This is a genomic window from Novosphingobium flavum, assembly GCF_014230315.1.
Taxonomy (GTDB): Bacteria; Pseudomonadota; Alphaproteobacteria; order Sphingomonadales; family Sphingomonadaceae; genus Novosphingobium; species Novosphingobium flavum.
The window spans coordinates 1-46,433 of record NZ_JACLAW010000019.1 but is presented as its reverse complement, the minus strand read 5'-3'; the positions used below and the strand labels follow the sequence as shown (position 1 = coordinate 46,433).

General features: G+C 68.8%; 46 protein-coding genes, 1 tRNA gene and 1 pseudogene. 15 read left to right on the top strand and 33 right to left on the bottom strand.

Annotation, left to right across the window (positions count from 1 at the left end; genetic code table 11):
- Together H7F51_RS18145 and H7F51_RS18140 are read right to left on the bottom strand one after the other, a co-directional pair.
- Positions 1–227 (bottom strand): annotated as a pseudogene (locus H7F51_RS18145) (hypothetical protein); the annotation flags it as partial.
- A 145-nt stretch (positions 228–372) separates the two neighbouring features.
- Positions 373–3,540, bottom strand: coding sequence for an autotransporter domain-containing protein (locus H7F51_RS18140; RefSeq protein WP_185665737.1), 3,168 nt, complete (start codon positions 3,538–3,540; stop codon positions 373–375).
- A 333-nt stretch (positions 3,541–3,873) separates the two neighbouring features.
- Between H7F51_RS18140 and H7F51_RS18135 the strand changes: the two genes are divergently transcribed.
- Both H7F51_RS18135 and H7F51_RS18130 read left to right on the top strand, forming a co-directional pair.
- A complete protein-coding gene (locus H7F51_RS18135; protein ID WP_343061332.1) occupies positions 3,874–4,539 on the top strand; it encodes an RNA polymerase sigma factor in 666 nt (221 codons plus the stop codon).
- A complete protein-coding gene (locus H7F51_RS18130) occupies positions 4,536–5,372 on the top strand; it encodes a hypothetical protein (RefSeq protein ID WP_185665736.1) in 837 nt (278 codons plus the stop codon). The genes H7F51_RS18135 and H7F51_RS18130 overlap by 4 nt, the downstream gene beginning before the upstream one ends.
- Positions 5,373–5,390: 18 nt before the next feature.
- Here H7F51_RS18130 and H7F51_RS18125 read toward each other — a convergent pair whose 3' ends face one another.
- The 7 genes from H7F51_RS18125 to H7F51_RS18095 form a co-directional block, all read right to left on the bottom strand.
- Positions 5,391–6,614, bottom strand: a complete 1,224-nt coding sequence (locus H7F51_RS18125; protein WP_185665735.1) for an adenosylmethionine--8-amino-7-oxononanoate transaminase — start codon at positions 6,612–6,614, stop codon at positions 5,391–5,393.
- Entirely contained in the window at positions 6,611–7,240 is a 630-nt protein-coding gene (gene bioD / locus H7F51_RS18120; protein ID WP_185665734.1) for a dethiobiotin synthase, read from the bottom strand. The genes H7F51_RS18125 and bioD overlap by 4 nt, the downstream gene beginning before the upstream one ends.
- On the bottom strand, positions 7,237–8,034 hold the full coding sequence (locus H7F51_RS18115; RefSeq protein WP_185665733.1) for a methyltransferase: 798 nt from the start codon (positions 8,032–8,034) through the stop codon (positions 7,237–7,239). The genes bioD and H7F51_RS18115 overlap by 4 nt, the downstream gene beginning before the upstream one ends.
- Positions 8,031–8,645 (bottom strand): alpha/beta fold hydrolase, encoded by a 615-nt coding sequence (locus tag H7F51_RS18110; RefSeq protein ID WP_185665732.1) that lies wholly within the window; start codon positions 8,643–8,645, stop codon positions 8,031–8,033. The genes H7F51_RS18115 and H7F51_RS18110 overlap by 4 nt, the downstream gene beginning before the upstream one ends.
- Positions 8,642–9,796 carry an aminotransferase class I/II-fold pyridoxal phosphate-dependent enzyme gene (locus H7F51_RS18105; protein ID WP_185665731.1) on the bottom strand — a complete coding sequence of 385 codons (1,155 nt, stop codon included), beginning with the start codon at positions 9,794–9,796 and terminating at the stop codon, positions 8,642–8,644. Before H7F51_RS18105 ends, H7F51_RS18110 begins: the two co-directional genes overlap by 4 nt.
- A gap of 1 nt (position 9,797) precedes the next feature.
- Positions 9,798–10,859, bottom strand: a complete 1,062-nt coding sequence (gene bioB, locus H7F51_RS18100; RefSeq protein WP_185665730.1) for a biotin synthase BioB — start codon at positions 10,857–10,859, stop codon at positions 9,798–9,800.
- Between the two features lie 113 nt (positions 10,860–10,972).
- The gene (locus H7F51_RS18095) at positions 10,973–11,617 is read right to left on the bottom strand and encodes a TetR/AcrR family transcriptional regulator (RefSeq protein ID WP_185665729.1); all 645 of its coding nucleotides are present in this window, start codon (positions 11,615–11,617) and stop codon (positions 10,973–10,975) included.
- Between the two features lie 85 nt (positions 11,618–11,702).
- On the opposite strand from H7F51_RS18095, the gene H7F51_RS18090 reads away from it, so the two are divergent.
- From H7F51_RS18090 to H7F51_RS18080, 3 genes are read left to right on the top strand one after another with little or no spacing between them, the layout of a single operon-like run.
- Positions 11,703–13,244 carry an efflux transporter outer membrane subunit gene (locus tag H7F51_RS18090; RefSeq protein ID WP_185665728.1) on the top strand — a complete coding sequence of 514 codons (1,542 nt, stop codon included), beginning with the start codon at positions 11,703–11,705 and terminating at the stop codon, positions 13,242–13,244.
- The gene (locus tag H7F51_RS18085; protein ID WP_185665727.1) at positions 13,237–14,397 is read left to right on the top strand and encodes an HlyD family efflux transporter periplasmic adaptor subunit; all 1,161 of its coding nucleotides are present in this window, start codon (positions 13,237–13,239) and stop codon (positions 14,395–14,397) included. The genes H7F51_RS18090 and H7F51_RS18085 overlap by 8 nt, the downstream gene beginning before the upstream one ends.
- Positions 14,398–14,413: 16 nt before the next feature.
- A complete protein-coding gene (locus H7F51_RS18080; RefSeq protein WP_185665726.1) occupies positions 14,414–15,961 on the top strand; it encodes a DHA2 family efflux MFS transporter permease subunit in 1,548 nt (515 codons plus the stop codon).
- Positions 15,962–15,997: 36 nt separating this feature from the next.
- Here the strand turns inward: H7F51_RS18080 and H7F51_RS18075 are convergent, their stop codons facing one another.
- The 3 genes from H7F51_RS18075 to mgtE form a co-directional block, all read right to left on the bottom strand.
- The gene (locus tag H7F51_RS18075; RefSeq protein WP_185665725.1) at positions 15,998–17,035 is read right to left on the bottom strand and encodes a rod shape-determining protein; all 1,038 of its coding nucleotides are present in this window, start codon (positions 17,033–17,035) and stop codon (positions 15,998–16,000) included.
- Between the two features lie 148 nt (positions 17,036–17,183).
- Positions 17,184–17,576, bottom strand: a complete 393-nt coding sequence (locus tag H7F51_RS18070; RefSeq protein ID WP_185665724.1) for a DUF1489 family protein — start codon at positions 17,574–17,576, stop codon at positions 17,184–17,186.
- A 1-nt stretch (position 17,577) separates the two neighbouring features.
- Entirely contained in the window at positions 17,578–19,035 is a 1,458-nt protein-coding gene (gene mgtE / locus H7F51_RS18065) for a magnesium transporter (RefSeq protein WP_185665723.1), read from the bottom strand.
- Between the two features lie 112 nt (positions 19,036–19,147).
- Between mgtE and H7F51_RS18060 the strand changes: the two genes are divergently transcribed.
- Together H7F51_RS18060 and ybaK are read left to right on the top strand one after the other, a co-directional pair.
- Complete coding sequence (locus H7F51_RS18060; RefSeq protein ID WP_185665722.1) at positions 19,148–19,618, top strand: peptidylprolyl isomerase; 471 nt, start codon at positions 19,148–19,150, stop codon at positions 19,616–19,618.
- Positions 19,619–19,685: 67 nt separating this feature from the next.
- On the top strand, positions 19,686–20,159 hold the full coding sequence (gene ybaK / locus H7F51_RS18055; protein WP_185665721.1) for a Cys-tRNA(Pro) deacylase: 474 nt from the start codon (positions 19,686–19,688) through the stop codon (positions 20,157–20,159).
- Between the two features lie 529 nt (positions 20,160–20,688).
- Here the strand turns inward: ybaK and H7F51_RS18050 are convergent.
- The 8 genes from H7F51_RS18050 to miaB all read right to left on the bottom strand — a co-directional run bounded on the left by H7F51_RS18050 (position 20,689) and on the right by miaB (position 27,447).
- Positions 20,689–21,003 (bottom strand): PilZ domain-containing protein, encoded by a 315-nt coding sequence (locus H7F51_RS18050; protein WP_246448692.1) that lies wholly within the window; start codon positions 21,001–21,003, stop codon positions 20,689–20,691.
- A 60-nt stretch (positions 21,004–21,063) separates the two neighbouring features.
- A complete protein-coding gene (locus H7F51_RS18045; protein ID WP_185665720.1) occupies positions 21,064–21,942 on the bottom strand; it encodes a LysR substrate-binding domain-containing protein in 879 nt (292 codons plus the stop codon).
- A gap of 47 nt (positions 21,943–21,989) precedes the next feature.
- Positions 21,990–22,901: a hemolysin family protein gene (locus H7F51_RS18040; RefSeq protein WP_185665719.1), complete on the bottom strand. Its 912-nt coding sequence runs from the start codon at positions 22,899–22,901 to the stop codon at positions 21,990–21,992.
- A 28-nt stretch (positions 22,902–22,929) separates the two neighbouring features.
- On the bottom strand, positions 22,930–23,427 hold the full coding sequence (gene ybeY, locus H7F51_RS18035) for an rRNA maturation RNase YbeY (RefSeq protein WP_185665718.1): 498 nt from the start codon (positions 23,425–23,427) through the stop codon (positions 22,930–22,932).
- Positions 23,428–23,557: 130 nt separating this feature from the next.
- Positions 23,558–24,595 carry a PhoH family protein gene (locus H7F51_RS18030; protein WP_185665717.1) on the bottom strand — a complete coding sequence of 346 codons (1,038 nt, stop codon included), beginning with the start codon at positions 24,593–24,595 and terminating at the stop codon, positions 23,558–23,560.
- A gap of 108 nt (positions 24,596–24,703) precedes the next feature.
- On the bottom strand, positions 24,704–25,477 hold the full coding sequence (locus tag H7F51_RS18025) for a hypothetical protein (protein ID WP_246448691.1): 774 nt from the start codon (positions 25,475–25,477) through the stop codon (positions 24,704–24,706).
- Positions 25,478–25,625: 148 nt separating this feature from the next.
- Entirely contained in the window at positions 25,626–25,934 is a 309-nt protein-coding gene (locus H7F51_RS18020; protein WP_185665716.1) for a hypothetical protein, read from the bottom strand.
- Positions 25,935–26,097: 163 nt separating this feature from the next.
- Positions 26,098–27,447, bottom strand: a complete 1,350-nt coding sequence (gene miaB / locus H7F51_RS18015; protein ID WP_185665715.1) for a tRNA (N6-isopentenyl adenosine(37)-C2)-methylthiotransferase MiaB — start codon at positions 27,445–27,447, stop codon at positions 26,098–26,100.
- Between the two features lie 268 nt (positions 27,448–27,715).
- Here miaB and H7F51_RS18010 point away from each other — a divergent pair, with 268 nt between their 5' ends.
- Positions 27,716–28,195 carry a hypothetical protein gene (locus H7F51_RS18010; RefSeq protein WP_221774225.1) on the top strand — a complete coding sequence of 160 codons (480 nt, stop codon included), beginning with the start codon at positions 27,716–27,718 and terminating at the stop codon, positions 28,193–28,195.
- A 126-nt stretch (positions 28,196–28,321) separates the two neighbouring features.
- Here the strand turns inward: H7F51_RS18010 and H7F51_RS18005 are convergent, their stop codons facing one another.
- From H7F51_RS18005 to H7F51_RS17980, 6 genes are all read right to left on the bottom strand, one after another.
- The gene (locus H7F51_RS18005; protein WP_185665713.1) at positions 28,322–29,179 is read right to left on the bottom strand and encodes a lysophospholipid acyltransferase family protein; all 858 of its coding nucleotides are present in this window, start codon (positions 29,177–29,179) and stop codon (positions 28,322–28,324) included.
- Entirely contained in the window at positions 29,176–29,625 is a 450-nt protein-coding gene (locus H7F51_RS18000) for a transcriptional repressor (protein WP_185665712.1), read from the bottom strand. The genes H7F51_RS18005 and H7F51_RS18000 overlap by 4 nt, the downstream gene beginning before the upstream one ends.
- A 141-nt stretch (positions 29,626–29,766) precedes the next feature.
- Entirely contained in the window at positions 29,767–30,216 is a 450-nt protein-coding gene (locus H7F51_RS17995; RefSeq protein ID WP_185665711.1) for a Ros/MucR family transcriptional regulator, read from the bottom strand.
- Positions 30,217–30,408: 192 nt separating this feature from the next.
- Entirely contained in the window at positions 30,409–30,909 is a 501-nt protein-coding gene (locus H7F51_RS17990) for a GNAT family N-acetyltransferase (protein ID WP_246448690.1), read from the bottom strand.
- 3 nt (positions 30,910–30,912) lie between these two features.
- Positions 30,913–31,644 (bottom strand): tRNA (adenosine(37)-N6)-threonylcarbamoyltransferase complex dimerization subunit type 1 TsaB, encoded by a 732-nt coding sequence (gene tsaB / locus H7F51_RS17985; RefSeq protein ID WP_185665710.1) that lies wholly within the window; start codon positions 31,642–31,644, stop codon positions 30,913–30,915.
- A gap of 11 nt (positions 31,645–31,655) precedes the next feature.
- Positions 31,656–32,234, bottom strand: a complete 579-nt coding sequence (locus H7F51_RS17980; RefSeq protein WP_185665709.1) for a NifU family protein — start codon at positions 32,232–32,234, stop codon at positions 31,656–31,658.
- Positions 32,235–32,439: 205 nt separating this feature from the next.
- On the opposite strand from H7F51_RS17980, the gene H7F51_RS17975 reads away from it, so the two are divergent.
- From H7F51_RS17975 to H7F51_RS17965, 3 genes are all read left to right on the top strand, one after another.
- Positions 32,440–32,970 carry an FKBP-type peptidyl-prolyl cis-trans isomerase gene (locus H7F51_RS17975; RefSeq protein WP_185665708.1) on the top strand — a complete coding sequence of 177 codons (531 nt, stop codon included), beginning with the start codon at positions 32,440–32,442 and terminating at the stop codon, positions 32,968–32,970.
- A gap of 52 nt (positions 32,971–33,022) precedes the next feature.
- Positions 33,023–35,998 carry a M16 family metallopeptidase gene (locus H7F51_RS17970; protein ID WP_185665707.1) on the top strand — a complete coding sequence of 992 codons (2,976 nt, stop codon included), beginning with the start codon at positions 33,023–33,025 and terminating at the stop codon, positions 35,996–35,998.
- A 151-nt stretch (positions 35,999–36,149) separates the two neighbouring features.
- Positions 36,150–37,523: a class II 3-deoxy-7-phosphoheptulonate synthase gene (locus H7F51_RS17965; protein WP_185665706.1), complete on the top strand. Its 1,374-nt coding sequence runs from the start codon at positions 36,150–36,152 to the stop codon at positions 37,521–37,523.
- Positions 37,524–37,796: 273 nt separating this feature from the next.
- On the opposite strand, the gene H7F51_RS17960 is transcribed toward H7F51_RS17965, so the two are convergent.
- Positions 37,797–37,943: a lmo0937 family membrane protein gene (locus tag H7F51_RS17960; protein WP_185665705.1), complete on the bottom strand. Its 147-nt coding sequence runs from the start codon at positions 37,941–37,943 to the stop codon at positions 37,797–37,799.
- A 174-nt stretch (positions 37,944–38,117) separates the two neighbouring features.
- Here H7F51_RS17960 and H7F51_RS17955 point away from each other — a divergent pair, with 174 nt between their 5' ends.
- Positions 38,118–38,843: a superoxide dismutase gene (locus H7F51_RS17955; RefSeq protein WP_185665704.1), complete on the top strand. Its 726-nt coding sequence runs from the start codon at positions 38,118–38,120 to the stop codon at positions 38,841–38,843.
- On the opposite strand, the gene H7F51_RS17950 is transcribed toward H7F51_RS17955, so the two are convergent.
- A complete protein-coding gene (locus tag H7F51_RS17950; RefSeq protein WP_185665703.1) occupies positions 38,840–39,253 on the bottom strand; it encodes an Rrf2 family transcriptional regulator in 414 nt (137 codons plus the stop codon). The genes H7F51_RS17955 and H7F51_RS17950 overlap by 4 nt on opposite strands.
- Positions 39,254–39,354: 101 nt before the next feature.
- Here H7F51_RS17950 and H7F51_RS17945 point away from each other — a divergent pair, with 101 nt between their 5' ends.
- A complete protein-coding gene (locus H7F51_RS17945) occupies positions 39,355–39,819 on the top strand; it encodes a globin domain-containing protein (protein WP_185665702.1) in 465 nt (154 codons plus the stop codon).
- A gap of 55 nt (positions 39,820–39,874) precedes the next feature.
- On the opposite strand, the gene H7F51_RS17940 is transcribed toward H7F51_RS17945, so the two are convergent.
- The 3 genes from H7F51_RS17940 to yghU form a co-directional block, all read right to left on the bottom strand.
- Positions 39,875–40,678, bottom strand: a complete 804-nt coding sequence (locus H7F51_RS17940; protein WP_185665701.1) for an SDR family NAD(P)-dependent oxidoreductase — start codon at positions 40,676–40,678, stop codon at positions 39,875–39,877.
- A 79-nt stretch (positions 40,679–40,757) separates the two neighbouring features.
- Positions 40,758–40,832: transfer RNA gene (locus H7F51_RS17935), tRNA-Gln, on the bottom strand.
- Positions 40,833–40,877: 45 nt separating this feature from the next.
- Positions 40,878–41,720, bottom strand: a complete 843-nt coding sequence (gene yghU / locus H7F51_RS17930; RefSeq protein WP_185665700.1) for a glutathione-dependent disulfide-bond oxidoreductase — start codon at positions 41,718–41,720, stop codon at positions 40,878–40,880.
- A gap of 85 nt (positions 41,721–41,805) precedes the next feature.
- On the opposite strand from yghU, the gene H7F51_RS17925 reads away from it, so the two are divergent.
- Positions 41,806–42,849 (top strand): DNA topoisomerase IB, encoded by a 1,044-nt coding sequence (locus H7F51_RS17925; RefSeq protein ID WP_185665699.1) that lies wholly within the window; start codon positions 41,806–41,808, stop codon positions 42,847–42,849.
- 21 nt (positions 42,850–42,870) lie between these two features.
- On the opposite strand, the gene H7F51_RS17920 is transcribed toward H7F51_RS17925, so the two are convergent.
- Positions 42,871–43,974: a branched-chain amino acid aminotransferase gene (locus tag H7F51_RS17920; protein WP_185665698.1), complete on the bottom strand. Its 1,104-nt coding sequence runs from the start codon at positions 43,972–43,974 to the stop codon at positions 42,871–42,873.
- 291 nt (positions 43,975–44,265) lie between these two features.
- Here H7F51_RS17920 and H7F51_RS17915 point away from each other — a divergent pair, with 291 nt between their 5' ends.
- Complete coding sequence (locus tag H7F51_RS17915) at positions 44,266–45,465, top strand: PepSY-associated TM helix domain-containing protein (protein ID WP_185665697.1); 1,200 nt, start codon at positions 44,266–44,268, stop codon at positions 45,463–45,465.
- Positions 45,466–45,997: 532 nt separating this feature from the next.
- Here the strand turns inward: H7F51_RS17915 and H7F51_RS17910 are convergent.
- Positions 45,998–46,433 (bottom strand): hypothetical protein (locus tag H7F51_RS17910; RefSeq protein ID WP_185665696.1); only part of this gene is annotated, 436 nt, incomplete at its 5' end.

The window sequence follows — 46,433 nt, the reverse complement described above, 5'->3', positions numbered from 1 at the left end:
CCGCCGCCGCCCGCGCCGCCGCCGGGGCCACCGCGCCGGCCGTGCCGTCCGCGTCCGCCGGCAAGATCGTCGGCCGGGTCACGGCCGAAGCCGCGTCCCGGGCCGCCCCGTCCGCCGCCGCGCCCGAAGATCGCGCGTTCGCGGCCACGGCCACCGCCGAAGCGGTCGTCCGGTCCGCCCTCGCGGCCAAAGTCCGCGCCATCGCGGAAGTGTCGTTTCATTCTCATCGTGGAGTCCTTGATGTTTCTCATGGGCTCTAGATAGACCTATATCGGAATACGTCAAGATATATCGTAAAAATATCTGGAGTCAGACGCGAAGAAGGCGCCGCATCGCTGCGGCGCCTTCCTTTTTGGCCCGGGAGAGTAGGGCTCAGAGCGCGATCGAGAGGCTCGCCCGCGCGGTGTAGTCGGTCTTGCCCTGGGTCTGCTCGGCCCCGGCGGAGAGCTGCCAGGTATAGTCGAACCCGCCGAGCAGGACCCGCGCCTCGCCAACCCAGCCGCCCTTGATCGCGTCCGGCGTGATCGAGAACTGGTCGCCCGTGGTCAGGAAGCTGGCCGTGGTCGTGCCGAGGTTGCCGGACAGGACCGAGCGGCGCCCGGCCTCGACCTCGATCGTCAGCGGACGGTCGTCGCGGGTGGCGCGGCCCGCGCTCCACGCGGCGGTCAGCGTGGTCGTGGCCGTCGTGACCGAGCTGGTGCGTCCGGCAACGCCGAGGATCATCGCGGCCGTGCCCGCTTCGTTGTAGCCGTGCTCGCTCAGGCGATAGGCATCGAAGGTCGCCATCGGCTTGAGGCTGAAGTTGCCCGGCATCTGGAGCTTGTAGGATGCCCCCGCCGTGCCCGAAACCGCCCAGCCGGCCCACTTGCCGTCCGCGGTGTAGGTGAAGGCGGTCGAGCTGATCGCGCCGGTGAAGGTGCGCACCGAGGAGAGCGAGATGCGGTCCGCGGCAACCTTCGCGAAGGCGTAGAACGGCCCCTTGCTGAGACGCCAGAAGCCCGCCAGCTCGTAATTGTTGGCCTTGATGTCGTCGGTCGATCCATCGTGGATCGTGCCCGAGACCCAGCTGCCGGAGAAGCCGATGTAGCCGATCCCGGTCTTGCGCTCGAGCCCGCCCGACAGGCCGAAGCCATGGCTCGACCAGCCCATGGTTCCGGTGGCCGCCTTGGCCGCGCCGAACATCACCGGCTCGAGCCAGGCGCCGACGTCGCTGAAGTCGTACAGCGAGCTGTCGTCGGTCAGGTGGCGGGTGGTGAGCCGCGAGGAACGGGTCACGAAATCGAACACGGCGCCGGCATGGTCCGGGAGCAGGCCGTCCATCTGCGCCTGCAGCCCGGCGACGTCGGTCACTTCGAGCAGGCTGGTGCCCAGCGCGGTATCGGCAACGGCGGCATTGTAGATCGCATCGTAGGCCGCGCCCTGCGCCCGGGTCAGGCCGAGATCGGCCGCCGTCTTGCGGGTGATGGTGAGGTAGAGATCGTTGCCGGTGTTGCTGACCGAGCCGGAGAACAGCACCGGCAGTTCGGTCGAAGCCGAATCGAAGGTCGGGCTGCCGGACAGGGTCGCGGCGCTGAGCACGTGGTAAGTGCCCGCCGCGCTTTCCAGCGAGGAGATCGAGGCCGAGATCTTGGAGCCGCTGGCAAAGGTCGCGGAAGTGGCCGAGACGAGCGAGCTGGTGCCGGTCGAGCCGTCGATATAGGCCTTGAACGTGCCGCCCGAGGCCACGTTGAGCGTGCCGACGGTGAGGTTGACCACCTTGGAGGCGCCGAAGGTGGCGCCGCTGCCGACCGTGACGCCGAGCTGCGAGGTGCCCGAGGTGGCCGAGAGCAGAGCCGTCGCCGTGCCCGAGAGGGCAAGGCTGACCGGCTGGTCTTCGAGGTAGAGCCCCCCGGTGTATTGCGCGGTGCCGCTGACGGTGATCGTGCCGGTGCCGGTGCCGAGGTGGAGGTCGCCGTTCCATTCGGCATCGTTGCCGATCTGGATCGTGTCGTCGCCCGCGCCGGTATAGGCGCTGCCGGTGACCAGGCCGGTGTTGATGGCGATGGTGTCGTTGCCGCTGCCGGTCAGGATGTCGCCGGTGATCTTCGCATAGTCGATCGCGGAACTGGCACTGTAGCCCGCCGCGGCCTGCTCCGCGGCCTGCTCGGCCTGCTCGTAGGCGGTGAGCGACTGGGTGACGGTCACCCCGCTCGTGTTGTGCGAGAGGTCGATCGCGGCGGTGGTGTCCTCGCTGGTGCCGTTGACGGTGATCGCACCGTGGTTGACGATGGAGGTCAGCGTGCCCGAAAGGTCGCGGATCGCGTAGGACTCGCCCACTCCGGGCGAGCTGATCGTGGCCGAGATCGTCCCGCTGTTGGTCAGGGAGGTCACCGTCGAGCCGGCGTTGATGAGCAGGGCCGTGGCCGCCGAGTCAGCGGTCGTGGCGCTGATCGAGCCGGTCACGCCAATGCCGTTGGTCAGCGTGACATTGCCGCCCTGGCCGCCGATCACCACGCCGTAGGCGTCGCTCCGCGAGTAGACCGAGTTGGCCGAGATCGCCCCGTCGACCACCAGCGAGTAGGAATTGCCGTCGTTCGAGGTGGTGGCCCCGATGGTCGTGTTGGTCGCCCCGCCGATCAGCAGGGCCGCGCCATTGCCGACCCCGGCGATCGAGCCGCTGGTCGTGTCCGTGCCGGTCGAGGTGCACGAGGCCACGCCGCCGACCGTGGTTGGCGAGCAATAGGCATAGACCTTGATGCCGCCCGTGACATTGCCGCCTATCTCGACCGCGGCGGCCCCGACCCCGAGCGCGCTGCGCGAGAGGGTTTGCGTGGCGCTGGCATCGGTGGTGTAGGACGAGGCCTGCGACACCGCGCCGCTGATCTGGAACGACCCGTTGACATCGCCGCCGATGGTGACGGCCTGGGCGCCCTGGCCCACCACGGTTACCCCGCCGCCGATGTCGATGGCGCCGGTCACGGCCTGGGTCGCGATGCCGACGCTGTTGTCGCCCTTCACGTAGATCGTGCCGGTGTTGGTGAGATTGCCGGTATAGGTCCCGGCGAGGTTGATGCCGTAGGAATTGAGACCGTCGATCGTGATCGTGCCGCTGTTCTCGACCGAGCCCGAGGCGCCGGCACCGATCAGGATGCCCGCGCGGCCGGTCGCCAGGGCGATCGGCACGGCGGCGATGCCGTTGCTGTTGGTGTCGGTCGCGGAATAGGTCTCGAGCACGGTGATCGTGCCGTCATTGCCGACCGTGCTGGCAACCCCGGGGCTGACCGCGATGCCGGTGGCATTGTCGGCGCTGCCGACCGCGAGGGTGCCGCCGGAATTGATCGTCACCGCATTGGCGGAATTGACGGTCACCGCCGTGCCGCTCGAAACGGTGATCGTGCCGGCGCTGGCCACGGTGACGTCTCCGGCGCTGGCGGTGAGCAGCGGGGTCGTGGTCGCGGTGCTGACCGTGGTCGCGGCCTGGGCAGGGCTGGCGGCGAGCGCGAGGGCGAGCGGCGCGAGGGCTGCAGAGGAAAGGGCGGCGGTCAGGTGATTTCGGTTCATGGGTGTCCTGGCAATCCCGCGAAAAGGGTCCGGCTCCCGGGGACATGGGAGCCGGACCTTCAGGTTTACGCACGCACGCGAAAGGCCGTTTGGCCGCCGCGCTTCTGTTGCGAGGACATTCCCCGGGGGCTGAGGTCGGGGAACTTCGCCTCGGCCTGACAAACGGCGCTCCCGGCGGGACCCTTCGCCGTAACTTGTCGCAATTTGTCGCAAGTTGCGAATGGGGACGGATACAGCTTCGGTTCAGGTTGCGGCGCCGAAAAACCGGGTCCGGCGGCGCCCTCTCGCGCCCCGTGGCTGCCCCATTTCTTGCCCCATTTCCCCGGAGGTTTCGTGATCGGCCAAGGCGAGGTCCAGGACAGCGCTCCTGCCGGGCTGAACCGCTGCGCCGCGCCGTCCGGCCTGCCGAGCGATACCGCGTTGATGGAGCGGGTCGGGGCGGGCGAGGCGGGCGCTTTCGCCCTGCTGGTCGAGCGCCACTCCTCCACGCTTTACCGGGTCGCGCTGCGCATGCTGGGCGATGCCCACGATGCCGAGGACGTGGTGCAGGAATGCTTCACCCGGCTCTGGCAGCAGGCGCCGCGCTGGCGCTCGAGCGGGGCCGGGCCGATCGGCTGGCTCTATCGCACGGCGGTCAACCTCTGTTTCGACCGGCATCGGCGTCTGCGAATCGTCGCACCCGCCGCCGAACTGCCCGAGCAGGTGGACGAGGCGCCGCTGGCCGACGACCTGATCGCAGCCGGCGACACGTGCCGCGAAGTGGCCGGGGCGCTGGCCGATCTGCCCGAACGCTATCGGGCCGCCTTGGTCCTGTGTTATTACGAGGGTCTGTCCAATCAGGCCGCCGCCGATGTGCTGGAGCTTAACCTGAAGGCTTTGGAATCACTGTTGTTCAGGGCGCGTCGCCAGATGCGCGATCTGCTGGTGGCCCGGCAGGTCGGCGCGCGTGACGTGGCCCTGTGCGGCGATTCGGCCGTGGTCGGGGAGCGCGCGGCATGAGCGGGCGGACTTCCTCGGTGGACGGGTCTGTGGAAAACCTGTGGGAAGACCCGGCAGAAGCCGCCGCCCTCGATCGCCTGCTCGGTGCGCACCGCGTTGCCGTGCCCGAGGGGCTGGCCGCGCGGATCATCGCCGCGGTGCCGCAATTGCCGCAGCTTCCGGCCGAGCCGGATATCCCGCCGCCCGCTGAGGTGCCGATCGCCGTGGAAGCGGCGGTCACGGCTGGCGCCGCGAGTGTCACCGCGCTGCACGCACAGGCTCCCCTGAATTCAGGCGCGGCGCGCTGGCGGCGCTTTGCCGTGCCGGTCGGGCTGGGCGGACTTGCCGCCGCCGCCGCTTCGCTGGCCGCGGTGTTCCTCGTTTCGGCCCAGGGCTGGCAGGCTCCGGGCGCGGCGGAAACGGCGGCTCCCGCCGTGGCCGTCGCCGATCCTGTCGCTACTGCCCCGCTTGCCGCGCCGGAACTGGCGGCGGCCCCCGCGCCGGTCCTTCCGGCCGATGCGCACCTCACCGCGCGGCGAACCCCGGCCGCCACGCCGGTCCTCGCGCTGGGCAAGGTTGATGCCGTGCCCGTGGCGATCGATCCGGGCGCGCCGCCGCCCGCGCCGAGCAGCAGCGCCGCGCCCGAACTGGCCAGCAATTCGCTCAACCCCGAGGCTGCCGAGCCGCCGATCCCGCAGCTTTCCCCGGCCGAGGCGGCCGAGGTCGAGCGTCGGGCCACCCGCCGCGAAGCGCGCGAGGCCCGGCGTGAAACGGCGCCGCTGCCCGGCGTGAGCCCGGTCCCGGCGATGGGCCTGCGCGCCACCTCGATCGCGGTCACCCCTGCCGACCGCTGAGGCAATTTCGCTACTGTTTCAGATGCTTGCAATCACGGCATAGACGCGGTCGAGTGCCTCATCGTCGATGCAATAGGGCGGCATGACATAGACCGTATTGCCGAGCGGGCGGAGCAGGACGCCGGCTTCGCGGGCATGGGCCATCAGGCGCGGGGCGATAGAGGCGAGATAGCCTTCGCCGCCAGGCAGGTCGCAGGCGGCGATGGTTCCGCAGGTGCGCGGATTGTCGATGTTTTTCAGGGCGTTGAGCCGCGCCTTCTGGCGCTGGGCAAGCATGGCGATGCGGGCCGGGACGGGTTCTTCGCGCCAGATCGCGAGGTTGGCATTGGCCGCCGCGCAGGCGAGCGGGTTTGCGGTGTAACTGCTTGAATGGAAGAACATTTTCGCCCGGTCGTGGGAAAGGTGGGCGGCGTAGACCGGTTCGCTGGCCATGGTGACGGCGAGCGGTATGGCGCCGCCGGTCAAGCCCTTGGAAAGACACAGGATATCCGGGGAGACCCCGGCCTGCTCGCAAGCGAGGAGCGTGCCGGTGCGGCCCCAGGCGGTCATCACCTCGTCGGCGATGAAAAGCACGCCGTGGGCCGCGCAGATTTCGCGCATCTGTTTGAGAACGCTAGGGGAATAGACCAGCATGCCGCCCGCGCCGAGCACCAGCGGCTCGACGATGAAGGCCGCCGCACCGGTCCTGCAAGCGGTGTGCAAGGCGTCGTAAGTGGCCTGCTCGCGGCCCGGTGCGGGGAAGGGCACCGGCACGACGTCGAACAGCAGCGGAGCATAGGGCGCGTTGAACACCCCGCGCTGGCCGACCGACATCGCCCCGATGGTGTCGCCGTGGTAGGAATGTTCCATCACCACGATCTTGTGGCGCGCCTCGCCCCGATGCGCCCAGTAGCCGAGCGCCATCTTGAGCGCGACCTCCACGCTGGTCGAGCCCGAATCGGAGAAGAACACCCGGGTCAGGTTCTCGGGCATGATCCGCACCAGTTCGGCGGCGAGGTCCTCGGCGGGCTGGTGAGTCCAGCCGGCGAAGATCAGCTGGTCGAGCCGCTGCGCCTGCTCCGCGATGGCGGCCATGATTTTCGGATGGCAGTGGCCGTGAGTCGTCACCCACCACGAGGAAATCGCGTCGATCCAGCTGCGGCCGTCGGCGCCGTGGAGCATGGCGCCCTCGGCGCCGGCGATCAGCGGGATCGGCTCGCCAAGGCCGTGCTGGGTGAAGGGGTGCCAGACCGGTGAACTCATTGGAAGTCTCCGGCGCTGAAGTTGGCGGCGAAAGCGGCGGCGAGGCTGTCCGGCGTCAGCTCGCCGAGCAGCGGCAGGCGGCCGAGGCGCTTTACCCGGCCCATTTCGGCGATGGTCGCCTCGTTGTCCTCGTTCGCCGCGCCGACGAAGGCCACGCCGAGAACGGGAATCGCGCGGGCGCGCAGGGCTTCGAGCGAGAGCAGGCTGTGATTGATCGTGCCGAGCGAAGTGCGGGCGACGAGGACCACCGGGGCGGTCCAGCGGGCCATGAGATCGGCATAGAGCAGCGAGCGGGTCAGCGGGACGAGGAGCCCGCCCGCGGCCTCGACCACCAGCGGGCCTGCACCCGGCGGGAGGGCGAGGCGGGCGGGGTCGATCTCCACCCCGTCGATCTCGGCCGCGCGGTGGGGGGAGAGCGGGCTGGCGAGGCGGTAGGCCTCGGGATGGACCCGTTCGGGGGCGAGACCGGCGAGGCGGGCGACTTTCTGCGTGTCGGAGCCGCCATCCTCGTCCGGCCCGGCCTGGACCGGCTTCCAGTAGCGCGCGCCAAGTGCATGGGTGAGCGCGGCGGCAAAGACGGTCTTGCCCACGCCCGTGTCGGTGCCGGTGACGATGATCGTGCTCATGGGGCCAAGGTGCTCATGGGGGGCCTTTGCCACAGCAGGGTGGCGATCTGGTAGGTGGCGCGCGCGCCGTCCCGCTCGAAGCGGCGCATCACCGCGCGCAAGGGCCCGGGGCCGAGCGGACGGTGGCCGGGGGCGGGCGTGCCCGCGCCGATCGCCTTGACCGCGCGGAGGAAGTCGCGGGCGTCGACATGGACTTCGCTGACCGGTTCTAGCGTGAGTTCGGCGCCCGGAAGCATGGCGGCGAGCGCCTGCGCCGAGGGATAGGCCGGGGTGCCGGAGCGGAGGCCGAGCGCTTCGTGCGCCGCGCGCCATTCGGCGAACGTGCCCTCGGTCAGAGTGGTCAGGGCCAGCCAGCCGCCGGGGCGCAGCCAGCCCGACAGGCGGGCAAGGGCGGCGGGGAGATCGTCGAACCACTGCGCAGCAAGGCTGGCGGCGATCAGGTCGAACGGGCCCTCGCCGGGCATGGCGCCGTGTTCGCCGTCGAGCGGGGCGAAGGTCACGCCCGGCCTATCACCGATCCGGGCGCGGGCGCGCTCGATCATGGCGGGGGCAAGGTCGGTGACGAGGGCCTGCCCGGTGAAACCGGTGCCGACCAGTGCGGCGGTCAGGAAGCCGGTGCCGCAGCCGAGTTCGAGCATGCGGGGGCCGGGGCACAGCGGCAGCGCGGCGATCCGGGCAGCGAGGGCGCGGGCGGCATCGGCCTGAATGCGGGCATTGGCGTCGTAGGCGGTCGCGGCGGCGAAGGCCGAACCGATCCTTTCGCGGCGTCCCGTCTCGTGGGCGGGGGGATTCATGCGAGGGCCTCCACGGCGCGGCGGATGGCCTTGGCGCAGGCTTCGGGCGCGGTCAGCGGGAGGAGGTGGCCGCCCGCGGCGAGCGTGGTCGCCGCGAGGGCGGGGGCGCGAGCGAACAGCGCGGCCTGCATGGCGCTCGGCACGATCGGATCGTCGGCGGCGTGCAGCGCTTCGACCGGGAGCGTGACGGCGCGGCGCAGGTCGCTCTCGCCCAGCGCGGCGAGGTCGGCGCGCAGGCATTCTTCATCGCGGATCGGCGGGGGCGGCGGCGCGGCGCAGCGGGCGCGAAAGTCGGACAAGACAGCCTCGGGGGCGCTGGCGAAGCGGGCGGCCATGCGCTGGGTCAGCCGGGCGGGGACGCCGGGAAAATCGCCCCGGGCGGTGAAGCAATCGAAGCCGTTGATCGCAACGATGGCGCGCGAGGGCGGGGCTGCCAGCGCGCGCAGGGTGCCGAAGGAATGGCAGACGGCGACGGCGCCGCGCGGCACTTCGCGAGGCTCCGCGAAGTAGCCGCGATCGTCGGCACGGCAGTCGAGATCCGCCAGCAGCGGCAGGACGCGCTGCCAGAGCGAGGCGTCGAACCCCCAGCCGTGGTGAAAGGTGACGATCATGCCCGGGTTCCGAGCGCCGCCAGAAGCACGTCGATATCGCCCGCGCCGTGGGCAGCGCTGAGCGCGAGGCGCAGGCGGCTGGTCCCGGCGGGCACGGTCGGCGGGCGGATCGCGGCGGCGAGCAGGCCGGCCTCGGCGAGGCGGGCGCTGAGCGCGAGCGCATCATCCTCGGCCCCGACCAGCGCGGGGACGATCTGGGTGGTCGAACCGAGGCTGTCATAGCCCTGCGCGGCAAGGCCCGTGCGCAGGCGTTCGGCCAGGGCGGCGAGGTGGGCGCGCTCGGTGTCCATCGTCGGCACGAGGTCGAGCGCGGCATCGATCGCGCCGAGCACGGCGGGCGGCGGGGCCGTGGTGAAGATGAAGCCCGAGCAGGCGTTGACCAGCCAGTCGCACAGCCGGCGCGAGCCCGCCACGTAAGCCCCGAACGAACCGAGCGCCTTGGAGAAGGTGCCCATCACGCAGTCGATCCCGGCGATTCCGGCGGAAAGCCCCTTGCCCTGCGGGCCAAGGACGCCGGTGGCATGGGCCTCGTCGACGAAGAGGAAGGCATCGCGGCGCCGGGCGATGTCCGCCAGCGCGGCGAGGTCGGCGCGGTCGCCGTCCATCGAATAGACGCTCTCGACGAGGATCAGCCGGGCGGGAGCGTCGCGGCCGCGCGAATCGAGCAATTGTTCGAGATGGGCAAGGTCGTTGTGGCGGAAGCGGTGCTGGCGCGCGGCGGCCAGCCCGGCGTGGAACGAGGCGTGGACCAGCCGGTCGCTGAACACGGCGGCGCCGGGCGCTGCGGCGAGCAGGGCGGGGAGGGCGGCGGCATTGGCCTGCCAGCCCGAGGCGAAGAGCAGCGCGGCCTCGGTGCCCTTGAACGCGGCGATTTTCGCTTCGAGCGCGAGGTGCGCCTCGCGCGTGCCGGTAACGAGGCGCGAGGCGCCGGAGCCTGCGCCGAGCCGGGCCGCCCATTCGCCCGCGCGCCCGGCCAGCAGCGGGTGGCGGGCCAGGCCGAGATAGTCATTGCTCGAAAAGTCGATCAGTTCGCGGCCATCGCGCACGATCCGGCCGGGCGCGCCGGGCTCGGCGGCGCGCAGGCTGCGCCACTGGCCGCGCGCGCGGACCTTGGCCAGCGCGTGCTCCAGCCGCTCGTCGAAGCTGTTCACTTCAGGAGCAAATGCTCGCTCCGGCCCTGTTCAGGCGGGCGGGCTCGGTGCTGGCCAGCGGCTTCAGGCCAAGGCGCTTGAACATGGCCGCGTCGCTGTCGTCCCCGGCATTGGGCGCGGTCAGCAGCTTGTCGCCGGTGAAGATCGAGTTGGCGCCGGCGAGGAAACACAGGGCCTGGGTCGCCTCGCTCATCGATTCGCGGCCCGCCGAGAGGCGGACCATCGACAGCGGCATGGTGATCCGGGCGACGGCCACGGTGCGGACGAATTCGATATCGTCGATCTTGGCGAGCGGCGTATCGGCCAGCATGTCGCCCAGCACGGTGCCCTTGACCGGCACGAGTGCGTTGACCGGCACGCTTTCCGGATGCTGCGGCAGGGTGGCGAGGGCATGGATGAAGCCGACCCGGTCCTCGCGCGTCTCACCCATGCCGACGATCCCGCCGGTGCAGACGTTGATCCCGGCCGCGCGGACATTGCCGATGGTTTCCAGCCGGTCCTCGAAGGTGCGGGTGGTGATCACCTCGCCGTAGCGTTCGGGCGAAGTGTCGATGTTGTGATTGTAGTAGTCGAGCCCGGCTTCGGCGAGCTGGTCGGCCTGCGACGGCGTGAGCATGCCCAGCGTCATGCAGGTTTCCATGCCCAGCGCCCGGACGCCCTTCACGATCTCGACGATCGCGGGCATGTCGCGCTCCTTGGGGTTGCGCCAGGCCGCGCCCATGCAGAAGCGCTGCGAGCCGTTGTCCTTGGCGCGGGCGGCGTTCTGGAGCACTTCGCGCACGTCCATCAGCTTGGTCGCCTTGACCCCCGATTCCGCGCTGGCCGACTGCGAGCAGTAGCCGCAGTCTTCCGGGCAGCCGCCGGTCTTGATCGAGAGCAGGGTGGCGAGCTGGACCTCGCCCGCTGCGTGGTGGGCGCGGTGCACCTCCGCCGCGCGGAACACCAGCTCGGTAAAGGGCAGGTCGAACAGCTCGGCGATCTCGGCGCGGGTCCAGTCGGTGCGGGGGGCGGGCTGGGCGGTGCGCTCGGCCCGGGTGGGGGCGGGAGCCTCGATCGTTGGCATGGGGCGGGGTCCTGTTGTCATTCCAGCCTTGGCGGAATCGCTGTCTTTGCGGTTCCTGTACGACCGGGGGGGCTGTGCGGCAAGACTGGGGGGCGGGAAGGTCCCGGGGGCGGTCAGTCCGCGGGGGCGAAGGCGCGCAGGAACAGCTCGACCGCCCGGTGCGCCTGTTCGCGCACCTCGTCCGGGCTCAGGCCATCGAGTACCCCGGTCAGCAGGCGCATGTGCGAGCGCGCCGTGCACAGCGAGGTAAGGTACTGCGCGGCGTGGAACGGGTCGGCCGGGGCGAGGATGCCGCTGGCCATGGCCTTTTCGAAATGGGCGGCAAGGATCTTCAATGTGCGTTCGGGCGCGCTTTCATAGAAGATCCGGCCCATTTCGGGGAAGCGCTTGGCCTCGCCCATCACCAGCCGGTGCAGGCCCACGCCGTGCGGGCTCGACATCTTGCCGATCAGGCTTTCGCAGATCGTGCGCAGGGCAGGCGCAATGTCCTCGCTCTCGTTGAGGGTTACCTCGATTTCCTCGCGGAAGGCGCGGGTGGCGCGGTCGAGCACGGCGGCGAAGAGCAATTCCTTCGAGGGGAAGTAGGACCACAACGTGCCCTTGGAACCACCCAGCGTCCCGGCAATTCCCGACATGGTGGTGCCGGCGTAGCCATGCTCGAGAAACGATTGGGCGGCGACGTCAAGTATGGCGTCGCGCCGCTCTTCCTTGCGGGCCTCTCGCCGTCCGGTGGGCTTGGTGGGGGAACTGCACTGCATTTTCGTACTCTACAGTACGATTTTTCGATTGACAACCATCCGCCGCAAGCCCATTTGCCAGTTTCATACCACTTGGTACGGTTTTATGCCCAGATCGTCGCTCTCCGATTCTCACACCGACACCCGCTCGAAACCGCCTCGGGCGCTGGCCCGGCGGTCCGTCCTCATCCCGGCGCTGGCGGCCACGCTGCTGGCCGGCTGCGCGCCCGTTCCCGATCTCGGGGCCCGGCCCGAGCCGCTGAAGCCCGCCGAGGTCGCCGCCGCGCAGTCTTTCGCGCCGGCCGGCATGGCCCAGGGGCAGTGGCCCGGCGATGGCTGGTGGATGGCCTATGGCGATCCCCAGCTCGATGCCCTGGTGGCCGAGGGGCTGGCCGGTTCGCCCGACATCCACGCCGCCGTGGCCCGGCTCGACAAGGCGGCCGCCATGGCCCGCCAGACCGGCGCCGCGCGGCTGCCGCAGGTCGACGTGACCGGCGGGGTCAGCGAGACCAAGCAGAGCCTCAACATGGGCTATCCCGACGTGTTCAAGGCCTTCCTGCCGCAGGGCTGGAACGACGCCGGGCAGGTCGCGGCCAACATCGGCTTCGACCTTGACCTGTGGGGCAAGAACCGCGCCGCCTATGCCGCCGCCAATTCCGAGGCGCGGGCCGCCGTGCTCGATGCCCAGCAGGCGCGGCTGGTGCTCGCCGCCGCGATCGCCTCGGCCTATATTGACCTCGATCGCCTGTTTGCCGAGCGCGACGTGCGCGCCCGCCAGCTCGAGATCACCAGCGCCTCGTTCGACCTGACCCAGCAGCGCCAGCGCAACGGGCTGGAGACCAGCGGCGGGGTTGCCACCTCGCAGGCCGAGGTTGCAAATGCACGGATCGCGCTGAGCCAGGCCGACGAGGCGCTGGCCCTGCGCCGCAACCAGATCGCCGCGCTGGTCGGCAAGGGGCCGGATCGCGGGCTCGCCCTGACCCGCCCGGCGCTCGCCCCTTCCGCCGCGCCCGCGGTGCCCGACAATGCCACGATCGAACTGGTCGCGCGGCGGGCCGACATCGTCGCCGCGCGCGGCCGGGTCGAGGCCGCCGCCAGCCGGATCAAGGTGGCGCGGGCCGACTTCTTCCCGGCGATCAAGCTCAATGCCCTGTTCGGGTTCCAGTCGCTCGGGCTCGGCCTCCTGTTCGACAAGGATTCGACCTATGGCTCGGTCGGCCCGGCGATCAGCCTGCCGGTGTTCCACGGCGGCGCTCTTAACGCCCAGTATCGCGGTGCGCGCGCCGACTATGACGCTGCGGTCGCGGCCTATGACGGCGTGGTGGTGCAGGGCTACCAGCAGGTGGCCGATGCCCTGACCACGGCGCGCATGGCCTCGGCCCGCCTTGCTGATGCCCGCGCTGCCGTGGCCGGGTCGCAGAAGGCCTACGACGTGGTCAATGCCCGCTACAAGGGCGGCCTCGCCACTTATCTCGAAGTGCTCCAGCTCGAAGACCGGCTGCGCATGGCGCAGCTCTCGGCCGCCGGGCTCGAGGCGATCGTCCGCAATGCCGATATCGCGCTGATCCGGGCGCTGGGCGGGGGTTTTGCCGATCCCGCCGCCGCCCCGGACGCCGCCAATTCCCCGAAGGACCCGACCCATGGCTGATGCCGCCAAAGCGAATTTTGAAACCCACGACGCCGAAGAAGCGGCCCTGCGCGCGCGCCGGGGTGCCCAGCGCAAGCTCTGGATACAGCGGCTGGCCATGGTCGTCGCGGTCGGCGCCGTCGCCTGGGGGGCATATTACTACCTGATCGGGCGCAACAACGTCTCGACCGACAATGCCTATGTCAACGGCGAGGTCGGGCAGGTGACGCCCCTGATGGCCGCGCAAGTGGTCGAAGTCCGGGTCAGCGATACCCAGGCGGTGAAGAAGGGCGACGTGCTGGTCGTGCTCGACGCGACCGATGCCCGGATCGCTCTCGCCCAGGCCGAGGCCGACCTTGCCGCGGCGCGCCGCCGCTTCCTCCAGACCCGCGCCGCGACCGGCGCGCTGAGCGCGCAGATCAATGCCAGCGGGGCCGACATCGCCCGCGCCCGCGCCCAGCTGGCCTCGGCCGGGGCCGATCTTGCCAAGGCGACCACCGATCTCCAGCGCCGCGAGGCGCTGGTCGGCTCGGGCGCGGTCTCCGGCGAGGAACTGACCACGGCCCGGCGCGGCCGCGATGCCGCCGCCGCCGCGGTCACCTCGGCGCGCGCCGTCGTGGCCCAGGCCGAAGCCGGGCGCAGCGCCGCGCAGGGGCAATATGCCGCCAGCGACGCGCTCGTCGCCGGGTCGAACGTCAACACCGATCCCGCCGTTCTGGCCGCGCAGGCCAAGGTCGAGGCGGCGAAGCTCGACGTCGAGCGCGCGGTGATCCGCGCCCCGATCGACGGGATCGTCACCGGCCGCAAGGTGCAGGTCGGCCAGCGCGTCGCGCAGGGGACCGCGATCATGTCGATCGTCCCGGTCGGCCAGCTCTACGTCGAGGCCAATTTCAAGGAACGCCAGCTGCAGAAGGTCCGTGCGGGCATGCCGGTCGAGGTGACCACCGATCTCTACGGTTCGGACGTGGTCTATCACGGCAAGGTCGTCGGCATCGCAGGCGGCACCGGGGCCTCGACCTCGCTGATCCCGGCGCAGAACGCCACCGGCAACTGGATCAAGGTGGTCCAGCGCGTGCCGGTGCGGATCGCGCTCGATCCGAAGGAACTGGCCGCTCACCCGCTGCGCGTCGGCCTGTCGACCGAGGTCGACATCGACGTCTCCTCGGCCAATTGAGGCGGGGAGACGCGGCATGGCCAGCTCCGCCCCGCAGGTGGTTCCCGGCTCGCAGCTGACGGTTCGCCAGCAGTGGGCCGCCGGGATCATCCTGGCGATCAGCAATTTCATGGTCGTGCTCGACCTGACCATCGCCAACGTCTCGGTCCCGCATATTGCCGGCAACCTCGGCATCTCGCTGGACCAGGGGACCTGGGTGATCACCTCCTATGCCGTGGCCGAAGCGGTTTGCGTGCCGCTGACCGGCTGGCTGGCCACCCGGTTCGGCGCGGCGCGGGTCTTCACCATGGCCCTGCTCGGGTTCGGCGCCTTCTCGCTGCTCTGCGGCCTCTCGCCCACGCTGGGCGTGCTGGTCGCGGCGCGGATCGGGCAGGGGCTGTTCGGCGCCCCGCTGATGCCGATGAGCCAGACCCTGATGATGCTGATCTTCCCGCCCGAGCGGCGCGCGAAGTTCATGGCGGTCTGGGCCATGACCACGCTGCTGGGGCCCGCGATGGGCCCGATCGTCGGCGGCTGGATCTCGGACAACTGGTCGTGGCACTGGATCTTCCTGATCAACGTGCCGATCGCGGTCGGCGCCAGCGTGGCGGCGGGCCTGCTGCTCGCCCCGGTCAAGACGCCGGTCTTCCGCGCCCCGATCGACGCGGTCGGCCTTGGCCTGCTGATATTCTGGATCGGCTGCCTGCAGATCGTGCTCGATACCGGGCGCGACCATGACTGGTTCGCCGACCCGACCATCCTGCTGCTGGCCATCGCCTCGGCCATCGGCTTCGTGGTCTTCGTGATCTGGGAACTGACCGAGGAGCACCCGGTGGTCGACCTCAGGGTGTTCCGCCACGTCGGCTTCGCCTCGGGCGTGTTCACGATGACGCTGGCTTACGGCGCCTTCTTCTCGGGCAACGTGATCATCCCGCAGTGGCTGCAATCGGTCATGGGCTATTCGGCCCAGAACTCGGGCATGGTCACGGCGTCCAGCGCCATGGCCGCGCTGATCACCGCGCCGATCGCGGGCAAGCTCTCGGGCTCGAACAAGATCGATCCGCGCCTGATGATCAGCGGCGGCCTGCTGTGGATCTGCTTCACCACGCTGCTGCGGTCGCACTGGACCACGGACGATACGATGTGGGGCTATGCCTTCCCGATCTTCCTCCAGGGCTTCGGCATGCCGTTCTTCTTCATTCCGCTGACCACGCTGGTGCTCAACTCGGTCGACCCGGAGGAAACCGCGTCGGGCGCCGGCCTCCAGGCCTTCATGCGCACGATCGCGGTGGCGGTCTCGACCTCGCTGGTCCTGACCTACTGGGGCAACCGCCAGCGCGACATGCACAACGAGATCGCCAATATCCTGAACCCGGACCAGGCCACGACCGCGCTGGGCAACCTCGGGATGGGGATGGATTCGATCCGCGGCTACATCAACGGGCTGGTCGATACCCAGGCGATCACCGTGGCGATGAACAATGCCTCGGTCATGGCCGCCATCTCGGTGGCTCTCGCCGCGGCCGTGCTGTGGCTGGCGCCCAAGCCGGTGCCCCGGCAGGGCATGGAAGGCATGGCGCACTAGGGCGCGGACAGCCGTTGTCGGCGACAAAGCCGCCCATCACACCCGATGCAGCACGCCCCGGTAGGACAGGTCTTCCAGCGCCCGCCCCGCGCCCAGCGCCACGCAGTGCATCGGATCGTCGGCCACCTTGACCGGCAGGCCGGTAGCATCGGCGAGGACCGGGGCGATGTCCTTGAGCAGGGCGCCGCCGCCGGTCATGGTGATGCCGCCGTCGATCATGTCGGCGGCGATCTCGGGCGGGGTGTTCTCGAGCGCGACGCGCACGGCGTGGACGATCTGGCTGACCGGCTCGGCCAGGGCCTCGGCCAGTTCGGCTTCGGTGATCTCGATTTCGGCCGGAACCCCGCGGGCGACGTTGCGGCCCTTGATGATCGTGGTTGCGCCGCGCCCCTCGCGCGGGAGGCGGGCCGAACCGAGCTGCTTCTTCACCCGTTCGGCCGTGGCCTCGCCGATCAGCAGGTTGTGCGTGCGGCGCACGGCGGCGGTGATGGCGTCGTCCATCCGGTCGCCGCCGACGCGGACCGAGGCGCTCATGGTCAGGCCCTGGATCGAGATCACGCCGACCTCGGTCGTGCCGCCGCCGATGTCGACGACCATCGAGCCGAACGGTTCGGTCACGGGCAGGTCGGCGCCGATCCCGGCCGCCATCGGCTCGTCGATCAACCAGACCTGCCGGGCGCCGGCATTGGATACCGCATCGCGGATCGCCCGCCGCTCGACCTGGGTGGAGTTGGAGGGGACGCAGATCACCACTTCGGGCGAACGGCCGCGCTTGCCACCCTGCGCCTTGCGCATGAAGTGCTTGATCATCTGCTCGGCCACTTCGAGATCGGCCACGACCCCGTTGCGCAAGGGGCGAATCGTGCGGACGTTGTCGGGCGTCTTGCCCATCATCAGCTTGGCATCGTCGCCGACGGCGCGGACCCGCTGGGTCCCGTTAATCGTTTCGAGGGCGACGACCGAGGGCTCGTCGACGACGATTCCGTGGTCGCGCAAGTAGACCACGGTATTGGCCGTGCCGAGGTCGATCGCAAGGTCGGCCGCGGCGAACTGGAAAAGCTCGAAAAATGACATGTTTTAGCGTGAACCCCTGTCCGTCGTTCCTGACGGCTGGAAAAGGCTAGGCTCACTGCGGCCTGACCGCCGGATTAACGAAACCGCGAGGCGCCCCTCGGGCGGGATGAAGCGATCGGCGCGGCCGACAGGGCGATCGGGCGTGCGATCAGGCGAGCCCCAGCTTGGCCAGTTCGTGCGCGAGGTGGCCGGGCAGGACCTCGCCGTCCTCGCCCGCGGACAGGTCGGGCGGGCAGTCCGCCTCTTCCAGATAGCGCCAGCCCTGGTGCGCGCGGCGGGGCCTCGGGCGGACGTCGACCAGCTGCCCCGAAATGAGGATCGCGGTCTTGCCGCCCTCGGCCTCCTCGAAGCCGAGGATCTCGGAGCGGGCGACGAGCTGGTGCTTCAGGATCCAGTAAACCGAGCCGCCGATCATCTCGGCATGGCGCTTGGGCAGGTAGCGGGTGGTGAGGCGGGCGACCTCGCCGCGTTCAGCGAACCAGCCATGCACTTCTTCAAGGCTCTGTGCCCCGTAGGCGACCTTGGTCATCGACAGCGGCACGTCAGGCGCTCAGCCGGAACAGGTCGGCAAGGCCGAGGAAGAAGAAGAAGCCGAGCGTGTCGGTCATGGTCGTCACGAAGACCGTGGAGGTCACCGCCGGATCGATCTTCAGCCGGTTGAGGCCCATCGGGATCAGCACGCCGGAAAGGCCGGCGTTGAGGCTGTTGAGGATCATGGCGAGGAGCAGGACGAAGCTCAGCCACCAGTCATGGTAGATCAGCTGGCAGGCGATGGCCATCAACGCGCCGAGGCCCCAGCCGTTGGCCGTGGCGATCCACCATTCGCGCACGATCATGCGCCAGGTGTTGGAACTGGTCAGCTGGTTGGTGGCCAGCGCGCGCACGGTCACGGTCATGGTCTGGGTCGCGGCATTGCCGCCCATCCCGGTGACGATCGGCATCAGCACGGCCAGGGTGACGAGGCGGGTGATCGTGCCCTCGAACAGGGCGACCACGCTGCTGGCAAGGATCGCCGTGCCGAGGTTGATGAACAGCCACCACATCCGGGTGCGGATGGTCTGCGGCAGGGGCTCGTTGATGTCGCCGTCGCCCGCGCCCGAAAGCAGCAGCGCGTCCTCGCCCGCTTCTTCCTGGATGATGTGGACCACGTCGTCGACCGTGATCTGGCCGACCAGCCGCCCGCTCTCGTCCACCACGGCGGCCGAGATCAGCGCGTATTTCTGGAAGCGCAGGGCGACCTCTTCCTGGTCCATGCCGACCGGGATCAGGGTCTGGTCGCGCTTCATCACATCGACGAGGGCCACCGAGCGCGGGGCGCGCAGGATCCACGAGAGCAGGCAGGTGCCGACCGGGTGGTGGCGCGCGTCGACGATGAACACTTCCCAGAACTCGGTGGGCAGCTCGCGGCTCTTGCGCAGATAGTCGGTCAGGTCGCCGACGGTCATGTGTTCGGGCACCGCGACGAAATCGCGGCTCATCAGGCGGCCGGCGGATTCCTCGGGGAAGGACAGCGCGCTTTCGATCGCGGCGCGGTCTTCCGGCTCCATCTCGGCGAGGACGGCCTGCTGGTCCTCCTCGTCGAGGTCTTCCAACATGGCCACCGCGTCGTCGGTGTCGAGCTGCTCGGCGATCTCGGCGATGTCCTCGGCCGGCAGGTCCTCGACCAGCAGCTCGCGGACGTGATCGTTCATCTCCGCTATCACGTCGGCGCTCATCAGGTCGGTGATGGCGCTGGCGAGGAGGGGCCGATCGCTGGGGTCGAGCAGTTCGAACAGGTCGGCGATGTCGGCCGGGTGGAGCGGTTCGACCAGGTCGTAGGCGCGTTCGCTCTCGCCCTGGTCCAGCGCCTCGCGGACGCGGCGGACGAAATCGGGCTTCAGGCGATTTTCCTTGTCGAGACTGTCCGATTCCCCGCCTTCGGGCGCGCGCACGACCTCGGCCTCCGCCACGGGGGCGTCGGCATGGGTGAGCAGGGCATCTTCGCGTTCATCGGCAGCCATCACGCGCCGGTCTATTGCGGTTCCTCGCAATTGCAACCGGCGCGGGCGGGCAGAGGGTGACTTTATTGCTCCCGCGCCTATATGGGCCCCAGATTCCTTCGAGGAGAGTACGATGGCCGACGAATTCCTGACCCTGACCCTCGACACCGGCAGCGGCGCCGGCGGCGACGTGAAGATCAAGCTGCGCCCCGACCTGGCCCCCGGCCACGTCGAGCGGATCAAGGAACTGGCCGGCGAAGGCTTTTACGACGGCGTGAAGTTCCACCGCGTGATTCCCGGCTTCATGGCCCAGGGCGGCTGCCCCAACGGCACCGGCATGGGCGGCTCGTCCAAGCCCGACCTCAAGGCCGAATTCAACGCCGAACCGCATGTGCGCGGCGTTTGCTCGATGGCCCGCACCTCGGCGCCGCACTCGGCCAACAGCCAGTTCTTCATCGTGTTCGACGACGCGACCTTCCTTGACCGCCAGTACACCGTCTGGGGCCAGGTGGTCGAAGGCATGGAACACGTTGACGCCCTGCCCAAGGGCGAGCCGCCGCGCGAGCCGGGCAAGATCGTCAAGGCGACCGTTTCGGAAGGCTGATCGGCTTGAAACAATTGAAGGGCGCGGGAAGCGATTTCCGCGCCCTTTCCTTTGGAGGATCGGCAAGATGGCCAAGGGCACCCCGGCAACCCTCGCGCTGGACAAGGCGGGCGCGGTCTTCACCCTGCACGAATATGCCTATGATCCCGCGGCCGACCGGGTCGGCCTGCAGGCCGCCGAGGCGCTCGGCGCCGATCCCGGCGAAGTGTTCAAGACGCTGATGGTGCTGGTCGACGGCAAGCCCGCCTGCGCGATCCTCGCCTCCGACCGCGAGGCGGCGCTGAAGAAGGTCGCCGCCGTGCTCGGCGGCAAGTCGGCCCAGATGATGAAACCCGCCGATGCCGAGCGGCTGACCGGCTACAAGGTCGGCGGGATCAGCCCCTTCGCCCAGAAGCGCGCCGTGCCGACCGTGCTCGATGCCGGGGCGATGGGGCTGGCGGCGATCTACCTCAACGGCGGCCGGCGCGGCCTTCAGGTGCGACTGGCGCCGGACGATGCGGCGCGGCTGCTGGGGGCGAAGGTGGCCGAGATCGCGGCTTGAGGGCCAATTCTGCGGCCAATTACGGGACGGCAGCATTCAGGGAGTGAGGCGCCCTCGCCAAATGGCGGGAGTTTGGGGGAAGCGGACGTTAGAATCCCGGAATGTCGCCAAGAAGCACGACACTCAGAATTATATAGAGGAAGAGGAACACTAATCCCGCGTAGGCGATCGCGGTTAGCCAGAACCACGTTGGAGATCCGTCTCGTAATTCTGACCGACCATAGGCAGATGGCATGCGGCCGGTCGCTAAACCTACGTATAACAGCCAGCCGATAATCTGTGGAATGAACAAAAACGCTGTGCCGCCGACTAACCCCCGCCAGTCTTTCGTTGCCCAGCCAATAACGAGCCAAGGGGTTGCGGCGATGCAGCACATTGCCGCCATAAGGGCTAGGCGCTGTCCTGTTGTCCATCCCCACCAAAGCATGCCGCTGGTATCGCACTCCCGTTGGACGTCCGCAATGTTGTCGCGTCCGGACAGTCCGCTTTCGGGACTGGTTGCGGCAAATCAGACGTTTGGCAGCACTGGTCAGCCCGCGAGATTTCCCGCCACCGGCCCCTGCCGCGAGGCCGGGTCGAATTCCACGCCGAAGGCCGCCGCCTCGGACCAGCGGACCATGCCCCACAGCACCGAGCCGTCGGGCAGGGTGACCTCGACCACCTCGCCCGCGGGCGGCGCCTTGCCGCGCGCGACGGCGCTCATGCCGGTGGCCGAGATGTCGCGCGTCATCGCCTCGCGCATCTCGCCCTCGCCGCCCGCGACCTGGACGCGGACCAGCATCCGCTTGCGGCGGGCGCGGAAGACCGGGGTGGGACGGAACAGGGCGGGATCGATCAGGGTCATGGGCCGGTTCTGCCCCGGCGCCCGCCAAGGCTTCGCCAAGCCTGACCTACGGGATATTGCCTAGAGCGCGGCCCGCGCGATCCAGTCATGGAACAGCCGCACGGGGCGCGAATCGAGCGCGCGGGGGCGGCAGACGAACCAGTAGGAGTAGGGGCTCATCACCTCGAAATCGTAGAGCCGGGCGAGGCGTTCGTCGCCGGAGCGGATCATGTCGTCGGTGTGCATGATGGCGATGCCGAGGCCATTGGCGGCGGCTTCCTTCATCAGCTGGCCCGAATCGAAATGATCGACCGCGACCGGCGAGAAGTCCTTGAGCCCGGCGGCCTCCTGCCAGGCCACGAAGCTCTCGGTCAGGTCGGTGTGGACGAGGAAGGTCTGCTTTTCGAGCTTGGTCTGATCGGGCACCGGGCCAAGCTCGGCGGCCAGCGCGGCCGAGGCGATGGCATGGACCTGGTTATTGTCGAGTCGCAGCGAATAGAGCGCCGAATCGGGCTGGGGCGAGAGGATGATCGCCGCGTCGAGCGTATCGCCCAGCCGCGCCTCGTGGTGCGAGCCGGTATCGATGTCGATGTGCAGCTTGGGATGGAGCTTGCGCAGCTCGGGCATGCGCGGGAACAGGCGCTGGGCGCCGAACAGCGAGGTGACGCCGAGGTGCAGGCGAAGGACCTGGCCGTTGTCGACCTGGCTTTCCACCGCCTCAGCCAGCTCTTCCAGCTTGGGGCTGACGGCGTCGTAGAAGGCCTGTCCGTCCTCGGTCAGCTTCATCGACTGGTGCTGGCGCAGGAACAGCTTCTTGCCGGTGAAATCCTCCAGCGCCTGGACCCGGCGCGAGAGCGCCGAGGGGCTGAGGGCGAGTTCGCTGGCGGCGGCCTTGGCGGAACCAAGGCGGACGACCCGCACAAAGGCTTCGAGCGCGCGGAGGGGCGGCAGGCGGCGCATCACTGGTATTCCGGATCCCGTCTAGTCGGCGTCAGTTCACGCCAGGCTCAAGCATCGTCACCCAGTGATTCGGCCGGCGGGTGGAGCCGCAGCCGGGTCACGTGGCGTTCGTTACCTGCAGTTATCTCAAGTTTCCAGCCCGAGCCATGCGCAAGAATCGCACCTACCGGCGGAACCTGCCCGGCGAGCACGAAAGCGAGGCCGCCGAGCGTATCGACGTCCTCATCCACCTCGCCGAGGCGGGCATCGACTTTCGCGCCGACGTCTTCGAGCTCGACCCGGGCATCGGCGTCCCACATCCCGCCGCCCAGCGGCACGATCAGCTCGGTCGGGGCATCGTCGTGCTCGTCCTCGATCTCGCCGACGATTTCCTCCACCAGGTCCTCGATCGTGATGATCCCGTCAGTGCCCGAATATTCGTCGATCACCACGGCGAGGTGGACCCGGCTGGCGCGCATGTCGGCCAGCACGTCGAGCGCGCCGCGCGCCTGCGGCACGAACAGCGGCTGGCGCATCAGCGTGGTCCAGTCCTTCGGCGGGGCCTTGCCGGTGGCGAGGAAGGGGAACACGTCCTTGATGTGGACCATGCCGCGAATCTCGTCGAGGCTGTCGCCATAGACCGGCATCCGGCTGTGGCCATGTTCGGAAAACATGCCGACAAGGTCTTCCCACGAGGCTGAGGCGGGCACGGCGATGATCGCGCCGCGCGGGATCGCCACGTCGTCGGCGTCGTGCTCGCTGAAATGGAGCAGGTTGCGGACCATCTGCCGCTCAAGCGGCGAGAGATCGCCGACCGGGCCGCCGCCCGGAGCGTCCTCGTGCTCGTCGATCACCTCTTCCAGCGCGGCGCGCAGGCTCTGGTCCTGATCGGGATCGAAGAACCGCTTCAGGCTCTTCCAGACGCTTCGCCTACTGTCCCCGTCTCCGGACGGGTCGCCATTGCGGCCATTGTCGGCCATGGTGGTTATCGCTCCTGTGCCCCGGCGATCAGCCGCCTTCGCCCGCATATGGGTCGGCGATGCCCATTTTCGCAAGCGCCTTTGTTTCCAGCGCCTCCATCACCTCGGCCTCGGCCTCGCCCAGTTCGTGGTCGTGCCCGGCAAGGTGGAGCAGGCCGTGAACCACGAGATGAGCGGCGTGATGGTGCAGCGGCACGCCCTTTTCGGCGGCCTCGCGGGTGCAGGTCTCGCACGAGAGGGCAAGATCGCCGAGCATTTCCGGCGCGCCGGCATGAGGCATGGCGATCAGCGCGTCGCGCGCGATCATCGGGAAGGACAGGACATTGGTCGCCTTGTCCTTGGCCCGCCATTCCTTGTTGAGGACGTGGAGTTCATCGTCGGAGGTGAACAGCACCGAGGCCGAAAGGCGCGGGTTGGCCAGTTCCGGGGCGACTGCCATGGCCGCCTCGGCGGCGGCTTCGGCAAGGTCGGCCCAGTCGATGGACTTGGGCCAGGGTTCTTCGATGTCGATGTCGAGCGCGAGCATATGAAGGTGAGTCTAGCCTGCCCGTCATCCCCGCGAAAGCGGGGGATATGCATTTCTTTTTCGCGTCGAAGGTCCCACCCCGCCCCCTCCCGCAAGCGGCAGGGGGCGGGGTGGGCCTTGCTACCTCGCTTCAGGCGTCCTTGCCCTCATAGGCCTCGACGATCCGGCCGACGATCGGGTGGCGGACGACGTCCGCCGCGCCGAAGCGGACCACCGAGATCCCGTCGACCCCTTCGAGGCGGCGGACCGCGTCGGCCAGGCCGCTGAACTGGTCGCCGCCCGGAATGTCGACCTGCCGCGGGTCGCCGCAGACCACCATCCGGCTGTTCTGGCCGAAGCGGGTGAGGAACATCTTCATCTGCGCGGGCGTGGTGTTCTGCGCCTCGTCGAGGATGACGAAGGCATCGGCCAGGGTCCGGCCGCGCATGAAGGCGATCGGGGCAACCTCGATCTCGCCGCTGGCAAGGCGGCGTTCGACCTGCTCGGGCGGCATGCAGTCGTACAGCGCATCGTAGAGCGGGCGCAGGTACGGATCGACCTTGTCCTTCATGTCGCCTGGCAGGAAGCCCAGCTTCTCTCCGGCCTCGACCGCCGGGCGCGAGAGGATCAGGCGCTGGACCGAGCCGTTCATCAATTGCGAGACGGCCTGGGCCACGGCGACATAGGTCTTGCCGGTGCCGGCCGGGCCGAGCGCGAAGATCACGTCGTCCTTGGCGAGGCAGCGCATGTATTCGATCTGGGTGGCCGAGCGCGGGACGATGGTCTTGCGCCGGGTGCGGATCATGATCGGCGGGCCCTGGTCGGTGCCGGTGATGATCCCCTCGAGCGTCGGTTCGTTCGACATGGCGATCAGCGATTCGACCGCGCCGGCATCGATTTCCTGCCCGCTCAGCAGCCGCTGATGCATGCCCTTGAGAACGTCGCGCGCCCTGCCGACCGCATCTTCCCCACCCTCGATCTGTATCCGGTTCCCGCGGGCGGCGATATAGACGCCGAGGCGGTTCTCCAGCAGCACGAGGTTGGAATCGAACTGTCCGAAAAGAGCGCCGAGAACGGCCGGCTCTTCGAATTCCAGTTCCGCCCGGGCTTTGCGGGAAGGCTCCCGCTTGACTTCGGACGACCACGGATGCGCCATTTCGTCATAGGCGCGTGCAGGTTTGCGTGCCATGCGCTCCTTTCCGGCGGAGGCGGGACGCCGTCCGCTCTATCATCGAAGATAGGCGGCGCTCGGCGCAGTGCAATCGCCTCTGAGGCGGGATGTGCAAATTGTCCCCAGCTATCGCGCGGTGGGCGGCGCGGCCGGGCTGGCTGCCTTGGTCGCGGCGGCGATTGCCTCGCCCGGCGTGACCGTTTGCGCCAAGGCGGGGGCGCGGGCCGTGTACATCGCGATCAGCGGGAAGACCTGCTCAAGGCTTTTCTCGTCGGGCAGGACATAGACGTAGCCGCCGTTCTTTTTGAACAGCGGGCCGATCGCGGCGTAGAACGCCTTGGGCACGTTGATGCAGCCATAGGTGATGCGGTTGTCGTCGATGGTCGGCGAGAGCATTCGCGCGGCGCGGTGTTCCTTGTTGGCCGGCGGGATCGGATGCAGCGCGACCGAGGTGGCGAAATCGACCCACAGGACCCGGGTGTTCCCGGCGGCGATGCCGAATTTGGCGAGGAAGCGCCCAGCAGGCGTCGTCTTCTCGGCCGGGCCGATCTCGGCCAGCGGCTTGTCGCCCACGCCCGCGGTGGCATCGTCGCCCGTCATCATGCCGATCAGCACCGGCGCATCGGCCAGCCGCTCGCCCGAGGCGCTGAACAGGAAGACGCGGGCCGACTTCTTGTCGACGATGGCATAGGGGAGGCCGCTGTTGTCCCCGGTCGCCGCCACCCAGCCGGCGACCCGTGCGGCTTCGCCCGAATATTCCGTCGGAGGCGGGACCGGGGCCGGGGCAGCTTGCGGCGCCAAGGTTGTCCCCCCCTTGCGGGCCTTGGCGCTGCGTGCCGCCTTGGTCGGCGCCGCGGACTGGGCCTGTTCTGCGCCAAGGGCCGGGGCGCTAAGGGTCATGGCTAGACCGGCCAGAACAAGACAGGCTTTCATCATCGGCGCGACGTTACTCGACTGGTCCGGCCGGCGCCAGAAGCGGCGCCGACCCGGCTAATTGCGATGAGCGGGCCGGTTCGCACCGGCCCCGGCAATGATCAATCGGCCGTGATCAGTTGCGTGCCTTCTTCGGGCGGCTCTCGATCACCTGAACGCGCTGTTCGAGGCCATCGACGCGGCCGTTCAGCTGATCGATGCGCTGGCCGTTGGCCTGGGCGGCGCTGCCGGCGGCCTGGGCGTCGGCAGCGGCCTTGTTGGCCGTGGCGTCGGTCGCGGCGAGCTTCGATTCAACCCCGTCGATGCGGGCGTTCACCGCCGCGATCTGTTCGCGCACGAAGCCCTTGGTGGCGCAGCCGCCGAGGCCCGCCGTGGCGGCGACGATCATGCCGGACGCGGCAATCTTGGAAAGGATGGGGGACATTTTAATTCTCCTTTGCGGACCCTTAGCGAACGCGGACGAAGCCCAGCGGCCTTGCTCCGACAACGCCAAATCTGTCCGGCCGTTCCGCCCGCAGGATGAATGGAGAATTCTAGTGGTGAAAAGAGACTGATCGGCGACGGGCCGCCTCGCCCGCTCCGCGCGGTCAGGCCAAAATCAGCTGCCCGCCCAGCGAATTGGGCCCGCCCATCGTCACCTCGACCTCGACCAGATCGCCGATCGCCGCCTCGCCCGTGAAGTGGACCGATTGCAGCCACGGCGACTTGCCGAGCCACTGCCCCTCCAGCTTGCCCTTGCGCTCGACCAGCACCGTGCAGCGCTTGCCAACCGAGGCCTGGTTGAAGGCGTGCTGGCTGGCGTTGAGTGCGGCCTGCAGGCGCTGCAGGCGCTCGTCCATCACCTCCGGCGCGATCTGCCCGTCCATTGTCGCGGCCGGGGTGCCGGGGCGCGGCGAATACTTGAAGCTGAAGCACTGGGCATAGCCGACCTGCTCGACCAGCCGCAGCGTTTCGGCAAATTCCGCCTCGGTCTCGCCGGGGAAGCCGACGATGAAATCGCCCGAGAGCGCGATGTCCGGCCGCACCGCGCGCACCTTGTCGAGGATCGCGAGGTAGGAGGCGCTGGTGTGCGAGCGGTTCATCGTCCTCAGCACCCGGTCGCTGCCCGACTGCACTGGCAGGTGGAGGAAGGGCATCAGCTTCTCCACCTCGGCATGGGCCGCGATCAGGCCGCCGGTCATGTCGTTGGGATGGCTGGTGGTATAGCGGATGCGGGCCAGCGCCGGCATTTCGGCGAGCGCGCGGATCAGCCCGTCAAGCCCGACGGCGCGGCCCTTGCCGTCCTCGCCGCTCCACGCGTTGACGTTCTGGCCCAGCAGGGTCAGCTCGCGCGCGCCGGCCTCGACCAGCCGCTCGGCCTCGGCGATCAGGTCGGCGTAGGGGCGGGAGATTTCCGCGCCGCGCGTATAGGGCACGACGCAATAGGTGCAGAACTTGTCGCACCCTTCCTGCACGGTGAGAAAAGCGCTCGGCCCCACCTTGCGCCGCGCCGGGAGCGCGCCGAACTTGGTCTGGGCCGGCATGTCGGTATCGACCGCGCGTCGCCCGGCGACGGCTTCGGCGATCATCTCGGGCAGGCGGTGATAGGCCTGCGGGCCGACCACCATCTTCACGGCGGGCGCGCGGGCCATGATTTCCTCGCCCTCGGCCTGGGCGACGCAGCCGGCCACCGCGATCAGCGGACTGGAGCCGTCATCGCGGCCCCAATCCTTCACGATTCGGCCGATGTCGGAATAGACCTTCTCGGCCGCCTTCTCGCGGATGTGGCAGGTGTTGAGCACGACAAGGTCGGCGTCCTCGCCTTCTGCCGCCGGGGCGATACCCTGGCTGCCGAGCAGCTCGGCCATGCGCTCGCCGTCATAGACGTTCATCTGGCAGCCGAAGCTCTTGACCCGGTAGGTCCTGGGGGCAGTGGTGGAAGGCATGGCGCGGCCCATAGGCGAAAAGCGCCGGGTTTTGAAGGGGGCTGCGGCAGGCGGCGATTGCGGGCCGGTGGAGGCGCCGGGCGTCAGGGGGCCGGGTTCCAAAGCGGACTGTCCGGATGCGCTGGCATTGCGGGCGTCCTGCTTCAATCTCCATTGTACGTATCACATGTGAGAGCGCTCCAAGGCACCTGAAGCGTCGCATGAACATGCCTGAAGTGATTAATTATTAATTATATCTTCGGAATTATTCAAGCGTCGAGCAAGAATTCTGGGGTTTCCGATGGCTCTTGAAGTACGGCGTGGCCCAGTTTCGCAACTCAGATCGGTTGCCAGACCTCGCGGCAGAGGTGCGCGGGTCTCAATCGCGCAGTTCAAGTTGAACGGATTTCCCGCAGAATATGAAATCGGGGGGCTAGACTGGGGCATGGCCCCGGAACCTGCTCCCTTTTGGAACGACGAATCGATCATTGCGGTGGGGGAGATTTTACCCGGCGGCTTGTTTCAGGTTGTTTCAGCTTATATTCCTCGTCTTCAGAAGATCACAAGCCGAGAGCCATCGTTCTATATCGGAGGAGGATTGTTGTTATCTTGCTCTGCTCTACCGCTCCCCATCGTAGTATCAGGTCATATGCTTGAAAAAGTAGGATTAGTATCTTTATCCCTCGCAGCCATTATCATATTGTTTGGGTTTCTGATCATGTTGTCCGGTTTAAAAATCATTGCGGCGAGAAGGTTGTTACGCGATATTTCGTCCAATTGACGATTAATTGCCGAAATCGGTCGGGGCAATTACCCCAACAATCCCGCCATTCGAGAACCCGAGCGATCTGCGCCAAGCCGCCCTTCGTTCAGTGCGCAAAATGATGCCGCCCCGCGCCGGGGAGGATCACCCATCCGCCCTGTCGTGCGCCTCCCCGCCCGGCGCGACATAGCGCACGGCGGCCACGTCGAGCGCGAAGGGCCGCGTCGGCGCGCCGAGGCTCTCCTCGAGCGCGGCGGCGATGCGGGCGCGGGCTTCGGCGGCGATCGCCTTGCGGCCGGGGAACTGCTCGGGCGAAAAGGGCTCGAGGAAATGGACCTTGAGCGGGAAGGAGCCGGGCCGGCCGAGGATCTTTAGCGCGTTGTCGAGCCCGGCCTCATCACCCACCCAGCCGATGAACGGGGCGAGCGGGCCATAGTCGAGCAGCACCGGCTGGACGAGAATGCCCGGCGGCGGCGGCTCCAGCACTTTCAGCATGGCGCTCTTGAAGGGCAGCAGCGAGAGCCCGTCGGTCGTCGTCCCCTCGGGAAAGACCGCGATCGCCGGGGCATCGGCCAAGGCTTCTTCCAGCGCATTGATCTGGGCGGCGATGTCGAGCCGCGCCTCGCGCCGGACGAAGACCGTGTGGTGCAGGCGGCAGAGCCAGCCGATCAGCGGGTATTTCGCCACCTCGGCCTTGGCCACGAAAGCCGTGCCGCTCGCCCCGGCCAGCGCCGGAATGTCGAGCCACGAGACATGGTTGGCGACGTAAAAGGCCTGCCGCGCCAGCGGTGTGCCGACATGGCTGATCCGCACCCCGGCCAGCCGCGCGAAAAGCGCAAGGAACAGGCGCGGAAACGGCGAATGGCGGGTGAACAGCCGCGCCAGGAAATGGAGCGGCAGGGCAAGGGCGAGGCTGGCAAAGATGGCAAGGAGCCGCACGCCCGCGCGCAATTTGCCGGTCAGGCTCACACGGTGGGCGCCGGACGCGCCCGCAGCGGTCATCGCCGGCCGGGCTTGGCCGCCGGTTCGCCCTCGCGGTCGATCCGCACGCCGAACAGTTCCATTCGGTGATCGACCAGCCGGTAGCCGAGTCGTTCAGCCACCTGGCGCTGCAGCGCCTCCAGCTCGGGGTCGACGAATTCGATGACCTTGCCGGTTTCGACGTCGATCATGTGGTCGTGATGGGCCTCGGGCGTCGCTTCATACCGGGCGCGGCCGTCACCGAAATCGTGACGGTCGAGAATCCCCGCTTCCTCGAACAGGCGCACGGTGCGGTAGACCGTGGCGATCGAGATGCGCGGATCGATCGCGGCGGCGCGCTCATGCAGCTTGTCGACGTCGGGATGGTCGTCGCTTTCCGAGAGGACGCGCGCGATCACCCGCCGCTGATCGGTGATCCGCAGCCCACGTTCGTTACACAGCGCTTCAAGGTCGATCGGTTGATGCACGACTGTTCCGCAAAATTGAAAACAAAAATGCCTCACCCGATATGACGCGGGCGAGGCATTTCTGCAATGGCTGCGCGCAGGCTATCACCGGACGGGCGCGGCGGCCCGTCCCGTGACCCGCTCAGCGCGCGCGGGCCGGGCTCAAGCCGAGGCCTTGGCCTTGGCCGGGCGGCCGCGCTTGGCACCGGGCTTGCGCCCAAGGCCGATCTTCTTGGCCAGCTCACGGCGCTTTTCAGCGTAGTTGGGAGCGACCATCGGATAGTCGGCCGGAAGATTCCAGCGGGCCCGGTACTGTTCCGGGGTCATGTTGTAGTGCGTCATCAGGTGACGCTTCAGCATCTTCAGCTTCTTGCCGTCTTCCAGGCAGACGATGTGGTCGGGCTTCACCGAGGCGCGGATCGAAACCGCCGGTTCGGGCGGCGCTTCCGCTACCGGAGCCTGCTGGCCGAGGCCGGCGAGCGCCGTGTAGACGTTGGTGATCAGGGCCGGAAGATCACCCACCGAAACGCTGTTGTTGCTGACATGAGCGGCAACGATATCGGAAGTAAGGGTGATGAGCGTTTCGCTCAAATCGTTCTGAGGGGTATCCATGGCTGTGTCCTCGTAATTTGCGACCGTATTTTTTGTGCGGCGGACAGTCATTACGACCTTCTGTCCATCCGTGCCCGCTTTGCTCCTACGCGGTGTCGAATACAAGTCAAAATTCAGGCCAAAATGGCGAAATTGTATTGCAGTTGCACAGTTTTGTGCGCCTTTAGGACAGGTTGACTGTAATGCGGTCTGTCAAACCATGTCGTAAGCGAATGTAATCGCGTCGATTCGCGCTCCGTTGGGTTGCCGATAATAGGCCGGACGCAGGCCGATCGGCGCGAAACCGAAAGCGCGATAGAGCGATTCTGCCGGGTTCCCCCGGCGCATTTCGAGCAGCAGGCGCGGATTGCCCCGTCCGCGGGCGGCCTCGGCGAATCGCGCGAGCAGGCGGCGGCCAATTCCGCGGTGCCTGTATTGCGGGACTACTGCGAACAGGAGCAGTTCTTCTTCACCGAAACCGCCGCGCGACAGGGCGAAACCTGCCGCCCCGCCCTCGGCTTCGCCGGCCTCCGCGGGATCTTCGCCGTCGCATCCCGCCAGGAGGTAGTGGCAATTGCCGATGATCAGCGCATCCTCGATCTGCCGCCGGGTCCAGGCCTCGTTGTATTCGGGATCGAAGGCGATGTTCATGATCGCCATGATCCGGTCGACATCGTCGGCCGGGGCCGGGCCGGACGAGGGCAGGGCGGCCATGGCTCAGGCCGCTCCCGCGGGAAGCACCCCGCCGGGCCGATTACCACCGGGCCGATCGCCACTGGGCCGATCACCGCCGGGCCGATCGCCACCGGGAAGGCGTGCATCGGGCGCGCGGCCATAGAGCGGGGTGACCTCGGCGGTCAGCATGGCGGGCGCCAGCAGGGCGAAGGCGCGCGCATCGCTCGCCAGGTCCAGCGCCGTGCCGTGGCCGCGCCGCTGGACCAGCGCCTCGGCCTGGTTGCCCGCGATCACCTCGCTCCCCGCGCGCTGCACCGCCTGCTCCGGGGTGAGCGAGGCGAGCGGCAGGGTCTCGCCCCCGGCCGCGTCATAGGCGGCGACGAACCATTCGCCGTGCCCGCCGGTGATCGCCACGGTAACCGGAACGGCCCCGACCTGCGCCCGCGCCTGCGCCGCGATCAGGGCGAGGGTGGGATAGCCGACCAGTTCCGCCCCCCAGGCAAAGGCCAGCGCCCGCGCGGCGGCGAGGCCGACCCGCACCCCGGTGAAGCTGCCCGGCCCCAGGGCCACGGCGATCCGCCCGGCGCGCCCGCGGTGGGGAAGGGCGGCGATCATCGGCACGAGCTGTTCGGCATGGCCGCGCCCGAGCAGGCGCCAGTCTCCGGCCAGCGCCGCGCCGCCGCGCAACAGCGCTACCGAGCAGGCCTCGGTCGCGCTGTCGATGACAAGGGTATCCTGGAGGACGGGGGTGTCCAGGAGGACGGGGGCGTCCATCGGCGGCGCGCTCAGGCGGCGCGCACTTCGGTGACTTCGGGAACGTAGTGCTTGAGCAGGCTCTCGATCCCGTTCTTCAGAGTCGCGGTCGACGAGGGGCAGCCCGAGCAGGCGCCGTGCATCGAGAGATAGACCACGCCTTCGCGGAAGCCGCGATAGACGATGTCGCCGCCGTCGTTGGCCACGGCCGGGCGCACCCGGGTCTCGATCAGCTCGCGGATCTGGGCGACGATGTCGGCATCGGCCGGGTCCTCGCCGAAGTCTTCCTCGGCCTCGCCCGGCACGGCGATGGCGCTCGCGTCGCCGGGGGTGAACAGCGGCGCGCCCGAGACGAAGTGATCGAGCAGCATGGCCACGACCTGCGGCTTGAGCGCGGCCCACGAAACGCCGGGCGCGGCGGTGACCGAGATGAAGTCGCGCCCGAGGAACACGGCGGTCACCTCGCCAAGGTCGAACAGCGCCTCGGCCAGCGGCGAGGCGGCGGCATCCTCGGGCGAGGCGAACTCGCGCGTTCCGGCGGCCATGACCTGCTGGCCGGGGAGGAACTTGAGGGTCGCCGGGTTGGGCGTGGTTTCAGTCTCGATGAACATGGTGCTAGCGCATTTAGGCAGGGCGGGGGCCGGGTCAAGGGGCGCGCCTGCCTTAGTTGATGCCGAAGGCCTGATTAACAAGGCCATTAATTCGCGCTTCACCCCGCGGGCAGTACTTGCGGCGTGCTTGCGGCGCTGGGGCTTGTCTCCTAATGCGCCGGGCGGGTGCCGGCGATCCGGCGCTCCTTTCCCCGAAAGGTCTTTCATGCTCTCGCTCGTCGTGCTTGCTGCCGCCGTCTCCGCTCCCTCGGCCATCATCCCGCTGCCGCTCCAGCCGGTGGTGCCCGCCGCCCAGCGCACTTGCGATGCCAAGACCGCCTCGGGCCTGGGCTATTCGGTGCTCAAGCCCGCAGAAGGGCCGAAGGCCGGGCCGACCGACTACGTGCTGATCAACTATGTCGGCTATCTCGCCGCCGACGGGCAGGTGTTCGATCAGGCGATGTCCACGCCGATGACGATCGACGGCGTGATCCCCGGCTTCGGCGAAGGGCTGAAGATGGTTCCGCGTGGCGGCATCTACCGCCTCTGCATCCCCGCCGCCATGGGCTACGGCGCCGAGGCGAGCGGGCCGATCCCGGCCAATTCGGACCTCGTGTTCCAGGTCGAACTGCTCGATTCGCGCACGGTTGCCGAGGTCGAGGCCATGCGCAAGGCCGCTGCCGACGGCGGGGCCGAAGGCGGCCCCGGCGGCCCGGCCGAAGCCGCCGCGCCCGCCGCTGCGGCCCCGGCGCCCTGACCGCCGCCCTATTCACTGGTCCTTCAGGCATCGCGCCCCTATATCCGGCGCGATGCCGAACCTGATCCGCGCCGCCCGCCCGCTCATCGCCGCCCTGCCGCTCGTCGCGCTGGTCCTGATCGGGCCGCTCGAAACGGCCGCTTCCGCCAAGGTCGCCGCCGCGGCAAAGCCTGCCCCTGCGAAGCCGGCAGCCGCGCGGGCCACCGGCCCTTGGCTCTATCGCGGCAGCGACGTGCCGCAGGACAAGCGCTGGACCTTCGGCGAACTGCCCAACGGGGTGCGCTATGCCGTGCGCCACAACGGGGTGCCGCCGGGGCAGGTCTCGATCCGGGTGCGGGTCGACGTCGGCTCGCTCAACGAGAGCGAGAGCGAACGCGGCTATGCCCACTTCCTCGAACATCTCGTCTTCCGCCAGTCGAAGTACCTGGGCGACGGCGAGGCGATCCCCGCCTGGCAGCGGCTCGGCGCGACCTTCGGCAGCGACACCAATGCCGAGACCACGCCCACCGGCACGACCTTCAAGATCGACCTGCCCGACGCGACGCCGACCAGCCTCGATCTCTCGATGAAATACCTGTTCGGCATGGTCTCGGCGCCCACCCTGTCGGATGCCAACATCAAGGCCGACCTGCCGATCGTCCTTGCCGAAAAGCGCGAGCGCGGCGGCGCGGCGGCGCGGGTGCAGGACACGATCCGCGAAGTGCTCTACGCCGGCCAGCCGCTCGCCACCCGCGCCCCGATCGGCACGGACAAGGCGCTGAACGGGGCGACCTCCACTTCGGTCCGCGCCTTCCATGCGCGCTGGTATCGCCCGGAAAATACCGTCGTCGTCCTCTCCGGGGACAAGCCGCCGGCCGAAATGGTCGCGCTGGTCGAGAAGTGGTTCGGCGGCTGGACCGCCACCGGCCCGCACGTGCCGACGCCCTCGTTCGGCGATCCGGTCGCTCCCGCCGGCACCCCGCTGGTACCCGGCGGCGCCCCGATCGGCGAAACCCGCGTGCTGGCAGAGCCCGACCTGCCGCGCTCGATCACCATCGCCACGCTGCGCCCGTGGCGCAAGGTCGATGATACCATCGTCTACAACCAGGGCCTGATGCTCGACCAACTCGCCCAGTCGATCATCAACCGCCGCCTCGAAACCCGCGCCCGGGCCGGGGCCTCCTACCTCATGGCCCAGGTCGATCAGGAAAAGGTCTCGCGCTCGGCCGACGTCACCTTCATCGCGGTGACCCCGCTGACCGACGACTGGAAGGGCGCGCTGGCCGACGTGCGCGCGGTGATCGCCGACGCGATGGCGACGCCGCCGACGCAGGAGGAGATCGACCGCGAGGTGGCGGAAATGAACGTCGCCTTCGCCAGTTCGGAAGAGCAGTCCGCGCTCGAGCCGGGCGGCCGGTCGGCCGACAATATCGCCCAGGCGGTCGATATCCGCGAGACCGTGGCCTCGCCCGAGGTGGTTCACCAGATCTTCTCGCGCTCGATCCCGCTGTTCAAGCCGGCCGCCGTGCTGCAGCACACCCGCGGCCTCTTCGCCGGCACGGTGACCCGCGCGGTGATGACCACGCTGAAGCCGGGCGAGGGCAACGATGCCGCCCTGCGCCTCGCGCTCAGCGCCCCGGTCAAGGCCGACGGGCGCGCCCGCCTCGCCGCCAAGCCGGTCTCGTTCGACAGCCTGCCGCCGATCGGCACGCCCGCCCAGCCGGTCGGCCAGACCCCGACCGGCTTCCCCGGGATCGAGCAGTACGACTTCGCCAACGGGGTCAAGGCCCTGATCTGGCCGAGCGCGGACGAGCCGGGCCGGGTCACGGTCAAGGTCCGCTTCGGGGCGGGCTACCGGGCCTTCGCCTCGGGCGATGCGGCCTATATCATGCTCGGCAACATGGCGCTGGCCGGGCAGGGCATGGCGACCCTCGGGCAGGACGAGCTCGACCGGATCTCGACCGGGCGCAAGATGGGCTTCAACGTCGGGATCGACGATTCGGACTTCACCTTCAGCGCCGATACCCGTCAGGCCGACCTCGCCGACCAGCTCTACCTGTTCGCCGCAAAACTGGCCATGCCGCGCTGGGATGCCGCGCCCGTGCTGCGCGCCCGCGCCGCCGCCGAGCTGCAGTACGACGGGCTCGCCACCTCGCCGCAGGGCGTGCTGCAGCGCGACCTCAAGTTCTACCAGCACGGCCGCGATCCGCGCTACCGCACCCCCACCCCGCAGGAGCTGGAGGCCGCCACCCCGGAAGGCTTCCGCCAGGTGTGGGAGCCGATCCTTGCCTCCGGCCCGATCGAGGTCCAGGTCTTCGGCGACATCGACCGCGCCAAGACGATCGAGGCGCTCTCGCGCAGCTTCGGTGCCCTCCCGGCCCGCACCCCGCTCAGCCCGGCCACGCTGGCCGCCACCTCGCCGCTGCCGAGCGGCGGCGCCGCGCCCTTCGTGGTCCTCCACCACGGTGATGCCAACCAGGCCGCCGCGCTCGTGTCCTGGCCCACCGGCGGAGGGATGACCGGCGTGCGCGAAGGGCGGCAGGTCGAGATCCTCGCCAACCTCTTCACCAATCGCCTGCTTGACCGGATGCGCGAGAAGCTGGGGGCGAGCTACGCCCCGCAGGTCTTCTCCTCGTGGCCGGTCGATCTCCAGCAGGGCGGGGCGATCACCGCCATGGCCCAGCTCCAGCCGCGCGACGTGCCGACCTTCTTCGCCACGGTCGACGAGATCGCCGCCGACCTTGTTGCGAATCCCGCCTCGGCCGACGAGCTGGCCCGCGTCACCGAGCCGCTGCGCCAGCAGATCACCCGCGCCGCCACCGGAACGGCCTTCTTCATGTACCAGCTCGAAGGGGCCACGGCCGATCCCAGCCGGTTCGGCGCGATCCGCACGATCCTGCAGGACTATACGGTGACCACACCGGCCCAGATGCAGGATCTCGCCCGCCGCTATCTCGTGCCGAACACGGCGTGGCGGCTGGCGGTCGTGCCGCCCGGGGTCAACGTGGCGGGGGTGAGCGCCCCGGCCGGGCAGGCCCCGTCGCGCTGACCGGGGCGGCGGGCACGGTTTTGCGTACTAACTGGTTCATGCCATAACCGCGGGATTTGCGCGCTTTTCATTGCCCCTCTGGCGGTTTATGGGCCCCCTTCCCATTTAGAGGCGGCGGGCGGCAAGAACCCCGCGCGCAGGAGCAATTGAAGTGGCGACGAACTGGAACCCGCAGAGCTGGATGGCCCATGAGGCGAAGCATCTGCCCGTCTATCCCGACGCGGCGAAGCTGGCCAATGTGGAGCAGACGCTTTCGACCTTTCCGCCGCTGGTCTTCGCCGGTGAAGCGCGCGCGCTGAAGGCGGATCTGGCTGAAGTCGCCGCCGGCAAGGGTTTCCTGCTGCAGGGCGGGGACTGCGCGGAGAGCTTCGCCGAGTTCCACCCCAACAACATCCGCGACACCTTCCGCGTGCTGCTGCAGATGGCGGTTGTCCTGACCTTCGCCAGCAAGCAGCCGGTGGTCAAGGTCGGCCGCATGGCTGGCCAGTTCGCCAAGCCGCGCTCCTCGCCGGTCGAGGTGCAGGGCGGCATCGAGCTGCCGAGCTACCTGGGCGACAACATCAACGGGATCGAGTTCACGCCGGAATCGCGCATTCCCGATCCCGATCGCCTGCTGCGCGCCTACAGCCAGTCGGCTGCCACGCTCAACCTGCTGCGCGCTTTCGCGACCGGCGGCTATGCCAACCTGCGCCAGGTTCACCAGTGGACCCTGGATTTCATGGACCGCAGCCCGTGGGCGGCGAAGTTCGCCGAAGTGTCCGGCCGGATCGGCGAGGCGCTGGACTTCATGCAGGCTTGCGGGGTCGATCCCTCCAGCGTGCCGCAGCTTCAGGGCACCAGCTTCTACACCAGCCACGAGGCGCTGCTGCTCCCCTATGAGCAGGCGCTGACCCGGCAGGATTCGCTGACCGGCCAGTGGTACGACTGTTCGGCCCACATGCTGTGGATCGGTGACCGCACCCGCTTCGAGGGTTCGGCCCATGTCGAGTTCCTGCGCGGCGTCGGCAACCCGATCGGCATGAAGTGCGGCCCGAGCCTGAGCCCGGATGCCCTGCTCAAGCTGCTCGACACGCTTAACCCCGCGCGCGAAGCGGGCCGGATCACCCTGATCAGCCGCTACGGCCACGACAAGGTCGAGGCCGGGCTGCCCGCGCTCGTCCGCGCGGTGAAGCGCGAGGGCCACCCGGTCGTCTGGTCGTGCGACCCGATGCACGGCAACGTGATCAAGGCCGAGAGCGGGTACAAGACCCGCCCGTTCGACCGCATCCTGACCGAGGTGCGCGGCTTCTTCGCCGTCCACCGCGCCGAGGGCACCCATGCCGGCGGCATCCATGTCGAGATGACCGGGCGCGACGTGACCGAGTGCACCGGCGGTGCCGTCGCGATCAGCGACGAGGCGCTGGGCGACCGCTACCACACCCACTGCGACCCGCGTCTCAACGCGGCACAGTCGCTCGAACTGGCGTTCCTGCTGGCCGAGGAACTGAACCGCGAAGCCGGTGACCGGGCGCGTCAGGCGGCGTAATAGTGCATGGACCGGGGCCAGCGAGGCTGGCCCCTTGCGCGGCACCGGCCCGCGAGTCTTTGACTTGTACGGAAAGCCCATCCGGGCTTCCTTGCGGCACCGGCCCGCTCCCCCGGCCCAACCACCCACAGGGTACACTCAATGGGTGGTTGGGCCGGGGGAGCGGGCCGGTGCCGCAAGCCCTTGGCGGATGCCAAGGGCGCACCAAACAAGGACTCGGGCCGGTGCCGCAAGCCCTTGGCGGATGCCAAGGGCGCACCCAACCAGAAGCGCCTACACCCGGCGCCCCCGGAACAGCTGCACCAGCCCGATCACCACGGCGGCGATGAGCACCACGTGGATCACCGCGCCGGTGACCTTGAACACCACGACGCCAAGCAGCCACAGAACGAACAGGATAAGGGCGATCGTCATCAACATCGGGATGGCCTTTCACAGCATTTGATTCGCCCTTGATACGGCCCGCCGCCGGATAAGGTTCCCGGCCCGGCCCTGCGTGTCCGCCGTCCGTGTCCGCCATCCGTGTCTGATTGTTTACGTGCATCCGGGGCCGGCCGGGCGCATCGTCGCACCGGATTACAAAGGGGACCTGCCATGCCTGAGCTTCACCTCGATCGCCGCGAAATCCTCTCCGCCGGGGCCGCGCTCGGCCTTGCCGCCGCCGCCGCGCCGCTGGCCTCGGCCCAACCCGCCGCTGCCCAGCCCGCCGCCGCCCTGCCGGGCAAGGCCTTCACGCCGCAGCCGCTGGCCCTGCCGTTCGATCCCAAGACCATCACCGGCCTGTCCGAAAAGCTCCTCGTCAGCCATCACGACAACAATTACGTCGGCGCGGTGAAGCGGCTCGGGGCAATCTCGGCCCAGCTCGCCGCGCTCGATCCAGCCACGGCCCCGGTATTCACCCTCAACGGGCTCAAGCGCGAGGAGCTGATCGCGTGGAACTCGATGATCCTGCACGAGGTCTACTTCGCCCAGTTCGGCCAACCCGGGCGGCCCGGCGCAGCTCTCGCCGCCGCGATCGAGCGTGACTTCGGCTCCGAGGCGCGCTGGCGGGCGGAATTCTCCGGCATGGGCAAGGCGCTCGGCGGCGGCTCGGGCTGGGTGATCCTCGCCTGGTCGGCGCGCGACCGGCGCCTCGTCAACACCTGGGCGGCTGATCACACCATGACCATGGCCGGCGCCACCCCGATCCTCGTGCTCGACATGTACGAGCACGCCTACCAGATGGACTACGGCGCCAAGGCGGCGGGCTATGTCGATGCGGTCATGACCGCGCTCGACTGGCGCGCGGCGGACAAGCGCTTCGTCGCCGCTTCGGTCTAGGTCGGAATCAACAGCGGAACGCGGGTGCCCTTGGCGGCATCCGCGAGGGTGAAGCGGTCCAGCTCCGCGAGGAAAGCGCGCACCGCGCCGGACAGCATCGGGGTCAGCCCGCAGCCGGGGGAAAGCGCGCAATTCTCGCAATCGGCCGGGCGCAGGTCCGGTTCGGTCAGCCGCACCACCTCGCCGATCCCGATTTCTCCCGCCGGGCGGCCGAGCGCAAACCCGCCGCCGCGCCCGCGCACGGTCGCCAGCAGGCCCGCGCCCGCCAGTTCGTTGACCAGCTTCATCGCGTGATTGCGGGCGATGCCCTGCGCCTCGGCCACCTCGGCGATCGACAGCCGCCGCTCCGGCTCGACCGCCGCTTGGAGCAGGATGCGCAGGGCATAGTCGGTGTGGCGCGTCAGCCGCATGATCTTTCTTCGGAATCCGCTCAATTAAATGATGCGCCCTGATTGCATCTTTTTTCCGCCGCGTATAGATGCGCCTTACTAGCATCTTTAAGGATTCGCCGATGACCCGCACCCTTTCGCCCGAAACCATCGCCACCGTGAAGGCCACCGGCCCGGCGCTCCAACAGCACGGCGTCGCCATCACCACGGCCATGTATGCCCGCCTGTTCCAGAACGAGGCGGTGAAGGACATGTTCGATGCCGCCGCGCAGGAAAGCGGCGAGCAGCCGCGCCGCCTCGCCGCCGCGATCCTCGGCTATGCCCAGAACATCGACAAGCTGCAGAACCTGACCGGCGCGGTCGGCCGCATGGTCGCCCGCCATGTCGAGACCGGCGTGAAGGCCGAGCACTATCCGCTGGTGGCTGAGGCGCTGCTCCCCGCGATCCGCGAAGTGCTGGGCGAAGAGGTCGCCACCGATGCCGTGCTCGCCGCCTGGGGCGATGCCTACTGGTTCCTCGCTGACCTACTGATCGCCGCCGAACAGGCGCGCTATGACGAGTTGGAGGCGGGCGAGGTCGCCGCCTGATCCCGGGAGGGGCGGCGCGCGGGGATAGGCCGCGCGTCGTCCGTCCTTGGCCTCTTCAGTTGCCGGTGCCCGGCCCGTTCGCCCCGCTGCGGTCGATCGCGAACCCGGCAAAGGCCTGCTGCACCGGCATGATCTCCAGCACGTTGACGTTGAGGTGCGCCGGCAGGCGCAGCACGGCCTCGACGCTGTCGATCACGTCCTCGGCCGAAAGCGGCTTCATGTCGGCATAGACCGCCGCCGCCCGCGCCTCGTCCCCGGCGAAGCGTACCATCGAGAATTCCGTCTCGCAGGCCCCCGGCTCCAGCACGGTGACCTTGACCGGGGTGCCGAGCAGCTCAGAGCGCAGGTTGAGCGAGAACTGCTTCACGAAAGCCTTGGTTGCGCCATAGACGTTGCCGCCCGGATAGGGCCAGTTGGCCGCGACCGAGCCGACCATGATCACGTGGCCCGCCCTGCGCTCGACCATGCCAGGCAGGACCGCATGCGTGATCCGCGCCATGCCGCTGACATTGGTCGCGATCATCTGCTCCCAGTCGGCAAGGTTCGTCTTGTAGGCCGGTTCGAGGCCGAGCGAGAGCCCGGCATTGTTGAACAGGATGTCGATCGCGCCGAACGCTTCGGGCAGGGCCGCGAGCAGCTTCGCGCCGCAGTCCGGCTCGGTCACGTCGAGCGCGACGGTGAACAGGCGGTCAGCCCAGCGCGGATCGTTCAGCGCCTCGAGCCGCTCCTTGCGCCGCCCGGTGGCGATCACCTTGCCCCCGGCGGCCAGCACGCGCCGCGCCATGGCCGCGCCGAAGCCCGAGGTTGCACCCGTGACCAGCGCCGTGCGCCCGATCGCCCAGTCCTGCCGCAGGTCCATGGCTTGCTCCGAAATGTGTGGTGGCTGGCCGGGACGGGAGGATTCGAACCTCCGCCACCTGCCGCATCAGGCAGCTTGCTGGCTGGGGCGGGAGGATTCGAACCTCCGAATGCCGGTACCAAAAACCGGTGCCTTACCACTTGGCGACGCCCCACCAGTGCGGCGCGCCTAGACGGTTCGCCGCGGCTTGAAAAGAGGGTTATCCGTGCGCGGGCACCAGCGCGGCGAAGTCCGCGGCGGAATGGCGCTCGCGCAGGCCATCCCGGGCATTGACCTTGCGCCCGCGCTGCACCGCCGGACGCGCCTGGATCTCGTCGACCCAGCGGCCGAGGCTCGGATATTCGTGCATGGACAGGAAAGTGCCCGCGTCCCCATAGGCCGTGCCCTGCCAGAACCCGGCCAGCCACGGGAAGGCGGCGATATCGGCGATGCTATAGTCATCCCCGCCCAGAAACCGGCTTTCGGCCAGCCGCCTGTCGGCAACGTGGAACAGGCGCTTGGCCTCCATCGCATAGCGGTTGATCGCATATTCGATCTTCTCGGGGGCATAGGCATAGAAATGGCCGAACCCGCCGCCGAGGAATGGCGCGCTGCCCATCTGCCACATCAGCCAGGAAAAGACCTCGGCCCGCTCGGGCCCGAGCGGCGGGAGAAAGGCGCCGAACTTCTCCGCGAGGTAAAGCAGGATCGCCCCGCTTTCGAACACCCGCACCGGTTCCGCTCCGCTGCGGTCGACCAGCGCCGGGATCTTGGAATTGGGATTGATCGAGACGAAGCCGCTCGAAAACTGCTCGCCCTCGCCGATATTGACGAACCAGGCGTCGTATTCCGCGCCTTCGTGGCCGAGAGCCAGCAGTTCCTCGAGCATGATGCTGACCTTCTGCCCGTTGGGCGTGGCCAGCGAATAGAGCTGCAGCGGATGCTCGCCCACCGGCAACTCGGCCTCATGCGTCGCGCCGGAAACCGGGCGGTTGATATTGGCGAAAGCGCCTCCGCTCGGCGTATTGGTCCAGACGGCGGGCGGAACGTAAGTCTCGGGCATGAGGGCAGGATCCTGTCGGCTATGGTCCGGGCTAGGTGGGTGGCCGCCGCCGGAACCGCAATAGGGCGCTGTCCGTTCGCCTCGAATGAAGAGGGTCCCGCCGCACGGCCAGCGCCAGAAACGGCTCCGCATCGTCGACGATACCATGCCCGGGATCACCCGCCGCCGCCTGAAGCGTGCTGGACGCGCCGCCTTCGCCTACTATGCCCCCTCCGGCCACCGCATCACCGATCGCGCCGAGATCGACCGCCTGAACGCCGTTGCCCTGCCGCCCGCTTACGAGCACGCGTGGTTCTGCCCCGATCCCGGCGGCCACCTCCTCGCCACCGGGATCGACGCGCGCGGCCGCAAGCAATATCGCTACCACCCGGCCTTCCGCCTGACCCGCGAAAGCGCCAAGTTTGATTCCACCGCCCGTTTCGGCCGCCTCCTCCCGCGGTTGCGCGCCCGGGTCGAGCATGACCTCGCCCTCACCAGCCTGTGCCGTGACCGGGCCATCGCCAGCGTGGTCCGCCTGCTCGACACCGGCGCGATCCGCATCGGCAACGAGGCCTATGCCAAAATCAACCGCAGCTTCGGCGCCACCACGCTGCGGATGCGCCACGCCCGCCTCCGGGGCCGGGTCCTGCGGCTCAGCTTCGCGGCCAAGAGCGGCAAGGCCGCCGAGCTGGCCCTGACCGATCCGGCCCTGCTGCGCTTCGTGCGCGCCATGCAGGACCTGCCCGGCCAGCACCTGTTCCAGTACATGGACGATGGCGGCGCGGCCTGCCCGGTCACGTCGTCAGACGTGAACGCCTGGCTCCGGGAGGTCATGGGGGAAGCGGTCACCGCCAAGCAGTTCCGCACCTGGCACGCCAGCGTACTCGCATTCGAGCGCCTCGCCGGTGCCGATGGCAAGGTCTCGCTCAAGGCCCTGGCCGCCGAAGTCAGCGACCGGCTCGGCAATACGCCGGCCGTCGCCCGCAAGAGCTACATCCACCCAGCGGTACTGGAGCTCGTCGACCAGCAGGTGGAATGGCGCGTGAACCTGCGCCTGCCGCGCGCCGCGCGCTGGCTCGGCCGCGCGGAGCGCGGGCTCATCGCCTTGCTCGAAGCGGGGCCGAAGGCGCAGGACCTGCTGGCAGGGTGAACCTTCCTGCGGCCCTCGCTCTCAACCCAGCCGCATCACCCAGCCGTGGCGGTCCTCGGCCTCGCCGCGCTGGATCGAGACCAGCTTCTGGCGCAGCTTCTGGGTCAGCTGGCCCGGGCCGCCGCTGCCGATGGTGAACGGCCCCTCGACCGGATCGGTGACCTTGCCGACCGGGGTGACCACGGCGGCCGTCCCGCAGGCAAAGGTTTCGAGCAGCCGGCCCGAGGCCGCATCTGCGCGCCACTGGTCGATCGAATAGCGGTCCTCGCGCACGGTCAGCCCTTCCTCGCGGGCCAGGGTGAGCAGGCTGTCGCGGGTGATGCCGGGCAAGATCGTGCCGGTCAGGGCCGGGGTCAGCAGGGTGCCGTCATCGAACACGAAGTAGAGGTTCATGCCCCCAAGTTCCTCGATCCAGCGGTGCTCGGCCGCGTCGAGGAAGACCACCTGGTCGTGCCCCTTGGCCATGGCCTCGGCCTGGGGGACGAGGCTGGCGGCATAGTTGCCGCCGCACTTGGCCGCGCCGGTCCCGCCGGGCGCGGCGCGGGTGTACTGGCTGACCCAGATCGAGACCGCCGGGGCCCCGCTCTTGAAGTAGTTCCCCGCCGGGCTGGCGATGACGATGAACTTGTAGCTCTTGGCCGGGCGCACGCCGAGGAAGGCCTCGGTGGCGATCATGAAGGGCCGCAGGTAAAGCGAGCCGCCCTCGATGTCCGGGAACCAGTCCCCATCCACCGCGACGATCTGGCGGCAGGCCTCGACGAACAGGTCCTCGGGCAGCTCGGGCATGGCGAGGCGCTTGGCCGAGGAATTGAAGCGCGCGGCATTGGCCTCGGGGCGGAACAGGGCCATGGTCCCGTCGGCCAGGCGATAGGCCTTGAGCCCCTCGAAGATCTCCTGGGCATAGTGCAGCACGGCGGCGGCCGGGTGCAGCGGCAGCGGGGCCAGCGGGCCGACCACGGCGTCGTGCCAGCCGCGCCCCTCGGTCCACTCGATCGTCACCATGTGGTCGGAAAACAGCTTGCCGAAGCCCGGATCGGCCAGCGCCGCCGTGCGCGCGTCCAGCGCCAGCGGCGCGGGATGGGGCAGGCGAGTGAATTCAAGCGAAGCCGGGGCGAGAGTCGCCATGCAAACGAATCCTTGCGTTACAAAATCGGAGGCGCCTTTGAACGAAAATTTCGCCAAAGGCAACCCATGAGCAATAAATGCACAAGGGCGGGGTCGTCCCCTATCTAGGCAAAAATTGCTCGTCGGCCAAGGGGGAACGCCGCCCGGCCCGGCCAGCCGCAACTTTCGGCCCGACAGGCCACAACTTTCGGATTGCCGCGATGGTCGAAGTGATAGCGTCTCCACGCGCGTGACCGGGCACACAGGCGCGCACGTCAGCCCCGACCGGGGCGGCGCAGGGGAGAACTAGTCATGCTTCGTTGGCATCGGATGGCAGCCGTGCTTGCCGCCATTCTGCTCATCTGGGTGTCCTTCACCGGCACCGTCACCCAGCTTGCCGATATGCGCGCGCTGGTCACCCATGCGCCCGAAACCGATCCCGACATGCTGATGATGCGCCAGCACATCCCGGGCCCGCCGAATTACTCGGTCGTCTCCGCGCCTGATTACACCGCGCCCGCCCTCCCGGCGGGGACCGACTACGGCGCGTCCATCGCCAAGGCCGCCGCCCTCGGCCGCGCCGCCGCGCCGGGTCAGGACCTGCGCCTGGTCGAGGTGCGAGGAGCCGAAGGCAAGCTCGTCGGCCACGTCCAGATGGGCGACAAGCAGTTGGCCTTCGACCTCGCCGACGGCGCGCCGCTGCCGGACCGCTTCGTCCCCCCGCCGCAGCCGGGCCGCGATTTCAAGTCGACCCGCAGCACCTGGAAAAGCTTCCACCGCTTCCTGTTCCTGCCCTGGGGCACCACGATCAACTTCCTCGCCGCGCTCGGCCTCGCCGCGCTGATCTTCACCGGCCTCTTCCACTACGCCAAGCTCTACAAGGCCCGCGCCAAGATCGGCCGGGGCGGCCTGTGGTGGAAGGGCGGAGACTGGTGGCGGACGCTGCACCGCTGGATCGCGCTCGGCGCGAGCGTCCTGGTGATCTGGCTCACCCTCGGCGGCCTGGCCCTCTCGCTCGACAACATGGGTTCGAGCCTGCATCAGCTGATCGGCGGCCCGCGCGCGCCCGGCGCCTTCGATGGCGACCAGTCGAAGCCGATGACCGACGCCGAACTGGCGCCGATGCTCGCCACCACGCTCAAGGCCTATGAGAGCGCCTATCCCGGCACCGGGATCAAGGTCCTGCGCCTGCGCTACTTCGTCGGTTATCCGCAGGGCGTGATCGTCGCGGCGGACAAGGATTCCTCGCAGCGCGTGTTCAACGCCCGCACCGGCGCGGCGATGAAGATGTGGGAGCCGGGCTATCCCGACCTGTCCTTCCCCACCGGCTGGGATCTCCACCAGAAGCTCAAGCAGTTCCACCGCGGCGACCTGTTCGGCCTCGGCGGCCGCTGGCTGATCCTCTTCGCCGGCCTCTCGCTGGTCTATCTCTCGCTCTCGGGCGTCTGGATGTGGTTCCAGCTCTACCGCAAGCGCCGTGGCAACGGCCGCAAGGAGCTGTTCTGGAAGTAAGGGGCCAAGCCCACCCGCTCCCGCGCTACGCGGGGAGCGGGTGGGAAGTGACCGGCGTACTTGACGCAGCATAGTCCCCCTCCCGCAGACGGGAGGGGTTAGGCGTGGGCCTGCGCTCCGTCAGCGCAGGTCCTGCGATTGCAAAAAGGGCAGCAACGCCCGTCAGCGTGCTGCCCAAAAAATCCAAACCCAAATGAGAAGGGCAGCAACGCCCGTCAAGCGTGCTGCCCTTCGCATGGTCAGCGGCTGGAAGTGCCGCCCACGAAGCCTTTATCGCCTAATCGAAATTCAGCGATAATGCTCCGCGATGCGGAAGTCCGACCTCTGTGCTGAACCATGAGACATCGGATCACCTCCTTTCGCGCTGTTTAGCCAATTCGTCCGTTTCCGGACTGGGGCCGGGCGTTCCTCGGACCGCACCGTTGCCTTGAGTCCGAACATATTTATGTGCGCCGCAACAACAAGACTTGTGTTCATTTTTTTTGTTGTCATCATCGACACTTCGGGCCGCGATTTTCCGCCCCGTTTCCCCTCAGCGGCAGTCCTCGATAACCCGGGTCAACTCGGGCCAGCTGGGCAGGTAAAGTGGCGGATTTCCGGGCATTTCCAGCATGAAGCGGCCGCGGCTGTAAGCGATCGCGTCGAGCACCGGATCGCGCGGCGAAAGCCCGGCCGCCGCCCCGCCGCCCTCACCGTTCGTCGCATTCAGCATCTGGCGGCCACTCGTGCTGGTGATAACCAGCGGAACGGCGCCGCTCACCGCCCCAGTTCTCCACAGGTTTAGCGAGCGCGCCGCGCGGTCGCAGGCGAGCATGGCGACCGGCGCCGAGCCGGCCACGCCATAGCGCGCCACCGAGCGGCCGCCTTCCGCCGCCCAGCTCCAGCTGCCGCGCGTTTGCGGCGCATCGCGCCAGTCCGCCGGGGCGGGGGGCGCGGGCCGCGGCGGCGCGGGCGGCGGCGGGGCAGGG

Excerpts from the sequence above, each read along its gene's own strand:
- H7F51_RS17925 (WP_185665699.1), top strand. The coding sequence starts at position 41,806 with ATGAAGAGGGTCCCGCCGCACGGCCAGCGCCAGAAACGGCTCCGCATC.
- H7F51_RS18075 (WP_185665725.1), bottom strand. The coding sequence starts at position 17,035 with ATGTCATTTTTCGAGCTTTTCCAGTTCGCCGCGGCCGACCTTGCGATC.
- H7F51_RS17950 (WP_185665703.1), bottom strand. The coding sequence starts at position 39,253 with ATGCGGCTGACGCGCCACACCGACTATGCCCTGCGCATCCTGCTCCAA.
- H7F51_RS18140 (WP_185665737.1), bottom strand. The coding sequence starts at position 3,540 with ATGAACCGAAATCACCTGACCGCCGCCCTTTCCTCTGCAGCCCTCGCG.
- H7F51_RS18125 (WP_185665735.1), bottom strand. The coding sequence starts at position 6,614 with ATGAGTTCACCGGTCTGGCACCCCTTCACCCAGCACGGCCTTGGCGAG.
- mgtE (WP_185665723.1), bottom strand. The coding sequence starts at position 19,035 with ATGGCTGCCGATGAACGCGAAGATGCCCTGCTCACCCATGCCGACGCC.
- H7F51_RS17995 (WP_185665711.1), bottom strand. The coding sequence starts at position 30,216 with ATGGATACCCCTCAGAACGATTTGAGCGAAACGCTCATCACCCTTACT.
- H7F51_RS18010 (WP_221774225.1), top strand. The coding sequence starts at position 27,716 with ATGGCTCTTGAAGTACGGCGTGGCCCAGTTTCGCAACTCAGATCGGTT.
- H7F51_RS18110 (WP_185665732.1), bottom strand. The coding sequence starts at position 8,645 with ATGATCGTCACCTTTCACCACGGCTGGGGGTTCGACGCCTCGCTCTGG.
- H7F51_RS17990 (WP_246448690.1), bottom strand. The coding sequence starts at position 30,909 with ATGGCCGCCCTGCCCTCGTCCGGCCCGGCCCCGGCCGACGATGTCGAC.
- H7F51_RS18060 (WP_185665722.1), top strand. The coding sequence starts at position 19,148 with ATGGCCGACGAATTCCTGACCCTGACCCTCGACACCGGCAGCGGCGCC.
- H7F51_RS18090 (WP_185665728.1), top strand. The coding sequence starts at position 11,703 with ATGCCCAGATCGTCGCTCTCCGATTCTCACACCGACACCCGCTCGAAA.
- H7F51_RS18095 (WP_185665729.1), bottom strand. The coding sequence starts at position 11,617 with ATGCAGTGCAGTTCCCCCACCAAGCCCACCGGACGGCGAGAGGCCCGC.
- H7F51_RS18050 (WP_246448692.1), bottom strand. The coding sequence starts at position 21,003 with ATGACCCTGATCGATCCCGCCCTGTTCCGTCCCACCCCGGTCTTCCGC.
- bioD (WP_185665734.1), bottom strand. The coding sequence starts at position 7,240 with ATGAGCACGATCATCGTCACCGGCACCGACACGGGCGTGGGCAAGACC.
- H7F51_RS17980 (WP_185665709.1), bottom strand. The coding sequence starts at position 32,234 with ATGTTCATCGAGACTGAAACCACGCCCAACCCGGCGACCCTCAAGTTC.
- ybaK (WP_185665721.1), top strand. The coding sequence starts at position 19,686 with ATGGCCAAGGGCACCCCGGCAACCCTCGCGCTGGACAAGGCGGGCGCG.
- H7F51_RS17955 (WP_185665704.1), top strand. The coding sequence starts at position 38,118 with ATGCCTGAGCTTCACCTCGATCGCCGCGAAATCCTCTCCGCCGGGGCC.
- H7F51_RS18030 (WP_185665717.1), bottom strand. The coding sequence starts at position 24,595 with ATGGCACGCAAACCTGCACGCGCCTATGACGAAATGGCGCATCCGTGG.
- H7F51_RS18020 (WP_185665716.1), bottom strand. The coding sequence starts at position 25,934 with ATGTCCCCCATCCTTTCCAAGATTGCCGCGTCCGGCATGATCGTCGCC.
- yghU (WP_185665700.1), bottom strand. The coding sequence starts at position 41,720 with ATGCCCGAGACTTACGTTCCGCCCGCCGTCTGGACCAATACGCCGAGC.
- H7F51_RS18130 (WP_185665736.1), top strand. The coding sequence starts at position 4,536 with ATGAGCGGGCGGACTTCCTCGGTGGACGGGTCTGTGGAAAACCTGTGG.
- miaB (WP_185665715.1), bottom strand. The coding sequence starts at position 27,447 with ATGGGCCGCGCCATGCCTTCCACCACTGCCCCCAGGACCTACCGGGTC.
- H7F51_RS17940 (WP_185665701.1), bottom strand. The coding sequence starts at position 40,678 with ATGGACCTGCGGCAGGACTGGGCGATCGGGCGCACGGCGCTGGTCACG.
- H7F51_RS18005 (WP_185665713.1), bottom strand. The coding sequence starts at position 29,179 with ATGACCGCTGCGGGCGCGTCCGGCGCCCACCGTGTGAGCCTGACCGGC.
- H7F51_RS18025 (WP_246448691.1), bottom strand. The coding sequence starts at position 25,477 with ATGACCCTTAGCGCCCCGGCCCTTGGCGCAGAACAGGCCCAGTCCGCG.
- H7F51_RS17945 (WP_185665702.1), top strand. The coding sequence starts at position 39,355 with ATGACCCGCACCCTTTCGCCCGAAACCATCGCCACCGTGAAGGCCACC.
- H7F51_RS18085 (WP_185665727.1), top strand. The coding sequence starts at position 13,237 with ATGGCTGATGCCGCCAAAGCGAATTTTGAAACCCACGACGCCGAAGAA.
- H7F51_RS18115 (WP_185665733.1), bottom strand. The coding sequence starts at position 8,034 with ATGAATCCCCCCGCCCACGAGACGGGACGCCGCGAAAGGATCGGTTCG.
- H7F51_RS18040 (WP_185665719.1), bottom strand. The coding sequence starts at position 22,901 with ATGGCCGACAATGGCCGCAATGGCGACCCGTCCGGAGACGGGGACAGT.
- H7F51_RS18080 (WP_185665726.1), top strand. The coding sequence starts at position 14,414 with ATGGCCAGCTCCGCCCCGCAGGTGGTTCCCGGCTCGCAGCTGACGGTT.
- H7F51_RS17960 (WP_185665705.1), bottom strand. The coding sequence starts at position 37,943 with ATGTTGATGACGATCGCCCTTATCCTGTTCGTTCTGTGGCTGCTTGGC.
- tsaB (WP_185665710.1), bottom strand. The coding sequence starts at position 31,644 with ATGGACGCCCCCGTCCTCCTGGACACCCCCGTCCTCCAGGATACCCTT.
- ybeY (WP_185665718.1), bottom strand. The coding sequence starts at position 23,427 with ATGCTCGCGCTCGACATCGACATCGAAGAACCCTGGCCCAAGTCCATC.
- H7F51_RS17915 (WP_185665697.1), top strand. The coding sequence starts at position 44,266 with ATGCTTCGTTGGCATCGGATGGCAGCCGTGCTTGCCGCCATTCTGCTC.
- H7F51_RS17970 (WP_185665707.1), top strand. The coding sequence starts at position 33,023 with ATGCCGAACCTGATCCGCGCCGCCCGCCCGCTCATCGCCGCCCTGCCG.
- H7F51_RS17975 (WP_185665708.1), top strand. The coding sequence starts at position 32,440 with ATGCTCTCGCTCGTCGTGCTTGCTGCCGCCGTCTCCGCTCCCTCGGCC.
- H7F51_RS18045 (WP_185665720.1), bottom strand. The coding sequence starts at position 21,942 with ATGCGCCGCCTGCCGCCCCTCCGCGCGCTCGAAGCCTTTGTGCGGGTC.
- bioB (WP_185665730.1), bottom strand. The coding sequence starts at position 10,859 with ATGCCAACGATCGAGGCTCCCGCCCCCACCCGGGCCGAGCGCACCGCC.
- H7F51_RS17920 (WP_185665698.1), bottom strand. The coding sequence starts at position 43,974 with ATGGCGACTCTCGCCCCGGCTTCGCTTGAATTCACTCGCCTGCCCCAT.